The 44,182-nt window shown below is 54.7% G+C and carries 50 protein-coding genes (2 of these 50 only partly in view); 16 read left to right on the top strand and 34 right to left on the bottom strand.

The genetic code is table 11. The features are described 5' to 3' along the window. From AC790_RS12335 to fkpA, 9 genes are all read right to left on the bottom strand, one after another. The coding region (locus AC790_RS12335) for a GTP-binding protein (protein ID WP_235440706.1) at window positions 1–313 on the bottom strand (313 nt) is incomplete at its 3' end. 69 nt (window positions 314–382) lie between these two features. Then, the gene (fusA, locus tag AC790_RS12330; protein ID WP_007886247.1) at window positions 383–2,497 is read right to left on the bottom strand and encodes an elongation factor G; all 2,115 of its coding nucleotides are present in this window, start codon (window positions 2,495–2,497) and stop codon (window positions 383–385) included. A 93-nt stretch (window positions 2,498–2,590) separates the two neighbouring features. After that, on the bottom strand, window positions 2,591–3,061 hold the full coding sequence (rpsG, locus tag AC790_RS12325; protein ID WP_007886246.1) for a 30S ribosomal protein S7: 471 nt from the start codon (window positions 3,059–3,061) through the stop codon (window positions 2,591–2,593). Window positions 3,062–3,157: 96 nt separating this feature from the next. Further along, complete coding sequence (gene rpsL, locus AC790_RS12320) at window positions 3,158–3,532, bottom strand: 30S ribosomal protein S12 (protein WP_006120575.1); 375 nt, start codon at window positions 3,530–3,532, stop codon at window positions 3,158–3,160. A gap of 126 nt (window positions 3,533–3,658) precedes the next feature. After that, window positions 3,659–3,946 carry a sulfurtransferase complex subunit TusB gene (gene tusB / locus AC790_RS12315; RefSeq protein WP_007886244.1) on the bottom strand — a complete coding sequence of 96 codons (288 nt, stop codon included), beginning with the start codon at window positions 3,944–3,946 and terminating at the stop codon, window positions 3,659–3,661. Between the two features lie 9 nt (window positions 3,947–3,955). Then, on the bottom strand, window positions 3,956–4,315 hold the full coding sequence (tusC, locus tag AC790_RS12310) for a sulfurtransferase complex subunit TusC (protein WP_007886242.1): 360 nt from the start codon (window positions 4,313–4,315) through the stop codon (window positions 3,956–3,958). After that, window positions 4,315–4,701, bottom strand: coding sequence for a sulfurtransferase complex subunit TusD (tusD, locus tag AC790_RS12305; RefSeq protein ID WP_049851964.1), 387 nt, complete (start codon window positions 4,699–4,701; stop codon window positions 4,315–4,317). The genes tusC and tusD overlap by 1 nt, the downstream gene beginning before the upstream one ends. Beyond that, complete coding sequence (locus tag AC790_RS12300; protein WP_007886240.1) at window positions 4,701–5,423, bottom strand: transcriptional regulator; 723 nt, start codon at window positions 5,421–5,423, stop codon at window positions 4,701–4,703. The genes tusD and AC790_RS12300 overlap by 1 nt, the downstream gene beginning before the upstream one ends. Before the next feature lie 174 nt (window positions 5,424–5,597). Next, window positions 5,598–6,428, bottom strand: a complete 831-nt coding sequence (fkpA, locus tag AC790_RS12295) for an FKBP-type peptidyl-prolyl cis-trans isomerase (protein ID WP_049851963.1) — start codon at window positions 6,426–6,428, stop codon at window positions 5,598–5,600. 280 nt (window positions 6,429–6,708) lie between these two features. Between fkpA and AC790_RS12290 the strand changes: the two genes are divergently transcribed. Then, window positions 6,709–6,927 (top strand): protein SlyX, encoded by a 219-nt coding sequence (locus tag AC790_RS12290; RefSeq protein WP_007886237.1) that lies wholly within the window; start codon window positions 6,709–6,711, stop codon window positions 6,925–6,927. A 44-nt stretch (window positions 6,928–6,971) separates the two neighbouring features. Here AC790_RS12290 and slyD read toward each other — a convergent pair whose 3' ends face one another. The 4 genes from slyD to kefG all read right to left on the bottom strand — a co-directional run bounded on the left by slyD (window position 6,972) and on the right by kefG (window position 10,313). Then, on the bottom strand, window positions 6,972–7,526 hold the full coding sequence (slyD, locus tag AC790_RS12285) for a peptidylprolyl isomerase (RefSeq protein WP_049851962.1): 555 nt from the start codon (window positions 7,524–7,526) through the stop codon (window positions 6,972–6,974). Between the two features lie 193 nt (window positions 7,527–7,719). Continuing rightward, window positions 7,720–7,914 (bottom strand): YheV family putative zinc ribbon protein, encoded by a 195-nt coding sequence (locus AC790_RS12280; protein ID WP_007892203.1) that lies wholly within the window; start codon window positions 7,912–7,914, stop codon window positions 7,720–7,722. 45 nt (window positions 7,915–7,959) lie between these two features. Then, window positions 7,960–9,762, bottom strand: a complete 1,803-nt coding sequence (gene kefB / locus AC790_RS12275) for a glutathione-regulated potassium-efflux system protein KefB (protein ID WP_049851961.1) — start codon at window positions 9,760–9,762, stop codon at window positions 7,960–7,962. Then, window positions 9,762–10,313 (bottom strand): glutathione-regulated potassium-efflux system ancillary protein KefG, encoded by a 552-nt coding sequence (gene kefG, locus AC790_RS12270; RefSeq protein WP_007892205.1) that lies wholly within the window; start codon window positions 10,311–10,313, stop codon window positions 9,762–9,764. Before kefG ends, kefB begins: the two co-directional genes overlap by 1 nt. A 115-nt stretch (window positions 10,314–10,428) precedes the next feature. Here kefG and AC790_RS12265 point away from each other — a divergent pair, with 115 nt between their 5' ends. Beyond that, window positions 10,429–12,333 carry an ABC transporter ATP-binding protein gene (locus AC790_RS12265; RefSeq protein ID WP_036621953.1) on the top strand — a complete coding sequence of 635 codons (1,905 nt, stop codon included), beginning with the start codon at window positions 10,429–10,431 and terminating at the stop codon, window positions 12,331–12,333. Window positions 12,334–12,464: 131 nt separating this feature from the next. Here AC790_RS12265 and tauD read toward each other — a convergent pair whose 3' ends face one another. The 4 genes from tauD to tauA are packed head-to-tail and all read right to left on the bottom strand — an operon-like array spanning window position 12,465 to window position 15,884. Next, window positions 12,465–13,304, bottom strand: a complete 840-nt coding sequence (gene tauD, locus AC790_RS12260) for a taurine dioxygenase (RefSeq protein WP_049851960.1) — start codon at window positions 13,302–13,304, stop codon at window positions 12,465–12,467. After that, the gene (gene tauC, locus AC790_RS12255) at window positions 13,301–14,128 is read right to left on the bottom strand and encodes a taurine ABC transporter permease TauC (protein ID WP_007892209.1); all 828 of its coding nucleotides are present in this window, start codon (window positions 14,126–14,128) and stop codon (window positions 13,301–13,303) included. The genes tauD and tauC overlap by 4 nt, the downstream gene beginning before the upstream one ends. Continuing rightward, window positions 14,125–14,892 (bottom strand): taurine ABC transporter ATP-binding subunit, encoded by a 768-nt coding sequence (gene tauB, locus AC790_RS12250; RefSeq protein ID WP_049851959.1) that lies wholly within the window; start codon window positions 14,890–14,892, stop codon window positions 14,125–14,127. The genes tauC and tauB overlap by 4 nt, the downstream gene beginning before the upstream one ends. Before the next feature lie 11 nt (window positions 14,893–14,903). Continuing rightward, window positions 14,904–15,884, bottom strand: coding sequence for a taurine ABC transporter substrate-binding protein (gene tauA, locus AC790_RS12245; protein ID WP_049851958.1), 981 nt, complete (start codon window positions 15,882–15,884; stop codon window positions 14,904–14,906). Between the two features lie 234 nt (window positions 15,885–16,118). On the opposite strand from tauA, the gene AC790_RS12240 reads away from it, so the two are divergent. Further along, entirely contained in the window at window positions 16,119–17,099 is a 981-nt protein-coding gene (locus AC790_RS12240; protein ID WP_049851957.1) for a LacI family DNA-binding transcriptional regulator, read from the top strand. Between the two features lies 1 nt (window position 17,100). Here the strand turns inward: AC790_RS12240 and AC790_RS12235 are convergent, their stop codons facing one another. Beyond that, window positions 17,101–17,703 (bottom strand): LysE family translocator, encoded by a 603-nt coding sequence (locus AC790_RS12235; protein ID WP_049851956.1) that lies wholly within the window; start codon window positions 17,701–17,703, stop codon window positions 17,101–17,103. Window positions 17,704–17,763: 60 nt separating this feature from the next. Between AC790_RS12235 and AC790_RS12230 the strand changes: the two genes are divergently transcribed. The 3 genes from AC790_RS12230 to AC790_RS12220 all read left to right on the top strand — a co-directional run bounded on the left by AC790_RS12230 (window position 17,764) and on the right by AC790_RS12220 (window position 19,932). Then, window positions 17,764–18,780, top strand: a complete 1,017-nt coding sequence (locus AC790_RS12230) for a hydrolase (RefSeq protein WP_007892221.1) — start codon at window positions 17,764–17,766, stop codon at window positions 18,778–18,780. A gap of 2 nt (window positions 18,781–18,782) precedes the next feature. Next, window positions 18,783–19,001 (top strand): YheU family protein, encoded by a 219-nt coding sequence (locus AC790_RS12225; protein WP_007892223.1) that lies wholly within the window; start codon window positions 18,783–18,785, stop codon window positions 18,999–19,001. Window positions 19,002–19,062: 61 nt separating this feature from the next. Further along, window positions 19,063–19,932, top strand: coding sequence for a phosphoribulokinase (locus tag AC790_RS12220; protein WP_049851955.1), 870 nt, complete (start codon window positions 19,063–19,065; stop codon window positions 19,930–19,932). Between the two features lie 80 nt (window positions 19,933–20,012). Here AC790_RS12220 and AC790_RS12215 read toward each other — a convergent pair whose 3' ends face one another. Beyond that, window positions 20,013–20,417 carry an OsmC family protein gene (locus AC790_RS12215; RefSeq protein ID WP_049851954.1) on the bottom strand — a complete coding sequence of 135 codons (405 nt, stop codon included), beginning with the start codon at window positions 20,415–20,417 and terminating at the stop codon, window positions 20,013–20,015. Window positions 20,418–20,721: 304 nt separating this feature from the next. On the opposite strand from AC790_RS12215, the gene crp reads away from it, so the two are divergent. Then, window positions 20,722–21,354 carry a cAMP-activated global transcriptional regulator CRP gene (gene crp / locus AC790_RS12210; protein WP_003852956.1) on the top strand — a complete coding sequence of 211 codons (633 nt, stop codon included), beginning with the start codon at window positions 20,722–20,724 and terminating at the stop codon, window positions 21,352–21,354. Window positions 21,355–21,412: 58 nt separating this feature from the next. Beyond that, on the top strand, window positions 21,413–23,491 hold the full coding sequence (locus AC790_RS12205) for a YccS/YhfK family putative transporter (protein ID WP_049851953.1): 2,079 nt from the start codon (window positions 21,413–21,415) through the stop codon (window positions 23,489–23,491). On the opposite strand, the gene AC790_RS12200 is transcribed toward AC790_RS12205, so the two are convergent. Both AC790_RS12200 and AC790_RS12195 read right to left on the bottom strand, forming a co-directional pair. Beyond that, on the bottom strand, window positions 23,488–24,708 hold the full coding sequence (locus AC790_RS12200) for an aspartate aminotransferase family protein (RefSeq protein ID WP_049851952.1): 1,221 nt from the start codon (window positions 24,706–24,708) through the stop codon (window positions 23,488–23,490). The two genes, AC790_RS12205 and AC790_RS12200, sit on opposite strands and share 4 nt — an antisense overlap. An 87-nt stretch (window positions 24,709–24,795) precedes the next feature. Next, on the bottom strand, window positions 24,796–25,371 hold the full coding sequence (locus AC790_RS12195; RefSeq protein ID WP_049851951.1) for an aminodeoxychorismate synthase component II: 576 nt from the start codon (window positions 25,369–25,371) through the stop codon (window positions 24,796–24,798). Window positions 25,372–25,520: 149 nt separating this feature from the next. Between AC790_RS12195 and AC790_RS12190 the strand changes: the two genes are divergently transcribed. After that, window positions 25,521–25,892, top strand: a complete 372-nt coding sequence (locus AC790_RS12190; RefSeq protein WP_049851950.1) for a type II toxin-antitoxin system RelE/ParE family toxin — start codon at window positions 25,521–25,523, stop codon at window positions 25,890–25,892. Beyond that, entirely contained in the window at window positions 25,876–26,199 is a 324-nt protein-coding gene (locus AC790_RS12185) for a DNA-binding transcriptional regulator (RefSeq protein WP_049851949.1), read from the top strand. The genes AC790_RS12190 and AC790_RS12185 overlap by 17 nt, the downstream gene beginning before the upstream one ends. Here the strand turns inward: AC790_RS12185 and AC790_RS12180 are convergent. The 3 genes from AC790_RS12180 to ppiA form a co-directional block, all read right to left on the bottom strand. After that, entirely contained in the window at window positions 26,194–26,793 is a 600-nt protein-coding gene (locus AC790_RS12180; RefSeq protein ID WP_049851948.1) for a putative adenosine monophosphate-protein transferase Fic, read from the bottom strand. The two genes, AC790_RS12185 and AC790_RS12180, sit on opposite strands and share 6 nt — an antisense overlap. Beyond that, window positions 26,783–26,953, bottom strand: coding sequence for a YhfG family protein (locus AC790_RS24205; protein WP_007892241.1), 171 nt, complete (start codon window positions 26,951–26,953; stop codon window positions 26,783–26,785). The genes AC790_RS12180 and AC790_RS24205 overlap by 11 nt, the downstream gene beginning before the upstream one ends. A 98-nt stretch (window positions 26,954–27,051) precedes the next feature. After that, the gene (gene ppiA, locus AC790_RS12175; protein ID WP_007892242.1) at window positions 27,052–27,624 is read right to left on the bottom strand and encodes a peptidylprolyl isomerase A; all 573 of its coding nucleotides are present in this window, start codon (window positions 27,622–27,624) and stop codon (window positions 27,052–27,054) included. A gap of 263 nt (window positions 27,625–27,887) precedes the next feature. Between ppiA and tsgA the strand changes: the two genes are divergently transcribed. Next, a complete protein-coding gene (tsgA, locus tag AC790_RS12170) occupies window positions 27,888–29,066 on the top strand; it encodes an MFS transporter TsgA (protein ID WP_007892246.1) in 1,179 nt (392 codons plus the stop codon). Window positions 29,067–29,099: 33 nt separating this feature from the next. On the opposite strand, the gene AC790_RS12165 is transcribed toward tsgA, so the two are convergent. Continuing rightward, window positions 29,100–30,383, bottom strand: a complete 1,284-nt coding sequence (locus AC790_RS12165) for a cytosine deaminase (RefSeq protein ID WP_049851947.1) — start codon at window positions 30,381–30,383, stop codon at window positions 29,100–29,102. Window positions 30,384–30,670: 287 nt separating this feature from the next. Between AC790_RS12165 and nirB the strand changes: the two genes are divergently transcribed. From nirB to AC790_RS12140, 5 genes are all read left to right on the top strand, one after another. Then, window positions 30,671–33,211: a nitrite reductase large subunit NirB gene (gene nirB, locus AC790_RS12160; RefSeq protein ID WP_049851971.1), complete on the top strand. Its 2,541-nt coding sequence runs from the start codon at window positions 30,671–30,673 to the stop codon at window positions 33,209–33,211. Continuing rightward, on the top strand, window positions 33,208–33,534 hold the full coding sequence (gene nirD / locus AC790_RS12155; protein WP_049851946.1) for a nitrite reductase small subunit NirD: 327 nt from the start codon (window positions 33,208–33,210) through the stop codon (window positions 33,532–33,534). Before nirB ends, nirD begins: the two co-directional genes overlap by 4 nt. 30 nt (window positions 33,535–33,564) lie before the next feature. Then, window positions 33,565–34,368 (top strand): nitrite transporter NirC, encoded by an 804-nt coding sequence (gene nirC, locus AC790_RS12150; RefSeq protein ID WP_007892254.1) that lies wholly within the window; start codon window positions 33,565–33,567, stop codon window positions 34,366–34,368. Window positions 34,369–34,412: 44 nt separating this feature from the next. Next, window positions 34,413–35,777, top strand: a complete 1,365-nt coding sequence (gene cysG, locus AC790_RS12145) for a siroheme synthase CysG (RefSeq protein WP_049851945.1) — start codon at window positions 34,413–34,415, stop codon at window positions 35,775–35,777. A 75-nt stretch (window positions 35,778–35,852) separates the two neighbouring features. Continuing rightward, on the top strand, window positions 35,853–36,299 hold the full coding sequence (locus AC790_RS12140) for a hypothetical protein (protein ID WP_049851944.1): 447 nt from the start codon (window positions 35,853–35,855) through the stop codon (window positions 36,297–36,299). 49 nt (window positions 36,300–36,348) lie between these two features. On the opposite strand, the gene trpS is transcribed toward AC790_RS12140, so the two are convergent. Continuing rightward, window positions 36,349–37,353: a tryptophan--tRNA ligase gene (gene trpS / locus AC790_RS12135; RefSeq protein WP_049851943.1), complete on the bottom strand. Its 1,005-nt coding sequence runs from the start codon at window positions 37,351–37,353 to the stop codon at window positions 36,349–36,351. A gap of 15 nt (window positions 37,354–37,368) precedes the next feature. Then, entirely contained in the window at window positions 37,369–38,046 is a 678-nt protein-coding gene (locus AC790_RS12130; protein WP_007892264.1) for a phosphoglycolate phosphatase, read from the bottom strand. Continuing rightward, a complete protein-coding gene (rpe, locus tag AC790_RS12125; protein WP_007892266.1) occupies window positions 38,030–38,713 on the bottom strand; it encodes a ribulose-phosphate 3-epimerase in 684 nt (227 codons plus the stop codon). The genes AC790_RS12130 and rpe overlap by 17 nt, the downstream gene beginning before the upstream one ends. Before the next feature lie 65 nt (window positions 38,714–38,778). Further along, complete coding sequence (gene dam, locus AC790_RS12120) at window positions 38,779–39,591, bottom strand: adenine-specific DNA-methyltransferase (RefSeq protein ID WP_049851942.1); 813 nt, start codon at window positions 39,589–39,591, stop codon at window positions 38,779–38,781. 96 nt (window positions 39,592–39,687) lie between these two features. Continuing rightward, a complete protein-coding gene (locus tag AC790_RS12115) occupies window positions 39,688–40,728 on the bottom strand; it encodes an SPOR domain-containing protein (protein WP_049851941.1) in 1,041 nt (346 codons plus the stop codon). A gap of 64 nt (window positions 40,729–40,792) precedes the next feature. After that, a complete protein-coding gene (gene aroB / locus AC790_RS12110) occupies window positions 40,793–41,881 on the bottom strand; it encodes a 3-dehydroquinate synthase (protein ID WP_049851940.1) in 1,089 nt (362 codons plus the stop codon). A 39-nt stretch (window positions 41,882–41,920) separates the two neighbouring features. Then, window positions 41,921–42,442, bottom strand: coding sequence for a shikimate kinase AroK (gene aroK, locus AC790_RS12105; RefSeq protein ID WP_008107887.1), 522 nt, complete (start codon window positions 42,440–42,442; stop codon window positions 41,921–41,923). 481 nt (window positions 42,443–42,923) lie between these two features. Then, window positions 42,924–44,182, bottom strand: partial view of a DNA uptake porin HofQ gene (gene hofQ / locus AC790_RS12100; RefSeq protein WP_072093422.1) — the 3' portion only. 1 nt of this gene lie beyond the right edge of the window; 1,259 of the gene's 1,260 nt are visible here — the last part of the coding sequence; only part of the start codon is in view: it crosses the right edge, with 2 bases visible at window positions 44,181–44,182; the stop codon is at window positions 42,924–42,926. Then, on the bottom strand, window positions 44,125–44,182 hold the 3' end of the coding sequence (locus AC790_RS12095; protein WP_049851939.1) for a HofP DNA utilization family protein. 323 nt of this gene lie beyond the right edge of the window; 58 of the gene's 381 nt are visible here — the last part of the coding sequence; its start codon lies off the right edge, out of view; the stop codon is at window positions 44,125–44,127. The genes hofQ and AC790_RS12095 overlap by 59 nt, the downstream gene beginning before the upstream one ends.

Here is a 44,182-nt window from a genome sequence, read left to right as displayed (position 1 = left end):
CCAGGATCGCGCCGTCCATCTGCGCAGCACCGGTGATCATGTTTTTCACATAGTCGGCGTGGCCTGGGCAGTCAACGTGCGCATAGTGGCGAGTCGGGGTTTCATATTCAACGTGAGAAGTGTTGATGGTGATACCACGTGCTTTCTCTTCTGGCGCTTTATCGATCTCGTCGAACTTGCTTGCTTTACCACCGTAGGTTTTAGCCAGAACGGTAGTGATTGCTGCAGTTAGGGTGGTTTTACCGTGGTCGACGTGACCGATGGTGCCCACGTTTACGTGCAGTTTGTTACGCTGAAATTGCTCTTTCGCCATGGCGATAATTCCTTACGTTGTGCCTTCATGAGTCATGAAGGCATCAGTTCACAATTTTTAAACCGTAGCTTATTTGCTACGAGCTTCAATAACGGCCTGAGCGACGTTGTTCGGCGCATCATCGTACTTCAGGAACTCCATGGAGTAAGAAGCACGGCCTTTGGTCAGAGAACGCAGCTGGGTTGCATATCCGAACATTTCAGACAGCGGAACTTCAGCATGGATCTGAACGCCAGTAGCGTTAGATTCCTGTCCTTTGAGCATACCACGACGACGGCTAAGGTCACCGATAACGTCACCGGTGTTCTCTTCCGGAGTCTCTACTTCAACCTTCATGATTGGCTCAAGCAGCACAGGTTGTGCTTTCTTAAAGCCATCTTTAAAGGCCAAAGAAGCAGCCAGTTTAAACGCCAGCTCAGAGGAGTCGACATCATGGTATGAACCGAAGTGCAGACGAACACCCAGGTCTACTACCGGATAACCGGCCAGAGGACCTGACTTCAGCTGCTCCTGGAGGCCTTTATCAACCGCAGGGATGTATTCAGTTGGAATCACACCGCCTTTGATATCGTTGACAAATTCGTAGCCTTTCGGGTTAACGCCCGGCTCCAGTGGGTACATGTCGATAACAACATGACCGTACTGACCACGACCACCAGACTGCTTGGCGTGTTTACCTTCGATATCGGTAACTTTCGCGCGAATTGCTTCACGGTAAGCAACCTGAGGTTTACCGACGTTCGCTTCAACGTTGAATTCACGCTTCATGCGGTCAACGATGATGTCGAGGTGCAGCTCACCCATACCAGCGATGATGGTCTGGTTGGTTTCTTCATCAGTCCAAACACGGAATGATGGATCTTCCTTCGCCAGACGACCCAGAGCCAGACCCATTTTTTCCTGGTCAGCTTTGGTTTTCGGCTCAACGGCGATAGAGATTACCGGCTCAGGGAATTCCATACGCTCAAGAATGATGACGTTGTCTGGGTCACACAGGGTGTCACCAGTAGTCACGTCTTTCAAACCGATCGCTGCGGCGATATCGCCCGCACGAACTTCTTTGATCTCTTCACGTTTGTTAGCGTGCATCTGAACGATACGGCCCAGACGCTCACGGTTTGACTTAACCGGGTTGAACACGGTGTCACCAGTGTTAACAACACCAGAGTAAACGCGGAAGAAGGTCAGGTTACCAACAAACGGGTCGGTAGCAATTTTGAACGCCAGTGCAGCAAACGGCTCTTTGTCATCGGAATGACGCTCAGCCGGGGTGTCTTTACCGTCGTCCAGCATACCGTTAATCGCGGTAACGTCAGTCGGTGCTGGCAGGTATTCAACTACCGCATCCAGCATCGCCTGAACACCTTTGTTCTTAAATGCAGAACCACAGGTAACCAGGATGATTTCGTTTTTCAGAACGCGCTTACGCAGAGAAGTTTTGATCTCTTCTTCTGTCAGCTCTTCACCGCCGAAGAATTTCTCCATCAGCTCGTCAGAACCTTCAGCTGCGGCTTCAACCAGATTCGCACGCCACTCTTCAGCCAGTTCCTGCATATCAGCTGGGATATCTTCGTAAACGAAGGTAACGCCCTGATCGGCATCGTTCCAGTTGATCGCTTTCATTTTCACCAGGTCAACAACACCGGTGAAGCCTTCTTCTGCGCCGATAGCCAGCTGAAGTGGAACTGGGTTTGCACCCAAGCGCACTTTCATCTGGTCAACAACTTTCAGGAAGTTAGCACCCATGCGGTCCATTTTGTTAACGAACGCGATACGTGGAACTTTATATTTGTTAGCCTGGCGCCATACGGTTTCAGACTGTGGCTGAACACCACCAACTGCACAGTAAACCATTACTGCGCCATCAAGCACACGCATAGAACGCTCAACTTCGATGGTGAAGTCAACGTGTCCCGGGGTGTCGATGATGTTTACGTGGTGTGGTTCAAACTGCTTAGCCATACCAGACCAGAAACAGGTAGTTGCAGCAGACGTGATGGTAATACCACGTTCCTGCTCCTGCTCCATCCAGTCCATGGTTGCTGCGCCGTCATGTACTTCACCGATTTTGTGGTTTACACCGGTGTAGAACAGAACACGTTCGGTAGTTGTAGTCTTACCGGCGTCGATGTGGGCACTGATACCAATGTTACGGTAGCGCTCAATGGGTGTTTTACGAGCCATTTGATTCCTCTGATTCTTAGACGTTCTAAGTTAAAAAAGCCCAGCAGGTGAGTCACTGGGACGCCCGCTGGGTTAATAACAACTACGTTGCTGTTACCAGCGGTAGTGTGCGAACGCCTTGTTGGCTTCAGCCATGCGGTGAACGTCTTCACGTTTCTTAACTGCAGTACCTTTGTTTTCTGCAGCATCAGAAAGTTCGTTCGCCAGGCGGAGAGCCATAGATTTATCACCGCGTTTACGAGCAGCTTCTACGATCCAACGCATTGCCAGGGCATTACGACGAACCGGACGGACTTCAACTGGAACCTGGTAGGTAGAACCACCAACGCGACGTGACTTAACTTCGACAGTCGGACGTACGTTTTCGAGAGCAACCTCGAACGCTTCCAGGCCATCTTTACCAGCGCGTTGAGCCAGGGTATCAAGCGCGGTATAGACGATAGATTCAGCAGTAGATTTTTTACCATCTACCATCAGGATATTTACAAATTTAGCCAGCAGCTCTGATCCGAACTTAGGATCCGGCAGAATTTTACGCTGACCAATGACGCGACGACGTGGCATGGAAATACTCCGTTGTTAATTCAGGATTGTCCAAAACTCTACGAGTTTAGTTTGACATTTAAGTTAAAACGTTTGGCCTTACTTAACGGAGAACCATTAAGCCTTTGGCTTCTTCACGCCGTACTTGGAGCGTGACTGCTTACGGTCTTTAACACCTGAGCAGTCCAGCGCGCCACGGACGGTGTGGTAACGCACACCTGGCAAGTCTTTAACACGACCGCCACGAATCAGGATCACTGAGTGCTCCTGCAGGTTATGACCTTCACCGCCGATATAGGAGGTAACTTCAAAACCGTTAGTCAAACGCACACGGCAAACTTTACGCAGTGCTGAGTTTGGTTTTTTAGGGGTAGTGGTGTACACACGAGTACATACACCACGTTTCTGCGGGCAAGCTTCCAGCGCAGGCACGTTGCTCTTTGCAACTTTGCGTACGCGTGGTTTGCGAACCAGCTGGTTAACTGTTGCCATTAAATAGCTCCTGGGATTTAGCTTTTTGCTTCGTAAACACGTAATAAATCGCCTCGTATTACTACGAGGAGGCAGAATTTTAGGGCTGTGTCAAAAGGGTGTCAAGAAATAACCAGGTTTTCGCTCTTACCAGGCCACTTGTTGTTGATGCTTCGCCGTCAACGCAACGAAACCAGTATAGTCCAAACGTGCTACTTTGGTTGAAATTTGCTCAACCAGGCCGCGCGCCGCCACATCTTCTTCTAATACCCAAAGCGTGGCCGGCGATGCGCTCAGCTTAACTAACATCTGGCTGCCGGCCAGTGCTGCGGTCACGCCATCCTGTAATAAAAGCAGGTCGTCGCCTTCCTGTAATAGCAGCAGCAGGCTATCAATGTCGCATTGCCAGGGAGATTGCAGCAGCGTGTAGAGCATGATCGGTTCTCAGAATCGTATAATACGATGGTAGCTGGCTAGCTTCTCACGAAGCGACGAGGCATCAAGCACTTCTGCTGCCATCACGCGTTCGGCAGTCAGACTTTGCCCGCGCGCTAACAGGGAATCAGCACAAACAAAACACTGATCGATGTCGTAGAGTGCCAGCACGCCGAAGGTGGCGATATAGTTGCGCGCCAGGATCTTCTCGGGCTGCTGGTCACGATTAAGTTGCAGCACGCCATCACCAATAAAGAACAGACCGATATCTTCGCTTAACGCACCGGTCGCGAGAACCGCATCCAGCCCTTCCCTGCCCGCGCTGCTACCGTGCGGAGCCTGAGTAAACAGAAAAGCTACGCGATTCATCAGAATTGCACCAGACGATCGCAGCTGAGCGCGGCTTCCGCCAGTGCGCCCAAGCCGCTAAGTTCAAAACCCGGCTGCAAATTGCTACCCGCCAGTTGTAGACGCGTCGCTTCCTGTGCATCCGTTACGCCACGCCGTAACGCAGCGGCCACGCAGATGTTCAGTGCGGTGCCGCTCTCATCGCGCAGCCGCTGCCATTCACGCACCATATCGACTTCATCACTGGCCGGCGCGCTCAGTTGGTTAGCATTCAACACGCCTTCGCGATAAAAGAATACGCTTTCCAGCTGATGTCCCGCCTGCACTAGCGCACGAGCAAACATCAGCGCGCTGCTGGCATGTTGGGTGCCATATGCCGGTCCGGTGACCAGCAAGGTGTAGCGCATTAGCGATCCTGCCCCTGAAAATCGCCGCTTTTAAACTGGCGAATGTAGAGGTAAACCGTGTGCTTAGAGATATTGAGACGATCGGCCACCTGGTTGATCGCGTCTTTAATATCGAAAATGCCTTTCTCATACATATTGAGGACGATCTGACGATTCTTGGCATTATTAGAAACGTTACGGTCAGCGCTCACTTCTTCTATTGCGAACTCTAACGTCTGCATCACCAGATCTTCCACCGAGCTGGCAAAGTTAACGTTGGAGTCAACCTGCTGCATTTCCGGCGGCATAAAGGTCGACATAATCTGCGAGAACGGCACGTCGAGGTTCATGTTGATGCACAGCAAGCCAATGACGCGCTGCTGGCGATTACGAATCGCGATGGTGACAGATTTCATCAGCACGCCACTTTTCGCGCGCGTGAAGTAGGCCCTGGAAACATTGCTATCGGCGCCATGCATATCGTGCAGCATGCGCAGTGCCAAATCGGTAATCGGTGAACCCACTTTACGTCCGGTATGTTCGCCGTTAGCGATGCGCACCGCGGAACATTTCAAATCTTCCAGCGAGTGCAGCACGATTTCGCAGTGCGAGCCGATAAGCATCGCCAGACCATCAACGACAGCTTCGTAGGATTTGAGAATATCGTAATCAGCTTGTTCGAACGGACGTTGCTCCAGTAAATCGAAGTCAGTCAGTTCACCGGGATTGAATGGATTAGACATCGAAGACATTACCCTAAATGGCTGGAGCCTGTCTCGACAGCATTGGGGCAGACTCATATTGTGATAATTGTGCAGGCGCTAGTCTGGCAAATGTCATGGTCTTTAGCCAGACCTTTACTCTGTTCTCAGAAATAAAAACGCCGCCCGGAGGCGGCGTAATACAGCAAGTGCAAATTACTGCGCTTTCTGATCGGCAGCGACTGGCGCCTGCGCTTTCTCATCAGCTTTAGGCGCGGCTTTGATGTCGAGCAGTTCAACATCGAATACCAGCGTAGAGTTAGCTGGAATACCCGGAACGCCATTTTTGCCGTAAGCCAGGTTTGGTGGAATCACCAGCTTGATCTTACCGCCTTTCTTCACGTGCTTCAGACCTTCAGTCCAGCCAGGAATCACACCGTCAAGACGGAATGACAGCGGCTCGCCACGGGTATAAGAGTTATCGAACTCAGTACCGTCGATCAGCGTACCTTTGTAGTTTACTACCACAGTGTCGCTGTCTTTAGGCGCGCTACCGGTACCTTCTTTCTCTACCTGATACAGCAGACCCGATTCGGTTTTCTTCACGCCTTTTTCTTTAGCGAATTTGTCGGCGTAAGCTGAACCCTTATCGGAGTTCTCTTTCGCGTCTTTTTCCATCTTCGCCTGAGCGGCGCCTTTTACACGGCCTTCAAAGGCCTGCAGAGTTTGCTCAATCTCTTGGTCGGACAGTTTGCTCTTACCGCCAAATGCATCCTGAACACCTGCGATCAACTGATCTTTATCCAGTTTGATGCCCAGCTTCTCTTGTTCCTTCAGAGAGTTGTCCATGTAGCGACCAAGGGACGCACCAAGCGCATAAGCTGATTGCTGGTCTTCGTTTTTGAAAGCAGCATTCTTCGGTGCTTGCGGCGCGGCCTGAGCAGCGTCTGCTGGAGCAGCGGTAGTTTCTGCTGCCATTGCCAGCGGTGCATTCAGCGCGAAGGCCATGGTGGTAGCTAACAATGTGACTTTAAACAGTGAATTCATCCTTTCTCCAAAACCGAAGCCTCTCACCTCGGGAATCATTGCGGACTGAGGCCCACACTATAACTTTACGTGGCAGCGGCGAACACTCCCACAATGTAATTACCCGGTCAACCTCCGACCTTTTTTGCTTCAGGAAGTTTCATCAGAGATATAGGCGTTATGCGCCATTTCAATGTAGCGTGCCGCGTAAAGGTAAAATATCAGGTGATTCTGAAGCGAAAGGCCGTAGAATCACGCCCGAAACAGATTAACGCGCCGCACCGGAAGATGAGGAAAGATCATGCAGCAAACAGAATGGGAACAACGCCTTGAGGCGCTGGAGAGCAAGCTGGCTTTTCAGGAATACACCATCGATCAGCTCAATCAAACGGTGGTTCAGCATGAGCTGGAGATGATCAGACTGCGTGAGCAGGTCCGTCTGTTAGTGGATAAAGTAAAAGATAGTGCGCCGTCGATGATCGCCTCGCAATCAGAAGAAACACCCCCGCCGCATTATTAAAAAGAAAGGCCACCCGTAGGTGGCCTTGCCAGACATCACACCGCTTAGTGGCTGCAGCCGCAACCGCCAGTGCCACAGCCGCCCTGGCCGTGATCGTGACCATGGTCGTGGTCATGATCGTGATGATGACCATCCGCGCCATGCACGTGACCGTGCGCCAGCTCTTCTTCGGTCGCTGCGCGAATCGCGACAACTTCCACGTTGAAGTTCAGGTTCTGACCCGCCAGCATGTGGTTACCATCAACCACGACGTGCTCATCTTCAACTTCGGTGATTTCTACCGGTACTGGACCCTGATCGGTTTCTGCCAGGAAGCGCATGCCAACCTGCAGTTCGTCAACGCCCATAAACACGTCTTTTGGTACGCGCTGTACCAGGTTGTCATCGTACTGACCGTAAGCGTCATTTGCCGGAATATGCACGTCAAACTTATCGCCTACATCATGATTTTCCAGCGCTTTTTCCAGACCAGAAATCAGGGAACCATGACCGTGCAGATAGTCCAACGGTGCACTCACCGGTGACTCGTCAACCAACACACCGTCTTCGGTACGAACCTGATACGCCAGGCTCACCACCAGGTCTTTTGCTACTTTCATGATATCTCCTAACCGTTGAGAACTAAGATCCCGTCCCATTGGTCAATTTTGCGAGCAATAACCAACCAGAAAGGTTCAAGACTGAGGATGCCAACAAATGTGTTGCTGCATACTGCTCAGCGTTAATGGCGCCGATTGTAGCGGAATTCAATCCCGCTGTAAGTTCAAGCTTAAAAAAAGCTGAGCCATTGCGCTACTCAGGATGAAAAATGCCGATCACTTGCTCATTGCTGCGCACCTGATCGCGCACCTGCTTATCCGCTTCGCGCATTTGATGGCCGCACTCGACGCATTCCACCACATCAACATTGTTTTCACGCCACAACGCTAACGTGTCTTTCTCCTGGCAGTGCGGGCAAACCGCACCGGCAATAAATTGTTTACGCATACTGTTTCCTGCCGTCGTTAATGAACGGATATCTTAAGTGTAGCCCTACTCGTCATCCCAGCCGTCAATCTGGCGTTTTTCGTGCTGCATCTCGCGCTGGAAGATATCCTCCAGCTCACGTCGCGCCTCACGCACACGCGAAGCCTGCGCGTTGTCATCATGGCTTGGCACCAGTTCGCGCAGCATGCGCATATCCAGACGGCGGAAGTGTTGCTGCGCACGCTGCGCCTGGTGCGGATGCATCCCCAGCGTAATGAGCGCCTTGCGGCCCAACTCCAGCGCACTGGAGAAGGTCTCACGTGAGAACAGCGTAACGCCTGCCTGCAACAGTTCGTGTGCTTCAACACGGCCTCGGGCACGCGCCAGGATTTCCAGCTGCGGGAAGTGCTGCTGACACAGATGTACGATGGTCATCGAATCTTCCGGGTCATTACAGGTGATCACGATGGATTGCGCATTCTCCGCACCCGCCGCTCGCAGCAGCTCCAGTTCGGTGGCATCACCATAGTAAACCTTGTAGCCATATTTACGCATCAGGCTCACCGCAGAGATATCGCGCTCCAGCACCGTAATACGCTTGTTGTTCGCCATCAGCAAACGACCGACCACCTGACCAAAACGACCAAAGCCCACCACAATTACCTGCGGCCGATCGTCCTCAACAAAATGCTTCTCGGCATTCTCATCGGGCTCATTAAAGCGACGCGCCAGTAAACGGTCGATACCGTTCATCAGCAGCGGCGTGGTCATCATCGACAGTGTTACCGTCACCAGCAACAGCGGCATTTGGTCACCGCTAAACATTTTCGCCGATGACGCCGCAGAGAACAGCACAAAGGCAAATTCCCCGCCCTGGCTTAACACCCCGGCAAACTGCTGGCGCTCTGAACTGCGCAGGCCGTAAATACGACCCAGCACATACAGCACCAGCGTTTTCACCGTGACCAGAATCACCACGCCCAGCAAAATTTCAACAATGTGGGTGTAAAGTACGCCGAGATTCAGCGCCATACCTACCGAGATAAAGAACAGTCCAAGCAGCAGCCCTTTAAACGGTTCGATGGCCACTTCCAGCTCGTGGCGATACTCACTTTCCGCCAGCAGAATACCGGCGATAAAGGTACCCAGCGCCATCGACAGACCCAGCGCGTCCATAAACAGTGCCGAACCCAGCACCAGCAGCAGTGACGCCGCAGTAAACACCTCACGCACGCCGGATGCGGCGATAAAGCGCAGAATGGGACGCAGCAGATAGCGCCCACCCACCAGCATCCCGGCAAACGCCAGCACTTTCATGCCAATTTTCAACCAGTCAACGTGGCCGCTGTCGCCGCCCGCCAGCAGTGGCACCAGCGCCAACGCGGGAATCACCGCTAAATCCTGGAATAACAGCACCGAGAAGCCGAGCTGGCCAGATTCACTGCGGTTCATGCCTTTATCACGCATCAGCTGCAGCGCCATCGCCGTCGACGACATCGCCAGGCCAACCCCGCCAATCACCGCTGCCTGCCAGCTAAAGTCGGTTAGCCACAGTAATCCGCCCAGAATCGCCGCGGAAATCAGCACCTGGGCCGCGCCCACACCAAATATTGAACGGCGCAGCGACCAGAGTTTCGACGGGTTAAGTTCCAGGCCGATGATAAACATCAGGAACACCACGCCAAGTTCAGAGAAGTGTAGAATCTCCTCAACGTCGCTGATGAAACCCAAACCCCACGGGCCAATCGCGATACCCGCCAGCAAGTAGCCCAGCACCGCGCCAATGCCCAGGCGCGCCGCAATCGGCACAATTAGCACCGCCGCGACCAGATAAATAACGCCGGCCGTCAGTAACGTTTCCCCCTCCATCACACCCCTCCTTGCGGCAGCGGTGAAGCCAGCCAGTCGCCGTACGCCCGCGCAAAATTGCGCATCACTTCCGGCGTCTGCCGACGCGCCCAGTGAATCACCATCGGCGTCATCCAGTGCATGCGGCACATCTGCGCCGTGAGCTCAAACGGCCGCATGATGTCACTCATCGGATAGCGATTCAGGCCGCTATGGTGATAAGCCGCTTCCGGCTCACCGGTGGTCACCACGCTGCGCCAGTATTTGCCTTCCAGCGCATTACCATCAGGACCGCTGGCAAAACCGCGCGACAGCACGCGATCCAGCCACTCTTTCAGGAGCGCCGGGCAGCTGTAGGTATAAAGCGGATGTTGGAATACGATGATTTGGTGCTCGCGCAGCAGCTGCTGCTCATAGTGAATATCAATAAAAAAATCCGGATAGTGGGCGTATAAATCGTGCACCGTGACGTGGTCAAGTTCCATAGCCGACTGCAGCAAAACCCGATTAGCAATCGAATCCTGTGATTCCGGATGGGCGTAAAGCAGCAATATTTTAGGTGGCTGCGACATCGTTCCCCTCCAAAGCGTCGTCACGGCACAGGAATTCCGCTACCATGCTCGACGCAACAAATCATTCTCGAATTATGTTGCCGATAAATTAACATATTCTGACGATACGGCGCTTATGATTGTCTTTTCAGCATTACAAATTCGCCGCGGCACCAACGTGCTGCTGGATAACGCAACGGCTACCATTAACCCCGGCCAGAAAGTTGGCTTAGTGGGTAAAAACGGCTGCGGTAAATCGACGCTGCTGTCATTGCTGAAGGGCGAAATCAGCAGCGATGCAGGCAATGCCACTTTCCCCAGTAACTGGGCGCTGGCATGGGTCAATCAGGAAACCCCGGCGCTGAGTAAACCCGCGCTGGAGTATGTTATCGACGGCGACCGCGAATATCGTCAGCTTGAATCTGAATTAGCCGACGCCAATGCGCGCAACGATGGCAACGCCATCGCGCTGCTGCACGGCAGGCTGGATGCGATTCAGGCGTGGAGCATACCCGCTCGCGCCTCCAGTTTGTTGCACGGTTTGGGCTTTAGCCAGGAACAATTAATGCGGCCGGTAAGTGATTTTTCCGGTGGCTGGCGCATGCGCCTCAACCTTGCCCAGGCGCTGGTGTGCCGTTCCGATCTATTGCTGCTGGATGAACCCACCAACCACCTCGATCTTGACGCGGTAATCTGGCTGGAGCGCTGGCTGAAAAGCTACGAAGGCACGCTGGTGCTGATTTCGCACGACCGCGACTTCCTCGATCCGGTGGTCGATAAGATCATCCACATCGAACAACAGACGATGTTCGAATACACCGGCAACTACAGCTCGTTCGAACGCCAGCGCGGCGCCAAGCTGGCGCAGCAGCAAGCACTGTTCCAGAGCCAGCAAGAAAAAGTCGCACACCTGCAGAAGTATATCGATCGCTTCCGCGCTCAGGCGACCAAAGCTAAGCAGGCGCAGAGCCGCATTAAAATGCTGGAGCGCATGGAGCTGATTGCGCCCGCACATGTCGATAATCCGTTCAGCTTTAGCTTCCGCGCGCCGGAAAGCTTGCCCAATCCGTTGCTGAAGATGGAAAGGGTGACTGCGGGTTATGGCGAACGCATCATTCTCGACGCCATCAAACTCAACCTGGTGCCAGGTTCACGCATTGGCCTACTTGGTCGTAACGGCGCGGGTAAATCTACGCTGATTAAACTGTTAGCCGGTGAGCTTGAAGCGCTGGATGGCAAAGTCGGCCTGGCGAAAGGCATTAAACTCGGTTACTTCGCTCAGCATCAGCTGGAGTACCTGCGCGCTGATGAATCGCCACTGCAGCATTTGTCACGCATTGCGCCAAAAGTGCTCGAACAGCAGCTGCGCGACTATCTGGGTGGCTTCGGCTTCCAGGGCGATAAAGTTAGCGAAATCACCGAACGTTTTTCCGGTGGTGAGAAAGCGCGGCTGGTGCTGGCCCTGATTGTCTGGCAGCGCCCCAACCTGCTGCTGCTTGATGAACCGACTAACCATCTCGATCTCGATATGCGTCAGGCGCTGACCGAAGCGTTGATAGATTTCGAAGGCGCGCTGGTGGTGGTCTCGCACGATCGCCATTTATTGCGCGCCACCACCGACGATCTCTATCTGGTGCATGACGGCAAGGTCGATGTGTTTGAGGGCGATCTGGAGGATTACCAGCAGTGGCTGAGCGATCTACAGAAGCAGCAAGCCCAACAGGATGCCGCGCCGAAGCAGGATAACGGCAACAGCGCGCAGTCTCGCAAAGATCAGAAGCGCCGCGACGCCGAATTGCGTGCGCAAACCCAGCCGCTGCGTAAAGAGATCGAGAAGCTTGAGAAGCAGATGGCGAAGTGGCAGAGCCAGTTGAGCGATGCTGAAGCGCAATTGGCCGACAGCGCGATTTACGATCAGAGCCGCAAAGCCGATTTGAATGTGGCATTGCAGCGTCAGGCGGAGAGTAAGGCCGCGCTGGAAGAGGTCGAAATGGCGTGGCTGGATGCGCAGGAACAGCTGGAGCAGATGCTGGCACAGTGATGTACGACGCCCTCACCCCAGCCCTCTCCCGCAAGCGGTAGAGGGAGCCGATCGAGCATAAATTCAATACAGAGCACCACCTAAACATTCCCTCTCCCGCCCGCGGGAGAGGGTTAGGGTGAGGGCCAGCCTTAAACCGGCTTATCCCCCAACACCGTCGCGCGATGCATCACCCGCCGCGCCGGATAATAATCTGCATTCGCATAGTGCTGCGTTACGCGGTTATCCCAGATCGCCACATCATTCTCCTGCCAGCGCCAGCGCACCTGAAACTCCGGCTTCGCAGTGTGCCAGAACAGGAAGTTCAGAATCGCATCGCTCTCTTTCTCGCTCAGTCCCAGCAAGCGTGTGGTAAAACCTTCGTTCACAAACAACGCCTTGCGTCCACTGACCGGATGCGTACGAATCACCGGATGCTGCACCGGCGGATTCTTCGCAACCGCCTGCTGCCAGCGCTGATGCTCTTCCTCAGTTTTGCGGTATTTGTACTCCTGGAACGACTTCTTAAAGTCGTGCTCCGCCTGCAGCCCGTTCAACAGCTGTTTAAACGGCGCGGACAGCGCCTCATACGCCGCAATTCCGCTTGACCACAAAGTATCACCGCCGCTTGCTGGCAGCAGCTTCGAAGCTAGAATGGCAATCGCCGGCGGTGTTTCAATAAAGGTGACGTCGGTGTGCCAGTTGTCGTTGTCCGGCGGATTGTCCTGATGCGTATCCAGCACGATGATCTCCTCCACACCTTCCGCATGCGGATAGACCGGGTGAATATGCAGATCGCCAAAGCGAATCGCCAGTGCACGCTGCTGCTCCGGAGTAATCACCTGATTACGCAGGAAAAGCACCTGATGGCGCAGCAGGCCATGATAGAGCTGTTCAAACTGGGCATCGCTCAGCGGACGGCTGAGATCGACATCGCTAACCTGCGCCCCGATATTCGGGCCCAGAGCGGTAAAAGTAAGACGTTCGTTCATTGCTGTTCTCCATTCCAGGGCGTCAGTCGGCGCTGCAAGGCGCGCAGACCCAGTTCTAAGCTAAAGGCAATCAGGGCAATGACGGCGATCCCGGCCAGCACGACGTCGGTGGCAAGAAACTCACCGGCCGACTGCACCATAAAGCCCAGTCCACGCGTAGCGGCAATCAGTTCCGCTGCCACCAGCGTTGACCAACCGACACCCAGACCAATACGCAAGCCGGTGAGAATTTCCGGCAGCGCGCCAGGCAAAATCACAAAGCGCAGTAGCTGCCAGCGCGAGGCGCCTAACGCCTGCGCGGCACGAATCCGCACCTGCTGCGCATTCTTCACGCCGGCCAGCGTCGATAAAGTCACCGGTGCGAAAATCGCCAGATAAATCAGTAAAATTTTTGAGGTTTCGCCGATGCCAAACCAAATCACCATCAACGGTAAATAGGCCAGCGGTGGCACCGGGCGGTAGAGTTCAATGAGGGGATCAAGCAGGCCGCGAATCGCCGGGCTTAAGCCCATCGCAATGCCAACCGGAATGCCAATCAGCGCAGCAAAGAATAGCGCGACCAGCATACGCGCAAGGCTGGCAGCTAAGTGCTGCCATAAAGTGGCATCCATAAAGCCTTGCGGGCTGGCGATCAAGATCAGCTTTTGCAGTACCACCTGCGGCGGCGGTAAAAACAGCGGCGCAATTAAGCCCAGCGCCGTGATACCCCACCACAACAGCAGCAGTAAGCCAACGCTCAGCAAGCTGAGTGAGAACTGGCGGGAGAACGGCCAGCGCAGTCCACGACGACGCGTTTGGGTTTTCTCATCAATCACCGCACTCATATAAATGCCTCACGCTGGGAAAAGACCTGATTCAGTACATATTCACGCCGTTCAATAAACGCCGGATCGGATTTAATACTGCGGCACGGTTCTCCGGCGGCATAGCGCTGACCAAAATCGAGCTTTAGGCGTTCGACTACGCGGCCCGGCCCCGGCGATAGCAGCACCAGTTCGCTGGCGAGGAACACCGCCTCTTCAATGTCATGGGTGATCAGCAGAATCTGTTTGCCGGTATCACGCCACAGCGTCAACAGCAGGGTTTGCATCTGTTCACGGGTAAACGCATCCAGCGCGCCAAACGGCTCATCTAACAGCAGCAACTGAGGATCAGCCGCCAGCGCACGCGCTATGCCCACGCGCTGACGTTGACCCCCAGAGAGCTGCCAGATAAAACGCTGCTCTGCACCTTCCAGTCCTACTTTGCGGATTAAACGACGTGCAATGGTATAGCGTTCCGCTTTCGCCATGCCCGCCAGTTGCAAACCGAACGCAACGTTATCAATCACGTTGCGCCACGGCAGCAATCCTTCATGTTGAAATACTACGCCGCGCTCAGCGCCCGGCCCTTGCACCGCTTTGCCATCCAGCGTGATGCTGCCGGATTCCAGCGGCAGAAAGCCGGCGATTAAGTTCAGCAGCGTGGTTTTGCCACAGCCGGATGGCCCCAACACCACCAGCAGATCGCGGCTGCCCAGCTGCAAGTTAATGTCCTGCAGCGCGGGTTGACCGGCGTAACGCGCATTGAGGTTGGTGATGTTGAGCATACGGCCTCCGGTTATTTCGCTAAGGGTGCAACGAATCGCGTGGTGACGAAGCTGCTGTAATCGTTGTCCGCTTCCGGCACTTTGCCCTGCTCTTTCAGGAAGTTTGCGGTATCAACAATCGCTTTGTTCACCGGCTTGCCGAGCTGCTCGACCTGCTGTTGCGCCGTCAGGTAAGTGTTGCCTTTCACCAGCACTGGCACATCCGCTTCCGGCACACCGCTCAGGCGCGCCAGCTTGCTCAGATTATCTGACTGCTTCAGCCATTGATCAGGATTGGCGATATAAACCTGCTGTGCTTCTACGGCGCTGCGGGCAAACGCGGTGACGATTTCCGGGTGCTGCTGCGCGAAGTCTTTACGCACGACCCATACGTCCAGCGTCGGCGCGCCCCATTTACCCACCTGTGAGGAGTCGGTCAGCACATTGCCGTCTTTCTCCAGCTCATTCACTGCCGGAGACCACACGTAGGCGCCATCAATATCGCCACGCTTCCAGGCGGCAATAATCGCCGGTGGCTGCAGGTTAACTAGCGTCACCTGGGAAGGTTTAATACCCCAATGCTTTAGCGCCGCGAGGAAACTGTAATGGGTGGTAGAGATGAACGGCACGGCGATGCGCTTGCCGATCAGGTCTTTAGGGTCCTTGATGGTTTTCTTCACCACCAGCGCTTCAGAGTTGCCCAGCTGTGAGGCGAGCAGGAAAGCTTCAATCGGCAGCTTTTGCGTGGCGGCCACGGCCAGCGGACTGGAACCGATATTACCGATCTGGACGTCGCCCGACGCCAGTGCACGCAGCACGCTGGCACCGCTATCGAATTTACGCCAGTCCACGGTGGCACCGCTCTCTTTGGCGAAAGTGTTATCCGCCTGCGCCACTTTGGCCGGTTCAGCCGAGGTTTGATACGCCACGGTCACGTTGACCGCCTGCGCCTGGAACGCCATCAGGGCCAGAGCCGCTGCGACTGCCGTTATTGTTTTTTTCACTGCCATCATCGTTCACCCCAATGTGTTTTTGTGGTGGCAGTTTCTCCAGCAGCAGTAATTTCATAAAGGAATTAAAAATTATCCCTAATGACGATCCGTTCTTAGATCAACATTGGGCAAGGCTATGCAAAAAGTGCAAATGGAAAGAACCGGTAAATCGGTAAATATGTCACGCGCTCACAATAGGACTGTGATATTGATAGACTTCTCATTTTTCACCCCTCTACTAACGGTCCCAAATCCATGTCGATTGAGAAAGTCGCGCATTTAGCTGGCGTGTCAAAAGCCACAGTTTCACGGGTTTTGAATCACAATCCGGGTGTGCGTCCGGATACGCGTGCCAAAGTGCTGGCGGCGATCGACATCTGCGACTATCAACCCAATTTGCTGGCGCGCCAGTTACGTACTGCTCAAAGCCATATGCTGCTGGTGCTGATTCCTGACATCACTAATCCGTTCTGCTCGCGCGTGGTTCAGGGCATTGAGGCAGAAGCTGAAGCGCAGGGTTATCACATTCTGCTGTGTAACTCAGGATCACAGCTGCGGCGCGAAGCGGCCTATATTGCGCTCCTCACCGGTAAAGTCGTGGATGGCGTGATCACCATGGATGCCGCCGGCTGTTTGCAGGAATTGAAGGAGCTGATTGGCGACGCGCCTTGGGTGCAATGTGCCGAATACGATCCGTCAATCGAGGCCTCCAGCGTGGCGATTGATAATAAAGAAGCGGCGTTTGAAACCGTGCGTTATCTGGCGGGCAAAGGCCGTCGCCGCATTGCGCTGGTCAACTGTGATATGCGCTACCTCTATTCACATCAGCGCGAAGAGGGTTATCGCGATGCGCTGGAACAGCTGGAACTAAACTGGGGCAGCGTAGCGTACGCCGAGAATATTACCTGCGAGGCCGGCAGCGCGGCGTTGCGCGAACTGCTGGCGCAGTCAGAACCGCCCGATGCGGTGTTTGCGGTATCGGATGTATTGGCAGTGGGCGTAATACACGCAGCGCTGGAAGCGGGTTTGCGCGTGCCGGAAGATTTAGCGGTAGTAGGATTTGATGGCATTAACTTTACCAGCAGCCTGAATCCACCGCTGACCACCATTGAGCAGCCGATGAATCGCATGGGCGCGCGCAGCGTACAACTGCTGCTGCAGCGCATTCGTCAGCCAAACTCAGCGATGGTGCATGAAGTATTGCCCTGGAAGCGCGTCGAGCGCGCTTCCAGTTAACTCAGTGCCAGATCAGCAACACACAGGCTGCAGTAAGCAAGCCCATCGCCAGATTGAAGATTTTCCATGCGCGTGGGCTGCGCAGCAAACGTCCAATCATTGAGCCAAAGCCCATCCAGATCACGCCGGAAACCACGTTCACCATCAACATGCCGAGACTAATCGCCACTACCGAATGAAGATATTCCGTGCCCGCCAGGCTGAAGCTGGCCACAGCACCGAGCGCCATCAGCCAGGCTTTCGGGTTGATCAGCTGCAGCAAACCGCCTTGCCAGAATGGCATCTGCTTCACCGTGACATCGTCGGTTTCCAGCTTTTCATACGCGGCGGTAGCGATTTTCCACGCCAGCCACAGCAGATAGAGGCTACCGGCAATCTTCAGGATCAGATGTAGTGAGGGATAAAGCAGGATAAGACTGCCGATACCAAATGCCACCATCAGCAACATGACTTGCATACCAATCATGATACCAATGAGCAGCGGGATGGTGCGCAGGAAGCCAAAATTAGCACCAGAGGCGGTAAGTAACATATTATTGGGCCCGGGCGTGATGGCTGCGACCCAAAGAAAACCTAACATTGATAAAAAAAGACTCAGTTCCATGTATATTCGGGTGCTCCTCACCCAGTAAAGCGAACAACCCATCGAAGCTATCAGCGACTTATGCATCAGACAAGCCTTTACCCAAGCTATTTTGATCGCCCCAGCGGCGAGCGCTTTAAACCACTGCGCGGATTCACTAACGCGCACCTGCAAACGCTGCTACCGCGCATTCTGCGCCGCCGCGTCACCTTACGTCCGCACTGGCAGCGTCTTGACTTGCCGGACGGCGATTTTGTTGATTTAGCGTGGAGCGAAGATCCGGCGCAGGCGCGTCATAAGCCGCGCATGGTGATGTTTCATGGCCTGGAAGGCAGCTTTCGCAGCCCCTACGCGCACGGCTTGATGCAGGCGTGTCAGGCACGTGGCTGGCTGGCGGTAGTGATGCACTTCCGCGGCTGCAGCGGCGAACCGAACCGCCTGGAGCGCATCTATCACTCCGGTGAGACCGAAGACGCCACCTTTTTCCTGCACTGGCTGCAGCGTGAATGGGGCACGGTGCCGACTGCTGCGGTGGGCGTTTCGCTCGGCGGCAACATGCTGGCCTGCCTGCTGGGATTGCAAGGTAACGATGCGCCCATCGATGCCGCCATCGCCATCTCAGCACCGCTGGCGCTCGAGCCGTGCAGCACCAAACTGGATGTCGGCTTCTCGCGTTTCTATCAGCACTATTTGCTGACGCGGCTGAAGAAGAACGCCACGCGTAAATTACACGCCTGGCCCGGCACGTTGCCGGTCGATCTCAGCCAACTCCGCGCTTTTCGCCGCTTACGCGAATTTGATGATGCGATAACCGCACGTGCGCACGGTTTTATTGACGCGAACGACTATTATCAACGTGCTAGCGCCATGCCGCTGCTGACCGGCGTGCGCAAACCGTTATTGATCATCCATGCGCAAGACGATCCTTTTATGACCGATGCCGTGATCCCGCGCCCCGAACAGCTGTCAGCCTCCACGCAGTATCAGCTGACGCAGCACGGTGGCCACGTTGGCTTCGTCGGCGGCAGCTTGCTTAAACCAAAAATGTGGCTGGAACAGCGCGTACCCGATTGGCTCTCAACGTATCTGGATGTGTAATTGTGATTATTCCCTGGCAAGAACTCGAAGCGGACACGCTGGAAAATCTGATTGAAACCTTTGTGTTACGTGAAGGCACCGATTACGGCGAGCAGGAGCGCAGTTTGCTGCAAAAAGTTGCCGATGTGCGGCGTCAGCTAGAGCGCGGCGACGTCGTGTTAGTGTGGTCAGAACTGCATGAATCCATCAATATCATGCCGAAGGGTGAATTCCGCGGCTGATGCACCCAAGCGCAATTCGTGGTAACAATGCTCATCGCCGGACCTCACAGGGAGCTCTGTTATGTCAGCCAGGCATCCAATTATTGCCGTCACCGGTTCCAGCGGTGCCGGAACCACCACCACCAGCCTCGCCTTCCGCAAAATTTTCCAGCAGCTTAATCTGCATGCGGCGGAATTAGAGGGCGACAGTTTCCATCGCTTCACGCGCCCGGAAATGGACATGGCGATCCGCAAAGCGCGCGATCTCGGCCGCCACATCAGCTATTTCGGCCCGGAAGCCAACGACTTTGGCTTACTGGAGCAGACGTTCAAGCATTACGGTAAAACCGGCCTGGGCGAATCGCGGAAATATCTGCACACCTACGATGAAGCCGTGCCGTGGAATCAGGTGCCCGGCACTTTCACGCCGTGGCAACCGCTGCCGGAAAACACCGATGTGCTGTTCTATGAAGGCTTACACGGCGGCGTGGTCACACAGCAGCAGAATGTGGCGGAGCATGTCGATCTGCTGGTGGGCGTGGTGCCGATTGTTAACCTTGAGTGGATTCAGAAGCTGGTGCGCGACACCGGCGAGCGCGGCCATTCACGTGAGGCGGTGATGGATTCGGTGGTGCGTTCGATGGAGGATTACATCAACTTCATCACGCCACAGTTTTCACGCACGCATATCAACTTCCAGCGCGTGCCAACCGTTGATACCTCAAACCCGTTTGCCGCACGTGAAATTCCGTCACTCGATGAAAGCTTCGTAGTGATTCACTTCCGCGGGCTGGAAGGTATCGCCTTCCCCTATTTGCTGGCGATGATTCAGGGATCGTTTATTTCCCACATTAATACGCTGGTGGTGCCGGGCGGCAAAATGGGATTGGCGATGGAACTGATAATGCTACCGCTGGTTCAGCGACTAATTGAAGGAAAACGGATTGAGTGAGTGTCATTGGTCGCCATGAATGGCGACCCTACGAAATGATAGCGTTTTGTAGGGTGCGCATTGATGCGCACCTGGAAGCATTAAAGCTCGATCACTTCATAGCTGTGGGTGATTTCCACGCCCTTGCCCAGCATGATCGCCACCGAACAGTATTTTTCCGCAGAGAGATCAACCGCGCGCGCTACAGCTTTGTCGCTCAACGCTTTGCCGCTGACGATAAAATGCAGGTTGATATGGGTAAAAATGCGTGGTGCTTCTTCGCGGCGTTCTGACGTCAGTTTGACTTCGCAATCGGCGACATCGCTGCGCCCTTTTTGCAGAATCGACACCACATCAATGGCGCTACAACCGCCGGCGGCCATGAGCACCATCTCCATTGGGCTTGGCGCTTTATCACCGGAATTACCGTCCATTAATACCTGATGACCGGATGAGGATTCTCCGAGAAAGGTAAGACCTTCCACCCATTTCACTCGTGCCTGCATGATTCTTTCTCCTGAAGCGGCGGTTTTGCCGCCAGATTACGCTTTCACCTGATAAACAGCAATCCAGACTATTCCCCCGTTTGCTGAAGCGAGACAACACAAGACAGCTCGCAAAAGCTGTGCTACAAACAGTGCTGAAAATATTTTCGTCGTTACAGACGAAGGCGGGAAGAATCAAAAGCGTAGCTTAAGAATGACCCGGAATAATTTTTCCATTACTGGAAACGCTCGACGATTAAACCGCCTGACAGGGAAAAAATGCCCCCTGTATTTTGGGCACGATTACAACAGAGGATAATAGCGAATGGTTCTCGGCAAACCGCAAACAGACCCTACACTCGAATGGTTCCTGTCCCATTGCCATATTCACAAATATCCATCCAAAAGCACGCTCATCCATCAGGGTGAGAAAGCGGAAACGCTGTACTACATCGTTAAAGGTTCCGTAGCGGTACTGATTAAAGATGAAGAAGGCAAAGAGATGATTCTCTCCTACCTCAATCAGGGAGATTTTATCGGCGAACTCGGTCTTTTCGAAGAAGGCCAGGAACGTAGTGCCTGGGTGCGTGCGAAGTCTGCCTGCGAAGTGGCTGAAATTTCCTACAAAAAATTCCGTCAGCTGATTCAGGTAAACCCGGATATTTTAATGCGACTTTCGTCGCAAATGGCGCGTCGTCTGCAAGTGACATCGGAGAAAGTGGGCAACCTCGCTTTCCTTGATGTGACAGGACGTATTGCGCAAACGCTGCTTAATCTGGCTAAACAGCCAGATGCGATGACTCACCCAGACGGCATGCAAATCAAAATCACCCGTCAGGAGATTGGTCAGATCGTGGGCTGCTCACGCGAAACTGTGGGCCGTATCCTGAAAATGCTGGAAGATCAGAATCTGATCTCCGCACACGGTAAAACCATCGTCGTTTACGGCACCCGCTAATTTCTTCTCACCCACGGCGTGATGGCAACATCGCGCCGTTTCTATTTGCGATGAGCTGATGTGGCGCCGAATCATCTATCATCCTGAAGTTAACTATGCGCTGCGGCAAACGCTGGTGCTGTGCCTGCCTGTGGCTCTCGGCTGGCTGTTTGGCGATCTGCAAAAAGGCCTGCTGTTCTCGTTAGTGCCTGCCTGCTGCAATATGGCGGGTCTGGATACGCCGCATAAACGCTTCTTCAAACGCCTGATTGTCGGTGGTTCGCTGTTTGCCACCGGCAGTTTCCTGATGCAAATTTTGACCGCTTACCAGATTCCGCTGCCGCTGATCCTGCTGGCGCTGCCGCTGCTGATCGGCGTAACCGGCGAAATCGGCCCGCTGCATGCGCGGCTGCTGCCCGCCCCTTTAATCGCCGCCATCTTTACGCTCAGCCTGGTTGGGCGTATGCCGATATGGGTGCCGCCGCTGCTCTATATTGGCGGCACGCTGTGGTACGGCTTATTCAACTGGTTCTGGTTCTGGCTGTGGAAAGAGCAGCCGATGCGCGAATCACTCAGCCTGCTGTTCCGCGAACTGGCCGATTATTGCGATGCCAAGTACACCTTATTGACGCAGCTAACCGATCCGGAAAAAGCGCTGCCACCGCTGCTGGCACGTCAGCAAAAGGCGGTCGATCTCATTACCACCTGCTACCAGCAAATGCATATGCTGTCGGCCAGCCGCGATAACAGCCACAAGCGCCTGACGCGCGCCTTCCAGGTAGCGCTGGATTTACAGGAACACATCTCGGTCAGCCTGCATCAGCCTGAAGAGGTGCAGAAGCTGGTGGAGGAGAGTCACGCTGAAGCGGTGATCCGCTGGAACGCCAAAATTATCTCCGCACGGTTACGCGTGCTGGCCGATGCCATTCTCTATCATCAGCTGCCGGATCGCTTTCATATGGAGAAACAGCTCGGCGCACTAGAGAAAATTGCCCGCCAGCATCCGGATAATCCGGTCGGCAATTTCTGCCTCTACCACTTCAGCCGCATCGCCCGCGTATTGCGCACGCAGAAACCGCTCTACACGCGCGACCTGATGGCCGATCGTCAACGTCGTTTGCCACTGCTGCCAGCACTGCGCAGTTATCTGTCATTCAAATCCACCGCCTTACGCACTGCGGCCCGCTTCGCCGTAATGCTGATGTTTGGCAGCTCGCTGGCACTGTTCTTCAATATCCCCAAACCGTACTGGATTTTGATGACGATTATGTTCGTCAGCCAGAACGGCTATAGCGCCACGCGCGTGCGTATTCAGCACCGTGCGCTGGGCACCTTTGCCGGTTTATTGATTGCCGCGGCCTCGCTGCAGCTGGCGGTGCCAGAATCGATCACCTTGCTGTTTATGCTGGGCATCACGCTGGCGAGCTATCTGATCACGCGGAAATATTATGGCTGGTCGATGATTGGCTTCACCGTCACTGCGGTGTATTCGCTGCAGCTGCTGTCGCTCAACGGCGCGCAGTTCTTGTTGCCGCGCATGATGGATACCTTGATGGGCTGCCTGATTGCTTTCGCCGGCATGATTTGGCTGTGGCCGCAGTGGCAAAGCGGACTGCTGCGCAAGAATGCGCACGATGCGCTGGAAGCATATCAGGAAGCGTTGCAGCTACTGCTTGGCCCGGAGCAGTCGCCGGAGAAGCTGGCGTATCAGCGTATCAAGGTTAACCAGGCACACAATGCGCTGTTCAATTCATTGAACCAGGCGTCGAGCGAGCCGGGCTTTAACCTGAAATATCTGCAAGATATGCGCATGTGGGTGACGCACAGCCAGTTTATCGTTGAGCACATTAACGCCATGACGATTCTGGCGCGCGAGCACACCATGTTGACGGCGAAGCTGGCGGAACGTTATCTGCAATCTTGTGAAATTGCGCTGCAGCGTTGCCAGCAGCGGCTGGCGTATGACGGGCCGGGCAACGACAGCAATATTCTGGAAGCGCCGGAGAATCTTAACGAAGGGCCGGTTACGATTGTCGAACAGCATGTGAAGCGGATTTTGCAGCACCTTAACGTCATGCACACCATCTCTTCACTGGCGTGGAGCCAGCGACCGCATCATGGCCGCTGGCTCAAGGTGTTACGTCCGAAAGCGGATTAAGCGGCCAGCACCTTTTCAATCGCCGTCGCGAAACGCGTCATGCCTTCGGCAATATCGGTTGGCTCAATTACCAGCGACGGCACAAAACGAATCACATCGGTGCCAGCCGTGAGAATCATCAGCCCTTCCGCTGCAGAAGCATTGAGGATGTCGCGCGCCTTGCTGGCGAACTGCGGCTTCAGCGCGGCACCTATCAGCAGGCCTTTGCCGCGAATCTCGCTGAAGATATCGAATTTGCTGTCGATGGCTTGCAGTGCTTCAACAAATTGCTGACGGCGCGCTTCCACACCCTCCAGTACTTCCGGTGTGTTGATGATATCCAGCGCGGTTTCAGCAATCGCACAGGCCAGCGGATTGCCGCCGTAGGTGGTGCCATGTACGCCTGGCGACATCACCGATGCAATGTCGTTGGTGGTTAACATCGCGCTCACCGGGAATCCGCCGCCCAGCGCTTTTGCGCTGGTGAGAATATCGGGCTTGATGCCGTAATGCTCGTAGCTAAACAGTTTGCCACTGCGGCCCATGCCGCTCTGCACTTCATCCAGCACCAGCAGCGCGTTATGTTCATCGCACAATGCGCGTAAACCCTGCATAAACGCCTGCGTAGCGGGTACCACGCCGCCTTCGCCCTGAATCGGCTCCACCACGATGGCGCAGGTGTGATCGTCAATCACCGCTTTTACTGCGTCGAGATCGTTGAAGGGCACATGCACGATATCCGCCGGTTTTGGCCCAAAGCCATCGGAATATTTCGGCTGCCCGCCAACCGAGACCGTGAACAGCGTGCGACCGTGGAAGGCGTTATGGAAGGCGATGATTTTGCTCTTAAACGGGCTGTGTTTTTTACAGGCGTAATAACGTGCCAGCTTGAAGGCTGCTTCGTTGGCTTCTGCGCCGGAGTTACCAAAAAACACGCGGTCGGCAAAAGTGGCAGCAATAAGTTTGCTGGCCAGACGCAGCGCCGGTTCGTTGGTGAACACATTGCTGGTATGCCACAGTGTTTCGCCCTGGGTTTTCAGCGTCTCCACCAGCGCCGGATGACAATGGCCCAATGCAGTTACCGCGATACCGCCTGAGAAATCGATATACTCTTTGCCCTGCTGATCCCACACTCGGCTGCCTTTGCCCTTAACCGGCACAAACTGCGCAGGTGCATAAACAGGCAAAATAACGTTATCGAACGTTTCCCGGGTTACCGCTAGTTTTTCCGCTGCCATTGATGACCTCATCGGGTTATATGTTGAGCTAATGTGAAAATATAATCACAAAATATGCATAAAAAATCATACGAAGGCAAACATAAGTTACGCGCTGAGGAAATTAGCCAGCAGTTGGTGGCCTTGTTCACTGAGGATGCTTTCCGGATGGAACTGCACGCCTTCCAGCGGCAAGGTGCGATGGCGGAAGCCCATAATCTCATCCGGTTCACCGTCGCGCAGGCTCCACGCGGTGATTTCAAACTCAGCGGGCAGCGTATCACGCGCCACAATCAGCGAATGATAGCGCGTTACGGTAAGCGGGTTATTCAGGTTGCGGAACACACCTTGATTGCTGTGTTGTATGCGCGAGGTTTTACCGTGCATCACCTGCCGCGCACGTACCACCTGCGCACCATACGCTTGGGCGATCGCCTGATGCCCAAGGCAAACGCCGAGAATCGGTACGCGCCCGGCAAAGTGGCGAATGGCGGCAAGCGAGATGCCGGATTGATCTGGCGTGCACGGGCCTGGCGAAATCACCAGATGCGTTAGCGGCAACGCTTCAATCTCTTGCAGCGTAATGGCATCGTTGCGCACCACGCGCACATCCGCGCCAAGTTCGCAGAAGTATTGGTAAAGATTCCAGGTGAAGGAGTCGTAGTTATCGATTAGCAGCAGCATAGTAGATCGTAGCACTGAGTCATTACGGGCAACCGGTGCAAGAAAGGTCGCAAAAAAACCATGTTAACACCTCCAAACTTAATACCCGCTAGCTGATAAAAAAGATTCTGATTACTCTCACACCCAGTGCTATATTTTGGAGAGTTGCTATGCCAGCTACAACACGAGTATTCAAAACCAAATGGTTCAGTAAGCAAGCTCGCCGTCATTTGATTGGCGATGATGAACTTTGTCAGGCTATTGCAGCAGTAAAGCTCGGTCATGCTGATAACTTAGGAGGTGGCGTTTTTAAAAAACGTCTGCAGCAAAATCGTGAGCGCGCCATTATTCTGGCGAAAGGGGGAAAGAATTGGATTTATACCTTTTTATTCGCCAAACAGGATCAGGCCAACCTCAGTGAAAGCGAGCTTGAGGGCTTCCGTGACCTGGCAAAGCATTACTCGCTAATTTCAAACGAGACGCTAAATCGGTTAATAACCGTTCAAGAATTGGTGGAGATATGTCATGACCAAAGCGCATAAATTTAACAGCCCGGCTTTTGCAGCCATCCATAGCGCAGCGTCGGGTCTGTTTGAAGCGGGTGCACTTAGCAAACAGAGCATGCGTGACTTTGATGAACGTTGCCTGAGTGAAGTAACAGCCTTGGATGCGCAGGCAATAAAAAACCTGCGCGAGAATTTAAATGTGAGTCAGCCTGTCTTTGCCCGCTATCTCAACACCAGCGTGTCAACCGTGCAAAAGTGGGAAACTGGCGCTAAACGGCCAGGTGGTATTTCTCTCAAGCTGTTGTCGGTGGTGCAAAAACATGGGCTGCAAATCCTGCTATAAAATTTTTGCCGGGCTCACCACTTTCGCAAACTGGGCAGTAAGCGGATCCAGATCGCCCGCGACGCCAGCCGAGATCGCGGCGCGCCACGCCTCGCGTTCGAGTGTTTCCCACGACAGCTGATAACCGGCGTGCAACGCCAGCTGCTCGAAGAAGATGCGCTGCGCGCGTCCGTTGCCAGCGCGGAACGGATGCAGGACGAAAATCTCACAGTAGTAATGAGCGATGCGCGCCGTGAACGTTTCCGCTGGCAGGTCGGCTAAACCGCGCTCCTCTTCCAGCGCCTGCATCAGCGTATTGCCCTCTTTCTCGATGTATTCGCAGTGGCAATAGGGCGTTTCATCACGCCAGATATCGATAGTGCGCAGCTCTCCCGCCCAGCTGTAGAGATCCTGAAACAGCGTGCGATGAATATGGCACAACCGCGGCAAGCCGATGCTGCGCGGCCCCAGTTCTAACGTCGCCAGACGCGCGCTGCTGAAGGCCAGTTCGGCTTTACGCAGCTGCGCTTCGTCGTGAATGTCGAGGCGATTCTTCAGCACGCTGTCGTTATGCCACAGGTAGGGATCGCGCACCGCTAAGCTATTATCCGCCATATTGTCTCCTCAGCGACGCCAGTCGTTCTTCGGCGTGTTCTGCATCGATTAAAGGTTCACTCGACGTGTAACCGGCCAGGCGACAGCTGGCTTGATAGCTCGCAGCACGGCGCTGCTGCCATAACGTGGCTTTCTGTTTCTCGGTGAGTTTGCTGGTCATAGCGCCTCCGGCAAGCAATGAGCCCTAAGTATAAGCAGCAATTTTTTGCTTTGCCGGAGATGAAATGACGCGCCAGGGGAATATGGCGCGTTACGCGATTAAGGCAGGACTTTGGCGGAGAGGATAACAATCGGTTTTGACGGCACATTTTGGTACGGGCCCACATCTTTGGTCGGCACCTGAGCTATCTTATCGACCACATCTTGGCCTTTCACAACTTTACCAAACACCGCATAACCAAAATCACGCTGACCGTGATCGAGGAACGCGTTATCTGCCACGTTGAGGAAGAATTGGCTGGTGGCGCTATCTTTATCTGCGGTACGCGCCATTGAAATGGTGCCACGCAGATTACGCAAGCCGTTGTCGGCTTCGTTTTTGATTGGCGCAACAGTTTGCTTCTGCTGCATATCCGTCGTGAATCCGCCGCCCTGAATCATAAAGCCAGGAATAACGCGGTGGAAAATGGTGTTGTTGTAGAAACCATTGTTGACGTAATCGACGAAGTTTTTCACCGAAACCGGGGCTTTCTGGTTGTTCAGTTCGAGTTCAATATTGCCCGCAGACGTGGTGAGCAGCACATGTGTATCCCCTTTGGCTGCCAGAGCGGCAGAAGATACAGAAGAGAGCGCTAACAGGGCAACGGCCGCTGTTAAAGTACGTTTAAGCATGAAAGATTCCTTACCATGGAGAGCTAGCTCAAAAACGAGATTGATTGTAAAGAGCATGTGATCCAAGAGCCAGCGTTTTACCGATATTTACGTGGATGTTGCGATTGTCATACTTTTGCCGCCACGCAATCATTTGCGTGATTAAAATCACACTCTTAATGAAATAGTTCCTGCTTGTTTCACTCGTTGTTTATTAAGATCACAGTTGCACTTACAATTCATGACACTTTTTTGCCAATCTCGGCGCTTCACAGGTTCAGAACATGACAAACCGTAATCGGCTCGGCCTTACCTGGATTAGCTATTTCTCCTATGCGCTCACCGGCGCACTGGTGATCGTAACCGGTATGGTGCTGGACAATATCGCGCAGTACTTCCAACGCCCTATCTCAGAAATGAGCAACACCTTTACTTTCCTTAATGCGGGCATTTTGGTGTCGGTGTTTCTGAACGCCTGGCTGATGGTGATTGTGCCGCTGAAGCGTCAGTTGATTTTTGGCTTCGTGCTGATGATCCTCGCCGTCGCTGGCCTGATGACCAGCCACGATCTCACCGTCTTCTCGCTGTGCATGTTCGTGCTCGGCGTGGTCAGCGGAATTACCATGTCGATCGGCACCTTCCTGATCACCCATCTGTACGACGGTCGTCAACGCGGCGCACGTCTGCTGTTCACCGATTCATTCTTCAGCATGGCGGGCACCATTTTCCCGATTATCGCCGGTATCCTGCTGGCGCGTGCGCTGCCATGGTATTGGGTCTATGCCTGCATCGGCGTGATTTATGTCGCGATCTTTGTGCTAACGCTGTTTATCGAGTTCCCGGTATTGAAAAGCGAGGCGGCTAAGCCAGGCGTGGAGAAAGAGAAGTGGGGCATCGGCGTACTGTTCCTGTCGATTGCGGCGCTGTGCTACATCCTTGGCCAGCTCGGCTTCATCTCCTGGGTACCGGAATACGCCACCAAATCAATGGGCATGGATATTGCCGCTGCCGGTCAACTGGTCGGTAATTTCTGGACCGCGTATATGGTCGGCATGTGGGTGTTTAGCTTCGTGCTGCGCTTCTTCGATCTGCAACGCATTCTGATGGTGCTGGCAGCACTGGCAACGGGTTTGATGTATTGGTTCGTCACGTCCAAAGATGCTGGCATGCTGCACTGGATCATCATGACGCTGGGCTTCAGCTCTAGCGCCATTTACACCACCATCATCACGCTGGGCTCGCTGCAAACCAAGGTCTCTTCACCGAAACTGGTGAACTTCATCCTGACCTGCGGCACCGTCGGCACCATGCTGACGTTCGTGGTGACAGGCCCAATCGTGGCAACCGGTGGCGCACATGCGGCGCTCTCTACCGCCAACGGTTTGTACGCCGTGGTGTTTGTAATGTGTGTTCTGCTGGGCTTTGTGACCAAACATCGCCAGCATGGCCACGTTACTCACTAAGTTTGACGGGCGGACTTCGGTCCGCCCTGCTCTTCATCGCTTAAACGTTACCGCTTCTTTTTCCGCTAAATAGATCTCACTGCTGGCTGGCTGCGTCGCTGCCACTAATACCCCTTTGCGCAGCGAATAACGCACCGGCACCTGACGCCGCACGGCATCAAATCCGCTCTCCGCCGGCAGAATAATCAAACTGGCCTCGTGGCCCGGTTGAATACCGTAATTCGCCAGCTGCAGGGTTTTGGCGCTGTTCGCTGTAATCAGCTGTAATCCGTTATCGATCTGCTCGTAGCCCATCAGCTGACAGACGTGCAGTCCCATATGCAACACCTGCAGCATGCTGGCGGTGCCAAGCGGATACCAAGGATCGAACACATCATCGTGCCCGAAACAGACGTTGATATTGGCCTCCAGCAGCTCTTTCACCCGCGTGATGCCGCGACGTTTGGGATAGCTATCAAAGCGCCCTTGCAGATGGATATTCACCAGCGGATTGGCGACGAAATTGATATTGGAAAGCTTGAGCAGGCGAAACAGCCGCGACGTGTAAGCATTGTTGTATGAGTGCATCGCCGTGGTGTGGCTGGCGGTGACGCGTTCGCCGTTGCCATCGCGATGCGCCAGCGCCGCCACCGTTTCGACAAAGCGCGACTGCTCATCATCAATCTCATCGCAATGCACATCCACCAGACGATCGTAGCGATTGGCCAGCGCAAACGTCTTATGCAGCGACTCGACGCCATATTCGCGGGTAAATTCGTAATGCGGAATTGCGCCAACCACATCCGCGGCCATGCGCAGCGCCTCTTCCAGCAAGGCTTCACCGTTGGGATAAGAGAGAATGCCCTCCTGGGGAAATGCCACAATCTGGATATCGATCCACGGTGCCATTTCCGCTTTCACCTCCAGCATCGCTTTTAACGCGGTAAGCGTGGGATCGGAGACATCAACATGCGTGCGAACATGCTGAATACCGTTGGCGATTTGCCACTTTAGCGTTTGCTGCGCGCGCTGTTTAACATCCTCATGGCTGAGCAACGCTTTACGCTCCGCCCAGCGTTCAATGCCTTCAAACAGCGTGCCGGATTGGTTCCACGACGGTTGACCGGCGGTTTGCGTGGTGTCGAGGTGTATGTGCGGCTCGATAAACGGTGCGCTCGCCAGTCCGCCCTCAGCATCCAACGTGTCAGGCTGTGCTGCGGTTTGCGACGGCTGCGGACGAAGGTGCGCAATTTTGCCGTTGTCGATTTCGATTTGCCACAAGCCTTGCTGACCCGCTAAACGCAGGTTGTTAATCCACTTCAGTGACGGGTTTGCCATGCCGTTCTCCGCTAAAACACAAAATCTAAAGCTAGCATGAAAACCAATGTCACCGCGGGCACATTCCGTAGCGGCGCAATTTATTGCGCGATAAATCGCGCCGTTACGGAATGTGCGACGAAGAAAATGATTGGGTAATTATCAACCAAATAAGCCACTTAACTTATTTGTTCAAAATCAGTTACATACCTCTAAATAGGTATATAAGGGCGCGCTTGATGTATATCAATAAGCGCCTAAAGCGGCGCGTTAAGGTAGCCGCAGATACCGCAATTTTTGAGGCAAGCATGAGCAAGCACAGTGTCGTTATTATTGGCAACGGCATGGTCGGCCACCGCTTTATAGAAGAACTTATCGACAAAGATGTTTCGAATCAGTTTTCGATAACCGTTTTCTGTGAAGAACCCCGGGTCGCCTATGATCGCGTCCACCTTTCCGCCTATTTCTCCCATCACACCGCTGAAGAACTTTCACTGGTTCGCGAAGGTTATTACCAGAAGCATCAGGTGAATGTATTGCTTGGCGAACGCGCCATCACCATTAACCGCGACGAAAAACTGATTCACTCCAATACCGGTCGCGCGGTGCATTATGACACGCTGATTTTCGCCACCGGATCCTACCCATGGATTCCCCCCATCAAAGGTGCGGAAGGCAGCGACTGCTTTGTCTATCGCACCATTGAAGATCTGAACGCCATTGAAGCCTGTTCCCGTCGCAGCAAACGCGGCGCGGTGATTGGCGGCGGCTTGCTGGGGCTCGAAGCTGCAGGCGCGCTGAAAAACCTCGGCATTGAAACCCACGTGATTGAGTTCGCACCCGTGCTGATGGCGGAGCAGCTCGATCCGCAAGGCGGCGAGCAGCTGCGACGCAAAATCGAGCAGATGGGCGTACGCGTCCACACCGGCAAAAACACCCAGCAAATCGTCCATCATGCCAAAGGCGGTAAAACGCTGGAGTTTGCCGACGGCAGCGCGCTGGATGTGGATTTCATCGTCTTCTCTACCGGCATTCGTCCACAGGACAAACTGGCTAAGCAGTGCGGTCTGACGCTAGGTCAGCGCGGCGGCATCGCCATTAACGATCATTGCCAAACCAGCGACGCGGCCATCTACGCTATCGGCGAATGCGCCGCCTGGCAGAACCGTATTTATGGCTTAGTTGCGCCGGGCTATAAAATGGCACAGGTCGCCAGCGATAGGCTGATGGGCCGCAATAATGCCTTTGCCGGTGCAGACATGAGCGCCAAGCTGAAACTGCTGGGCGTGGATGTCGGGGGCATTGGTGATGCGCATGGCCGCACGCCGGGCGCGCGCAGCTACCTGTGGCTCGACGAACAGAAAAATATCTATAAACGGCTGATTGTCAGCGAAGATAACCGCACATTGCTGGGCGCGGTGCTGGTGGGTGACACCAGCGATTACGGCAATCTACTGCAGCTGGCGCTGAATAACATCACGTTACCCGAAAATCCCGAATTGCTGATCCTGCCTGCAGGCAGCGGCGAGAAACCGGCAATGGGCGTTGATTCGCTGCCGGATAGCGCACAGATCTGCTCCTGCTTCGACGTGAGTAAAGGCGATATCGTCAAGGCCGTGCAGGGCGGTTGCCACACCGTAGCGGCGCTGAAAGCCGAAACCCGCGCCGGAACCGGCTGCGGCGGCTGCATTCCCTTGATTACGCAGGTGCTGAACGGTGAACTGAGCCGTCAGGGCATCGAAATCAACAATCATCTGTGCGAGCACCTCCCTTACTCGCGTCAGGAGCTGTATCACCTGATTCGCGTAGAAGAGATCAAATCGTTTGACGCGCTGCTGGCCAAATATGGTCAGGGCTACGGCTGCGAAGTGTGTAAGCCCACCGTGGGTTCGCTGCTGGCCTCGTGCTGGAACGAGTACGTACTGAAGCCACAGCTGGCACCGCTGCAGGACAGCAACGATCTGTTCCTCGGCAATATTCAGAAAGATGGCACTTACTCGGTGATCCCGCGCTCAGCCGGAGGTGAAATTACCCCGGAAGGGTTGATGGCAATTGGCGCCGTGGCGCGCCAGTACAATCTCTACACCAAAATCACCGGCTCGCAGCGTATTGGCCTGTTTGGCGCGCAGCGTGACGATCTGCCTGCCATCTGGACACAGCTGATTGAAGCCGGTTTTGAAACCGGACAGGCGTATGCCAAAGCGCTGCGCATGGCGAAAACCTGCGTCGGCAGCGTCTGGTGCCGCTTTGGCGTTGGCGACAGCCTTGGCTTCGGCATCGAGCTGGAGAATCGCTACAAAGGCATTCGTACCCCGCACAAGATGAAGTTTGGCGTCTCCGGCTGCACCCGTGAATGCGCGGAAGCTCAGGGTAAAGACGTGGGCATTATCGCCACCGAAAAAGGCTGGAACCTGTATGTGTGCGGCAATGGCGGCATGAAACCTCGTCACGCCGATCTGCTGGCTGCCGATCTCGATCGCGACACGCTGCTGCACTATCTGGATCGCTTCATGATGTTCTACATCCGCACCGGCGACCGCCTGCAGCGCACTTCGCTGTGGCTGGAAAGCATGGATGGCGGTATTGACTATCTGCGTAGCGTCATTGTTGACGACAAGCTTGGCCTCAATGCGCAGCTTGAAAGCGAGCTGACTCGCCTGCGCGGCGAAGTTGAGTGCGAATGGACCGCGACGGTGCAACATCCGCAGCAGCACAATCACTTCAACACCTTTATCAACAGCGATCAGCGCGATCCGCTGGTGCAGCATATTAACCAACGCGATCAGCATCGCCCGGCGCGTCCGGACGAGCGCATTACAATCACCCTGATTGAGGAGATCGACGCATGAGCCAGTGGCATCCGGTGTGTGAACTCAACCAAATTCTCCCGGCGACCGGCATTTGCGCCCTCGTCAAAGGCCAGCAGATTGCCATTTTCCGACCGCGCGATGATGAGCAGCTCTACGCATTAAGCAATATTGATCCTTTCGCCCAGGCCAGCGTGTTATCACGCGGTTTGATTGCTGAGCACCAGCAAGCGCTGTGGGTGGCAAGCCCACTGAAAAAGCAGCGCTTCCGCCTGAGTGATGGCTTTTGTCTGGAAGACGAAGCGCGTTCCGTGGCGAGCTATCCGGTGCGCGTCAGCGCAGGCAAGGTTGAGATATGTGCCTGACCGCATTCCTTCACTTTATGAGACGTCACTATGTTTACTGACACCCTGAATAAATGCGCCGCCAACGCGGCGCGCATTGTGCGTACTGCTCAGCACAGTCCGCTGGCTTTTTGGATCGGTTCAGCAATGGCCGGCGCCTATGTGGGCCTGGCAATTATCCTGATCTTCACCCTCGGTAATCTGGTCGATGCGGCTTATCGTCCACTGCTGATGGGAGCGACCTTTGGGATTGCGCTGACGCTGGTGATCATCGCCGGTTCCGAGCTGTTCACCGGTCATACTATGTTCCTCACCATTGGCGTGAAAGCCGGCACCATCAAACAAGGTCAGATGTGGTGCGTGTTGCCGCAAACCTGGTTAGGAAATTTGGTCGGCTCGGTGCTGGTGGCACTGATTTATTACTATGCCGCGGGTCCGCTGCTGCCAAATGCTGGCTCGCTGATCCACAGCGCGGCGCTGGCGAAAACCACGCAGCCGGCCATGGCACTGTTCTTTAAAGGCGCACTGTGTAACTGGCTGGTGTGCCTGGCGATCTGGATGGCGGTGCGTACGGAAGGGACGGCGAAGTTTATCGCCATCTGGTGGTGTTTACTGGCGTTTATCGCTTCCGGCTATGAGCACTCGATTGCCAACATGACGGTCTTTGCGCTGTCGTGGTTTGGTCAGCATAATGCAGACCTCACAATGAGCGGTATCGGCCACAATTTGCTGTGGGTGACGCTGGGCAATATGTTCTCTGGCATGGTGCTGATGGGCCTTGGCTACTGGTATGCCACGCCGCAGGCGCAACGCCCGCAGCCCGAAGCGCAAGCCGCGCCGCTCAAAGCGGTATAACACTTTTTTAGCCCGCCCCGTGCGGGCTTTTTTCAGGATGAGCTATGGACTACTTTCCGCTGTTTTGCCGCCTGCAGGGCAAACGTTGTTTATTGGTTGGCGGTGGTGATGTGGCTGAGCGCAAAGCGCGTTTGCTGCTGGATGCCGGTGCCGATCTGCACGTGGGCGCGCTGGATTTCTCCCCTGCCTTCCAGCAGTGGGCACAACAGGGAAAGTTGACTTTACTACCCGGCGCGTTTGATGAGCGCTGGCTCGACGGCTGCTGGCTGGTGATTGCCGCCACCGACGATGACGCGGTCAATCAGCAGGTTGGCGATGTGGCTGAGCAGCGTCGCATCTTCTGTAATCTGGTGGATGCACCACAGGAAGCCAGCGCCATCATGCCATCGATAATTGACCGCTCACCGCTGATGATTGCGGTGTCATCCGGCGGTCGTGCGCCGGTGCTGGCGCGTTTACTGCGGGAAAAACTCGAAGCGATGCTGCCACAGCATCTCGGTGAGCTGGCTGCACTAGCCGGTTCGTTGCGTAGCCGTGTGAAGCGCACCTTCGCCAGCATGGCGCAGCGCCGCGCGTTCTGGGAACGTTTTTTTGTTAGCGATCGTCTGGCACAAACCCTGGCAAATAATGATCGGCCGCGCGCGGAGCATATCGTCGAGACCTTATTCGATGCGCCGCTGTCGCAGCAAGGCGAAGTGGTGTTGGTGGGCGCCGGGCCGGGCGATGCCGGATTGCTGACGCTGAAAGGCCTGCAGCATATTCAGCAGGCCGATGTAGTGGTGTATGACCGCTTAGTCTCCGAGCCGATTCTCAATCTGGTGCGCCGCGATGCTGAGCGTATCTTCGTCGGCAAACAGGCCGGCCATCACTGCGTGCCGCAAGCGCAGATCAATCAGGTTTTACTTGAGCAGGCGCAGAGCGGCAAGCGCGTGGTGCGACTGAAAGGCGGCGATCCCTTTATCTTTGGTCGCGGCGGCGAAGAGCTTGAACTGTTGGCGCAGCACCATATTCCGTTTAGCGTGGTGCCGGGCATTACTGCCGCATCGGGCTGTGCTGCCTACAGCGGCATTCCGCTTACGCATCGCGACCACGCGCAAAGCGTGCGTTTCGTGACCGGCCATTTGCAGCAGCACGGGGAAATCGAATGGCGCAAGCTGGCCGCCGAGCAGCAAACGCTGGTGTTCTATATGGGACTGGCGCAGGCGCCTGAGATCCAGCAGCAGCTGTTGCAGCACGGCATGGATGCGACCATGCCAGTCGCGATTGTGCAGAATGGCACCACGCCGCAGCAGCGGGTCGAAACCGCAACCCTGGCTGAGCTGGCGACGTTAGCGCAGCAGTTTGTCAGTCCAGCTCTGATTATTGTTGGTCGCGTTGTGGAACTGCGCTCACAGTTACGCTGGTTCTGAAGCGGCAAAAAACTGTACAGCGCTGCGCTTTGTCGCCAGACTAATAGCCATCTTTCTCATTGATAAGGAGTTTCCATGCGCGTTGCTTCACTGGTTTGCGCGTTGCTATTGCCGCTAAGCGCGGTTGCCGCTGCTGCACCCGTTACCTGGTCGAACGTCGTCGGCGAATGGCAGGTGGTGGCGGTAACACCTAAGAAGGAGATGGGTCAGATCTACATTAAGAATGACCCGCAGTTTATGGGTGCGCGCGTGGCGTTTAAGCCGAATGCCATCAACTGGACGCGCGGTACCGCCGAACGCAGCATCAATCCTTCGGTCGATAACTGCGCAACTAAACCGCGTCTCACTGCCGCCAATGGCTCGGGGCAAGATCGTGATTTCACTTTCCGCTACGGTTTCAACGTGAGCTGTGGCAATAAGGCGTGGGGACCGGCACCGGGTGCCGTGCTGAGCGTGCTGGCTGACGGCAATGCCCGTCTGTTCTGGGATGGCGCCGAACTGGCGTTACATCGCATCAAATAAAAACGGCGGGGCATGATGACCCGCCGTTCTGCTCTATGCTGCAAGCCGTTTATGGCTGTGCGACAAAACCTACCGCTTCGTACACTTTCTTTAGCGTTTCCTGCGCATGCGCTCGGGCTTTCGCTGCGCCATCGCGCATCACCTGATTGAGCAGCTCTTCATCGTTGCGGAAACGATGATAACGCTCCTGCAAATCGGTCAGCATGCCTGAAACTGCATCCGCAACCGCGACTTTCAGATGGCCATACATTTTGCCTTCAAACTCCTGCTCCAGCTCGGCAATGGTTTTGCCTGTGACGCCAGCGAGAATGTCCAGCAGGTTAGAAACACCGGCTTTCTCTTTGATGTCGTAGCGCACCACGGGCGGCTCGGCAGAGTCAGTCACCGCGCGTTTGATCTTCTTCACTACCGCTTTGGTGTCTTCCAGCAGACCAATCACGTTATTACGGTTGTCGTCTGACTTGGACATCTTTTTGGTTGGCTCAAGCAGCGACATCACGCGCGCGCCCGATTTCGGAATGAACGGCTCAGGCACTTTGAACACGTCGCCATACAGCGCATTGAAGCGCTGCGCGATATCGCGGCTCAGTTCCAGATGCTGCTTCTGATCTTCGCCCACCGGCACCTGATTGGTTTGATACAACAGGATGTCTGCCGCCATCAGCACCGGATAATCAAACAGGCCGGCAGTGATGTTTTCCGAGTAACGCGCTGATTTATCTTTGAATTGCGTCATGCGGCTCAGCTCGCCGAAATAGGCGTAGCAGTTCAGCACCCAGCTCAGCTGCGCATGCTCTGGCACATGCGACTGAACAAAGATGGTACTTTTGGCCGGGTCGATGCCGCAGGCAAGGTACAGCGCTAAGGTATCCAGCGTGGCTTTACGCAGCGCAACCGGATCCTGACGTACGGTGATGGCGTGCAGATCGACGATGCAGTAAATGCAGTGGAAATCATCCTGCATCTGCACCCACTGACGCAGCGCACCCATATAGTTGCCAATGGTCAGTTCACCGGAAGGCTGGGCGCCGCTGAAAACGATGGGTTTGCTCATGTTATGTCCTGATAATCACAGCCCGATAGCGGGCAAAAGTTCGTCAAAAGAGTCGAGAGTTAAATCGGGTTGGCTTGTCGCAATCGGCTCGCCGTAGTTGTAGCCAAATGTCATGCCGATATTCGGCACGCCTGCTGCCTGGGCCGCGAGAATATCATTGCGCGAATCGCCGACAAACAGCAATTGTCCGGGAAGCACGCCAAAATGGCCGAGCACGAGGAAAATGGCCGCCGGGTGAGGTTTTTTCACCACCACATCATCGCCGCCGATAATCTGCGTAAAGTAATCAGCAATACCGAGTGACTTTAGCAGCGGCGCAACAAACGGCGTCGGTTTGTTGGTGACGATCGCCAGCGGCAGGCCTTGCGCCTGCAGCGCTGCCAACGTCTCTTTCACCTGCGGGAACAGCGTGCTGCCCGCTTCCACCGTTTGGGCGTAATATTTATCGAACAGTGCACGCGCATCACGTTGCTCTTCGGCATGCGGTTCGCGTCCCAGCGCCCACGTCAGCGCGCGGGTCATCATCACGTCGGCACCGTTACCAATCCAGGTGGAGGCTAATGCCAAACCCGGCGGCGGCAATTGCAGATCGGCCAGCGCATGATCGATGGCCTGCGCCAAACCCGGCGCGCTATCGACCAGCGTACCGTCAAGATCGAACGCCAGCGCGCGGATATCAGTGAAATGAGCCATTAACTTTCTCCAGTTCGCCACGCATCTCGTCGATCACTTTCTTGTAATCCGGATGACCAAAGATCGCAGAACCCGCGACAAACATGTCGGCACCGGCAGCAGCAATCTGGCCGATGTTGTCGATTTTCACGCCACCATCCACTTCCAGACGAATGTTATAGCCGCTTTGATCGATCAGGCGACGCGCTTCGCGCAGTTTGTCGAGCGTACCGGGAATGAAGGATTGACCACCAAAACCTGGGTTCACCGACATCAGCAGAATGATATCCAGCTTATCCATTACGTAGTCGAGGTAGTCGAGCGGTGTCGCGGGGTTGAATACCAAGCCCGCTTTGCAACCGTGCTCTTTGATCAGCTGCAGCGTGCGATCAACATGCTCGCTGGCTTCCGGGTGAAAAGTAATAAAGGTAGCGCCCGCTTTAGCGAATTCCGGGATCAATGCATCCACTGGTTTTACCATCAGATGCACATCAATAGGTGCAGTGATGCCGTAATCGCGCAGCGCTTTCAGCACCATCGGCCCCATGGTCAGATTAGGAACGTAGTGGTTATCCATCACATCGAAATGGACCACATCACCACCTGCCGCCAGCGCTTTGGCTGTGTCTTCGCCCAGACGAGCGAAATCAGCAGCAAGAATTGAAGGGGCCAGTAAAAATTGTTTCATCCGAATCTCCCAATTTTGTGCGCCAGCCGGAGCTGGCGTAATGCGTTGGTCGCGGACGAAACAGACTAGCGGAAAAGCGCCAGCAGTTCGTCGACCTGAGTGCGACCACTTATGCTTCGGCTGATGGAACGCCGGGCTTTGACTACGTGTAAATCCGCATTCTGATACCACTCGCGCGTGAGCACCGTGTCGTGGTTAGAAATCAGTACCGGGATGCGATTTTGCTGCGCCAGCTTATTGGCCAGTTCCGCCAGATGCTGCTGCTCGCGCAGGCTAAAACTGTTGGTGTGATACGCGGTAAAATTCGCCGTTGCCGAGAGCGGCGCATACGGCGGATCGCAATAAACCACTGAGCCTTCAGCGGCGTTGTTCAGAGTAACATCGTAAGATTCACAGACAAAGGTCGCTTTTTGCGCCCGTTCGGCAAACCACAGCAGCTCCGCTTCCGGGAAATAGGGCTTACGATAGCGACCAAAAGGGACGTTAAACTCCCCGCGCAGATTGTAGCGGCACAGCCCGTTGTAACCATGGCGATTGAGATACAGGAACAGCACCGCGCGCTGATATTCATCTCTGCTGGCATTGAATGCGATGCGCTGCGCGTAGTAGGTTTCCGCCGTGTTACCTTCGGCGTTGAAAAGCTGGCGCGCGTCTTCAATGAACGCTGCGGTACGCGTTTTGACGATGTTATAGAGATTGATGAGATCACCGTTGATGTCCGCCAGGTGATAGCGGTCATAATCGGTATTGAGGAATACTGAACCGGCGCCGACAAAGGGTTCGATTAGACAATCACCTTGTGGCAAATGACGACGGATGTCATCAAGGAGCGGGTATTTCCCTCCGGCCCATTTCAGGAAAGCGCGATTTTTTTTCATGCTGTCGTGGTTATTACATCTTAATTATTGGCTGTGGTGAAACCGACAGCAGCTCTGCGCTTTAAACGGGGCCACATCTGCGCAGCCCCACATCAATTACTGACTTTCTTTCTTCACCTGACTAAGCGGTTTCACCCAAGGATTCGCCGCACGCACTTCTGCTGGCAGTGATGCCACCGCGCGTTTCGCATCGGCTGGCGTGGCGTAAGCACCACTCACCAACACGTACCATGGCTGACCGTTGCGCGTGGTTTTATACACGTGATAACCGCTCAGGTTCTGTTTTCTCGCCCAGGCGTTCAGGCTCTCTTCTTTCGACGCACCGCTCAACTGCAGCGTGTAGTTGCCGCCCGATGGCAACGATTTGCTGGCGCTGCTGCTCGCAGGCGCCGCGTTACGCGCTGGCGTAGTGTGCGTGTTGTTCTCTTTCACCGGCGTCGATTTAGTCGCTGCCGGAGCTTTGTGCGTGGTGGTGCTGGCAGCGTGCGTCTCGCGTGCACCGTTGCTGGCATTACGCGGTGGGGTTTCCGCACGCATCGCTGGCGGCGTCATCGCCTTACCGTTGCCACTGACCGTTGCCGGTGCGGTTGGCAGCGAACTGTTACCCTGTGCGCCTTGTGCCGCAGCATCAACAGAACCCTGCTGATTGTTCAGCGCGGTGTTGAGATCGCCCGGCAGCGTGACACGCTGTTGGTTCGCTGGAGTATCAACGGTTTCGGCCTGAGTGGGCGTTGAAGATACCGGTGGCATCGAGATGGACTGGGCGTCGTTGCCCGCAGGTGCAGCCGCTCCCGCTGTAGTTTGCGCAGCGCCGCCATCAGCAGAAGGTGTGGCATTTTGCTGGCCGCTCATGGACGTCGAACCTGAAAGGTCGATGTTCTTTTCGCTGCCACCGGCTGAAGGTGCCGCGCCATTATTTGCGGTATTGGTTGCTGGTTTCTTCTCATCTGGACCGGTTAACGCCGAACCAATTCCCAGCACCACCAACAGCAGAACTAAAATACCAATACCCATCATCATATGCTGACGAGAAACCGGTACTTTCACTTTCGGCGCAGAAGACGATTTGCGTGACCGCGTCGGACGGCGGTCACTGGCGTCAGGTTTTAACTCGTCTTCCGGTTTGAACTCATCCATTTAGCCTCCTCCGTAAAACGACGCGCTTCCCACACGCCGCATCACCACTCATCACTTCTAATAATCAGGGTTTCTGGCAATCATTGATTGCTGCCAGCACCATATCATGAGCCACACCTGCACGCACTTCAGAGCGGCCAATAGCGAGAGGCAGCACCAGACGCAACTCGCCGGCCAGCACTTTTTTATCGCGCATCATGTGAGGCAGATAATCTTCCGCCGCCATGCTCGCCGGGCCATGCACCGGTAAACCGGCGCGCAATAGCAGCGCGATAATGCGATCGGTTTCAGCTGAAGTGAACTGCCCCAAACGCTCGGCGGTACGCGCGGCCATCACCATGCCAGCCGACACCGCTTCGCCGTGCAGCCAGTTGCCGTAACCCATATGCGCTTCAATCGCATGACCAAAAGTATGGCCCAGATTAAGCAGTGCACGCACACCGGTTTCGCGCTCATCAGCCGCGACCACTTCGGCTTTAAGCTCGCAGCAGCGACGAATGCAGTAAGCCATGGCTTTTTCATCCAGTGCCAGCAGAGCATCAAGATTCTGCTCCAGCCACAGGAAAAATTCGCCATCAAGAATAATGCCGTATTTGATCACTTCCGCCAGACCCGACGCGAGTTCGCGCGGCGGCAGAGTGGCCAGGCAATGGGTATCCACAACCACAGACGCGGGCTGGTAAAACGCCCCAATCATGTTTTTGCCAAGAGGATGGTTTACCGCGGTTTTGCCACCCACGGAGGAGTCAACCTGAGACAGCAACGTGGTCGGCACCTGAATAAAGCGCACGCCGCGCTGATAGCTGGCCGCAGCAAATCCGGTCAGATCACCAATCACTCCACCGCCCAGTGCAATCAGCGTGGTATCACGACCGTGCGGCTTTTTCAGCAGCGCGGTGAACACCTCGTCCATTACAGCCAACGTTTTGTACTGCTCACCATCAGGCAAAATGACCTGATCTACCTTCACTCCAGCCTTGCTGAGTAGCGCTGCCAGGGGTTCCAGATAGATCGGCGCCAGTGTCTGGTTTGTTACCAGCATGGCATTGTCGCCTGCTTTGAGCGGCCAAAAAGAAGCCGGATCGTTAAACAGTCCGGCAGCGATGGTGATGGGGTAACTGCGATCCCCGAGTGAGACAGTGATCTTCTCCATGATGACCGATACCTATTACTGAGCCCTCAGGGCGCTGGATTAGTTCTTTTCCAGCATGTTGATGATCTGATTGGCCACCACTTTTGCACTCTGATCGTCAGTGCGAATAGTGACATCAGCGATCTCTTCATAAAGCGGATTACGTTCACCTGCTAGCGCTTCCAGTACTTCGCGCGGCGGTGATTCAACCTGCAACAGCGGACGCTTTTTATCACGCTGGGTACGAGCAAGCTGCTTTTCGATGGTGGTTTCTAGGTATACGACCACACCACGGGCGGAGAGACGATTACGGGTCTCGCGGGATTTGACGGAGCCACCACCGGTCGCCAGGACAATGCCCTGCTTCTCGGTCAGCTCATTAATGATCTTTTCTTCACGATCGCGGAAGCCTTCTTCGCCTTCCACATCAAATACCCAGCCTACATCCGCTCCGGTGCGTCGCTCAATTTCCTGATCGGAATCGAAAAATTCCATATTGAGTTGCTGAGCCAACTGACGACCAATAGTGCTTTTGCCGGCACCCATCGGCCCAACCAGAAAGATATTGCGTTTCTCTGCCATTTTATCGGTATTACTAAGAATTCGTTGATGATACCCCGCGTTCAGCATAGCTGGCGGGACAGGAACTGAGACCTCATGAGCGTTAACAAGAGTCAGACGGAAAATTATCTCAACACTCATGGCCGTTTGGCAACCGAATAAATTGCCCCCGGCGACCTCTTAACAGGACCGGTCTGTGGTTCGCGAGACGGTAACGCACCTCCGCTAATCCGCTATATTTCGTGCTACAGGCACGCTGGCCGGGGTCATCCACCGTAATCGCTTACCAATGTAAGCACAGTGAATTCACTCATTTAACGTCCTACTGGAGCTCGAATTATTTTGGAGATATTTCTTTTGACGTCAGTATCGCTTGTGACCGACGTCATTCGGAAGGTTATTCTGCCGCGTTCCGTTACACCGTTTTGAAAATCGCTAAACCTTGTAAGCTAATTCCAGCCCTGCGTCAACGCAGTTGGCCTCACAGAACGAATTTTCCGCTTTATCCGGCAGTAAGCGCTGCTTCCCTGACCAGTCTGGGGGTAATAAAGATAACCAGCTCCTTTTTTTTCTGCTCGTCGGTCTGCTGACGGAACAAATTCCCCAGCAGCGGCAATTCACCCAGCCAAGGAACGCGTTTCTCGCTCTGCGTACGCTGCTGCTGGAAAATGCCGCCGAGCGCTAAGGTTTCGCCATCTCGAAGCGTTACCTGGGTTTCAATCTCCTGCTTATCAATACTCAGTACCTGATTATCGCCAATGTTGACGCTCCTTCCCGGCAGGTTCTGGCTCAATCTGAGTTTTAGCTGGATGCGTCCATTACCTAACACCACGGGTGTGACCTCCATACCCAGCACCGCTTCTTTAAATTCAATCGCCGTCGCCCCGCTATTACCTGACTTCACCTCATAGGGGATTTCCGTTCCCTGCTTGATAGTGGCGGTCTGTTGATGCGCGGTAAACAGGCGCGGGCTGGCGATAATTTCGATTTGGTTCTCCTGCTCCAATGCGCTTAATTCGAGGTTCAATAATTCGCCACTCACCTGGCCCAGCGTGACGCCGGCACGAAACGCCGGATTGCCCACTGCCAGGGGAATATCCAGCAGTGGATTACGCAGCGCCTGGGTCACGACTTCTGCTGGTGAAGTGCCCCAGTTAACGCCCAGCTCGCGCAGATGCTCTTCATTGATGGTGACGATGTGTGCAGCCAGCTCAACCTGCTCCAGCGGTAAATCTAATGCTTTTAACCAGCGCTCAGTGTCACGCAGCGCCTCGGTCGTATCGCGCAACAGCAGACTGTTGGTGCGACTGTCCACCGTCACGCTGCCACGTGGCGTCATCAAGGATCGCTCGGCTTGTAAGCTACGATAAATATCGCTGGCGCTGGCGTAATGCAGCGTCACGGTTCGTTGTTCCAGAGGCGTTTGCTGTTTTTCCTCCTCACGCTCTGCCTGCGCTTGTTGCGCCTGCAACTGTTGCCAGCTTTCTGGGTAAACCAACAGCACGCCCTCTTCCTGCACCACAGTAAGTTTTGCCAACTGTGTCACCAGGGCGAGCGCGCGCTCCCAGCCCACATTATCTAAGCGCAGCGAGAGGCGGCCCTCAACACCCGGTGCAATCAGCAGGTTAGTCTGCTGATAATCCGCCAGCGCCTGTAAAATGCGTTCAACCGGCGCATCATCAAACGTCAGGCTCAGGCGATCGTCACTGGCGCGCAGCGGGGCGCTCAGAGACAGCAGTATCAGTAGCGTCATCCATTTCA

The sequence above is a fragment of the Pantoea sp. RIT-PI-b genome, from assembly GCF_001187905.1.
In the GTDB taxonomy this organism is placed as follows: domain Bacteria; phylum Pseudomonadota; class Gammaproteobacteria; order Enterobacterales; family Enterobacteriaceae; genus Pantoea; species Pantoea nemavictus.
Note: the sequence above shows the minus strand (reverse complement) of the source record. Positions and strands in the feature narration are given on the sequence as shown.

Coding starts and splice junctions, on each gene's coding strand:
- fusA (WP_007886247.1), bottom strand. CDS start 2,497: ATGGCTCGTAAAACACCCATTGAGCGCTACCGTAACATTGGTATCAGT.
- rpsG (WP_007886246.1), bottom strand. CDS start 3,061: ATGCCACGTCGTCGCGTCATTGGTCAGCGTAAAATTCTGCCGGATCCT.
- rpsL (WP_006120575.1), bottom strand. CDS start 3,532: ATGGCAACAGTTAACCAGCTGGTTCGCAAACCACGCGTACGCAAAGTT.
- tusB (WP_007886244.1), bottom strand. CDS start 3,946: ATGCTCTACACGCTGCTGCAATCTCCCTGGCAATGCGACATTGATAGC.
- tusC (WP_007886242.1), bottom strand. CDS start 4,315: ATGAATCGCGTAGCTTTTCTGTTTACTCAGGCTCCGCACGGTAGCAGC.
- tusD (WP_049851964.1), bottom strand. CDS start 4,701: ATGCGCTACACCTTGCTGGTCACCGGACCGGCATATGGCACCCAACAT.
- AC790_RS12300 (WP_007886240.1), bottom strand. CDS start 5,423: ATGTCTAATCCATTCAATCCCGGTGAACTGACTGACTTCGATTTACTG.
- fkpA (WP_049851963.1), bottom strand. CDS start 6,428: ATGAATTCACTGTTTAAAGTCACATTGTTAGCTACCACCATGGCCTTC.
- AC790_RS12290 (WP_007886237.1), top strand. CDS start 6,709: ATGCAGCAAACAGAATGGGAACAACGCCTTGAGGCGCTGGAGAGCAAG.
- slyD (WP_049851962.1), bottom strand. CDS start 7,526: ATGAAAGTAGCAAAAGACCTGGTGGTGAGCCTGGCGTATCAGGTTCGT.
- AC790_RS12280 (WP_007892203.1), bottom strand. CDS start 7,914: ATGCGTAAACAATTTATTGCCGGTGCGGTTTGCCCGCACTGCCAGGAG.
- kefB (WP_049851961.1), bottom strand. CDS start 9,762: ATGGAGGGGGAAACGTTACTGACGGCCGGCGTTATTTATCTGGTCGCG.
- kefG (WP_007892205.1), bottom strand. CDS start 10,313: ATGTCGCAGCCACCTAAAATATTGCTGCTTTACGCCCATCCGGAATCA.
- AC790_RS12265 (WP_036621953.1), top strand. CDS start 10,429: ATGATTGTCTTTTCAGCATTACAAATTCGCCGCGGCACCAACGTGCTG.
- tauD (WP_049851960.1), bottom strand. CDS start 13,304: ATGAACGAACGTCTTACTTTTACCGCTCTGGGCCCGAATATCGGGGCG.
- tauC (WP_007892209.1), bottom strand. CDS start 14,128: ATGAGTGCGGTGATTGATGAGAAAACCCAAACGCGTCGTCGTGGACTG.
- tauB (WP_049851959.1), bottom strand. CDS start 14,892: ATGCTCAACATCACCAACCTCAATGCGCGTTACGCCGGTCAACCCGCG.
- tauA (WP_049851958.1), bottom strand. CDS start 15,884: ATGATGGCAGTGAAAAAAACAATAACGGCAGTCGCAGCGGCTCTGGCC.
- AC790_RS12240 (WP_049851957.1), top strand. CDS start 16,119: ATGTCGATTGAGAAAGTCGCGCATTTAGCTGGCGTGTCAAAAGCCACA.
- AC790_RS12235 (WP_049851956.1), bottom strand. CDS start 17,703: ATGGAACTGAGTCTTTTTTTATCAATGTTAGGTTTTCTTTGGGTCGCA.
- AC790_RS12230 (WP_007892221.1), top strand. CDS start 17,764: ATGCATCAGACAAGCCTTTACCCAAGCTATTTTGATCGCCCCAGCGGC.
- AC790_RS12220 (WP_049851955.1), top strand. CDS start 19,063: ATGTCAGCCAGGCATCCAATTATTGCCGTCACCGGTTCCAGCGGTGCC.
- AC790_RS12215 (WP_049851954.1), bottom strand. CDS start 20,417: ATGCAGGCACGAGTGAAATGGGTGGAAGGTCTTACCTTTCTCGGAGAA.
- crp (WP_003852956.1), top strand. CDS start 20,722: ATGGTTCTCGGCAAACCGCAAACAGACCCTACACTCGAATGGTTCCTG.
- AC790_RS12205 (WP_049851953.1), top strand. CDS start 21,413: ATGTGGCGCCGAATCATCTATCATCCTGAAGTTAACTATGCGCTGCGG.
- AC790_RS12200 (WP_049851952.1), bottom strand. CDS start 24,708: ATGGCAGCGGAAAAACTAGCGGTAACCCGGGAAACGTTCGATAACGTT.
- AC790_RS12195 (WP_049851951.1), bottom strand. CDS start 25,371: ATGCTGCTGCTAATCGATAACTACGACTCCTTCACCTGGAATCTTTAC.
- AC790_RS12190 (WP_049851950.1), top strand. CDS start 25,521: ATGCCAGCTACAACACGAGTATTCAAAACCAAATGGTTCAGTAAGCAA.
- AC790_RS12185 (WP_049851949.1), top strand. CDS start 25,876: ATGACCAAAGCGCATAAATTTAACAGCCCGGCTTTTGCAGCCATCCAT.
- AC790_RS12180 (WP_049851948.1), bottom strand. CDS start 26,793: ATGGCGGATAATAGCTTAGCGGTGCGCGATCCCTACCTGTGGCATAAC.
- AC790_RS24205 (WP_007892241.1), bottom strand. CDS start 26,953: ATGACCAGCAAACTCACCGAGAAACAGAAAGCCACGTTATGGCAGCAG.
- ppiA (WP_007892242.1), bottom strand. CDS start 27,624: ATGCTTAAACGTACTTTAACAGCGGCCGTTGCCCTGTTAGCGCTCTCT.
- tsgA (WP_007892246.1), top strand. CDS start 27,888: ATGACAAACCGTAATCGGCTCGGCCTTACCTGGATTAGCTATTTCTCC.
- AC790_RS12165 (WP_049851947.1), bottom strand. CDS start 30,383: ATGGCAAACCCGTCACTGAAGTGGATTAACAACCTGCGTTTAGCGGGT.
- nirB (WP_049851971.1), top strand. CDS start 30,671: ATGAGCAAGCACAGTGTCGTTATTATTGGCAACGGCATGGTCGGCCAC.
- nirD (WP_049851946.1), top strand. CDS start 33,208: ATGAGCCAGTGGCATCCGGTGTGTGAACTCAACCAAATTCTCCCGGCG.
- nirC (WP_007892254.1), top strand. CDS start 33,565: ATGTTTACTGACACCCTGAATAAATGCGCCGCCAACGCGGCGCGCATT.
- cysG (WP_049851945.1), top strand. CDS start 34,413: ATGGACTACTTTCCGCTGTTTTGCCGCCTGCAGGGCAAACGTTGTTTA.
- AC790_RS12140 (WP_049851944.1), top strand. CDS start 35,853: ATGCGCGTTGCTTCACTGGTTTGCGCGTTGCTATTGCCGCTAAGCGCG.
- trpS (WP_049851943.1), bottom strand. CDS start 37,353: ATGAGCAAACCCATCGTTTTCAGCGGCGCCCAGCCTTCCGGTGAACTG.
- AC790_RS12130 (WP_007892264.1), bottom strand. CDS start 38,046: ATGGCTCATTTCACTGATATCCGCGCGCTGGCGTTCGATCTTGACGGT.
- rpe (WP_007892266.1), bottom strand. CDS start 38,713: ATGAAACAATTTTTACTGGCCCCTTCAATTCTTGCTGCTGATTTCGCT.
- dam (WP_049851942.1), bottom strand. CDS start 39,591: ATGAAAAAAAATCGCGCTTTCCTGAAATGGGCCGGAGGGAAATACCCG.
- AC790_RS12115 (WP_049851941.1), bottom strand. CDS start 40,728: ATGGATGAGTTCAAACCGGAAGACGAGTTAAAACCTGACGCCAGTGAC.
- aroB (WP_049851940.1), bottom strand. CDS start 41,881: ATGGAGAAGATCACTGTCTCACTCGGGGATCGCAGTTACCCCATCACC.
- aroK (WP_008107887.1), bottom strand. CDS start 42,442: ATGGCAGAGAAACGCAATATCTTTCTGGTTGGGCCGATGGGTGCCGGC.